Source organism: Streptomyces galbus, assembly GCF_005280195.1.
In the GTDB taxonomy this organism is placed as follows: Bacteria; Actinomycetota; Actinomycetes; order Streptomycetales; family Streptomycetaceae; genus Streptomyces; species Streptomyces galbus.
In genome coordinates this window covers 113,611-170,684 of sequence record NZ_SZPR01000017.1, presented here as the reverse complement: position 1 = coordinate 170,684, position 57,074 = coordinate 113,611, and the positions used below count along the sequence as shown (strand labels likewise).

Genomic DNA, 57,074 nt, shown 5'->3' with positions numbered 1-57,074 from the left:
CGAGGACATCTCGGCGCCCCGGTGCTTCGAGATCGAGCGCAGGCTCCAGGAACGGCTCGACATCCCGATCTTCCACGACGACCAGCACGGCACGGCGGTCGTGACGCTCGCCGCGCTGCGCAACGCGGCCCGGCTCAGCGGGCGGACCCTCGCCGACCTGCGCGCCGTCATCTCCGGCGCCGGCGCGGCCGGTGTGGCCATCGCCAAGATGCTGATCGAGGCCGGCATCGGCGACGTGGCGGTCGCGGACCGCAAGGGTGTCGTCTCCGCGGACCGGCAGGACCTCACGCCGGTCAAGCGCGACGTCGCCGGCTTCACCAACAAGGCCGGGCTGTCCGGGTCGCTGGAGGACGCGCTGGCCGGCGCCGACGTCTTCATCGGCGTCTCCGGCGGTACGGTCGCGGAGGCCGCGGTGGCCTCCATGGCCGAGGGCGCCTTCGTGTTCGCGATGGCCAACCCGAACCCGGAGGTGCACCCCGACGTCGCCCACAAGTACGCGGCGGTCGTCGCCACCGGGCGGTCGGACTTCCCCAACCAGATCAACAACGTGCTGGCCTTCCCGGGCATCTTCGCCGGGGCGCTGCAGGTGCGGGCCTCCCGGATCACCGAGGGGATGAAGATCGCGGCGGCCGAGGCGCTGGCCGGGGTCGTCGGCGACGACCTCGCGGCGGACTACGTGATCCCGTCGCCGTTCGACGAGCGGGTCGCCCCCGCGGTGACGGCGGCGGTGGCCGCGGCCGCGCGGGCGGAGGGCGTGGCGCGCCGCTGACGTCCGCGCAGACCGGCTGAGACGGCCCCGCCCCCATGGGGCGGGGCCGTTTCGTCCGCCCGGTACGGGAGCCGGCCGGGTGGCAAGAGGGTGTGTGTCACACCGGGGCCTGGTTCCGGCGGGGCGGGAGGGGACCTATCGTCGGCTGCATGTTCGCTGTCTACGCCGCCCGTATCGACCGTGACCAGCCGCTGAGCGGCCTGGAGTCGGGGGAGCGTCCGGCCCCCGAGGCCCGGCCCGGATGGAGCACCGTCCAGGTCAGGGCCGCCTCCCTCAACCACCACGACCTCTGGTCGCTCCGGGGCGTCGGCCTGCCCGAGGGGCGCCTGCCGATGATCCTCGGCTGTGACGCCGCCGGCATCGACGAGGACGGCAACGAGGTCGTCCTGCACTCCGTGATCGGCCAGAGCGGCCACGGCGTCGGCCCGGACGAGCCCCGCTCCATCCTCACCGAGCGCTACCAGGGCACCTTCGCCGAGCGGGTCGCCGTGCCGACCTGGAACATCCTGCCCAAGCCGAAGGAGCTGTCCTTCGCCGAGGCCGCCTGTCTGCCCACCGCCTGGCTGACCGCGTACCGCATGCTCTTCACCAACGCCGGGGTGCGGCCCGGTGACTCCGTGCTGGTGCAGGGCGCGGGCGGCGGGGTCGCCACCGCGGCGATCGTCCTCGGCAAGGCGGCCGGGCTGCGGGTCTTCGCCACCAGCCGTGACGAGGCCAAGCGCAAGCGGGCCGTCGAGCTCGGGGCCGTGGAGGCGGTCGAGCCGGGTGCCCGGCTGCCCCAGCGCGTGGACGCGGTCATCGAGACCGTCGGCGCCGCGACCTGGTCCCACTCGGTGAAGTCGCTGAGGCCCGGCGGCACCCTGGTCATCTCCGGTGCGACCAGCGGCGACCGGCCCTCGCACGCCGAACTGACCCGGATCTTCTTCCTTGAGCTCAAGGTCGTCGGCTCCACGATGGGCACCAAGGACGAGCTGGAGGACCTGCTCGCCTTCTGCGCCGCCACCGGGGTACGCCCCGTCGTCGACGAGGTGCTGCCGCTCGACCGCGCCCGTGAGGGCTTCGAACGGCTGGCCTCCGGCGACCTGTTCGGGAAGATCGTGTTCAGCAACTCCTGAGCGCCGGCCCGGGGTTCGGGCGAGGGCGGGTCCGGGTGTCCGGGCCCGCCCTTTTCCGTGCACGACACGTCAACCGAGGTTGACATGGGCCAAGGTGTCAACGTAAGTTGACGTCATGACCGAAGCAACGGATCTCGCCGAGCGCGCCGGTGATCGCGATCCACGGGTCGGACTGCGCGCCGTCGCCGCCCTGCGCAGGGTGCTGGAGCAGTTGGAGGCGGTGCAGGTGCGCAGTGCGCGCAACCAGGGCTGGTCGTGGCAGGAGATCGCCGCGGAGCTCGGAGTCAGCAGGCAGGCCGTGCACAAGAAGTACGGGAGGCAGTGATGTTCGAGCGATTCACCAAGGACGCCCGGGACGTGGTCCGGGGTGCGGCGGAGCACGCCGAGCGGGCCGGTGCCCCGGCGGTCGACGCCGAGCACCTGCTCCTCGCCCTGCTCGACCGCGGGCCCGGCCGCGCCTCCTTCGCCCTGGCCGCCCTGGGCGTGGCCGGCCGCGAGGACTCCGTACGGGACGCCCTGGACGAGGCCCGGCGGCGCGCCGGGCTGTCCCGGGCCGACGCCGACGCCCTCGCCGGCCTCGGCATCGACGTCTCGGAGATCGTCTCCCGGGTCGAGGAGGTGCACGGCGTCGGTGCGATGTCCGGCGGGCGCTCGGGGCGGGGCCGGCCGTCGGGCCGCCGTCCCTTTGGGCGGGGCGCCAAGGACGTCATCGAGAAGTCCCTGCGGATGGCCCTGGCCCGCAAGGAACGGCACATCGGGGCCGAGCACCTGCTGCTCGCCCTGACCGTCCGCGCCGACGTGGTGGCCGAGGTCCTCGCCGACCACGGCGTGACCCACGCGTCCCTGACCCGCGTACTCGGCGGGGATGCGGGCGAGGGCCGGGACGGGCGGGGGACGGCGAAGGCGGGGTGAGGGGGCGGCCCCTCGCCGGGGCCGCCCGCCCTCAGCGCTTCAGCGCTCCACAGTGCTGCACAGTGCTTGAGTGCTTCAGTGCTTCGGCGACCGCAGGAGCGCCCCGATGTGGGCCGCCGCCGTCGACAGGTGACGGCGGGCCTCCCGGAGCTGGTCGTCCGTGACCCCGTGGTCGCGGGCCGCGTCACGGATGTCGTCGCGGAAGCGGTCCAGCAGGCGGTCCAGGTCGCGGACCGGGTCGCCGCCGGACGGCTCGTGGGCCCAGGAGGGCGTGTACGCGGCCGGGAAGTCCTCCGGGGTGGAGGAGTAGTCCGCCGGGCCGGCGCCCTCCCCCGTACGGGAGTCCCGCGTCGGGTCCTTCGCCGTGCGGGAGTCCTCCGCGGCGGGCGAGTCGTCCGGGGCCGCCGTGTGCTCCGGGCGGGCCCACGGCCGGTCGGTGTCCGGGCGGCCGAAGCCGAAGTCCTTGCCGAAGTCGCCCAGGCCCTTGCCCCAGTCCTTGCCGAACTCGCCGACCTCCTTGACCAGTTCGGTCAGCCCCTCGCGTACCCCCGTCGGCCAGTCGCCGCGCGCGAAGTGGTCCTGCACCTGCTCCTGGACCCGGCGCGCCATGCGCTGGAACTCCTCCTGGGCCTGCTCCCGGGCCCGGTCCTGGGCCTCCTTGGCCTGGCGGCGGGCCCGCTGGGCCTCCTCGCGGGCGCGGCGGCTCTCGTCCTTGGCGCGGCGGGCCTGTTCCTTCCACTCCTGCTTGACCCGGCGCATCTCCTCCTTGGCGGCCCGCCAGGCCTCCTTGTCGTCGGGGTCGGAGGCCTCGCCGAACAGGCCGCTCCCGCTCGTCGACGACCGGCCGCCCTGGCGGGCCTGGGACGCGGCCGCGCGCATCTCGCGGCGCAGGTCACCCGCCGCCCCGCGCACGTCGGCCCGGATCTCGGCGGCCAGCTCCGCGACCGACTCGCGGATCTCCAGCTCCAGGTCGGCCAGCTCGCCGCTGCGGTCCGCCAGTTCGGCCCGGCCGGCGTCGGTGATCGCGTAGACCTTGCGGCCGCCCTCGGTGGTGTGGGTGACCAGGCCCTCGGCTTCCAGCTTGGCCAGCCGGGGATAGACCGTGCCGGCCGAGGGGGCGTACAGCCCCTGGAAGCGCTCCTCCAGCAGGCGGATCACCTCGTAGCCGTGGCGGGGGGCCTCGTCCAGGAGCTTGAGCAGGTAGAGGCGCAGGCGGCCGTGGGCGAAGACGGGGGGCATGTCAGAGCACCTTCTTGTCGGTCGTGCCGTCGGCCGGGGCGGGGGAGCCGGCGCCGTGGGGGGCGCCCGGTGCGTCCGGTGCGTCCGGTGCGTCGGGGGCGTCCGTCGAGGGTGCCCCTTCCGTCGCCGGGCGGCGCAGCAGCGCGATCGAGCCGGAGACCGTGGTCGCCTTCAGCCTGCCGTTGCCCGCGCCGAGGCGGCCGGTGATCCGCTTGGCGCCCCACTGGCCGCTGACCCGCAGGTCCTCGAAGGCGTTGGAGACGGTGCCGCTCGCGGTGTTGGCCTCCACCTCCGCGTCGGCCGGGTGGGGCAGCCGGATGGCGATCTCCCCGGAGACGTTGGTCAGCGAGATGTCGGTCGGGCGGCTGGCCGGGTCGATGTCGACGATCATCGAGCCGCTCACCGAGTCGGCCTTCACGGAGGATCCCGCCTCGACGACGGTCAGGTCACCGGACACGGAGTTGAACCGCAGGTCGCCCGTGAGCGCCTGGGCCTCCAGGTTCCCCGAGACGGTGTCCGCGCGGACGGGGCCCGCGAGACCCACCAGGGTGGTGTCGCCGGAGACGCCCTTGACCTCGGTGCGCGCGTCGATGCCGGAGACGACGGCCGCGGCGTTGACCACGCCCACCTCCACGCGCGTGGACGCCGGGACGGCCAGGGAGACGACCGCGCTGCGCCGCCAGCCCTTGCGGTCCAGCCACTTCAGGAAGCCCTTCCAGGGCAGGTCCTCGTAGGCCACGGTGAGGGTGCCGCCGCGGTGCGTCACGACCAGCGGTGGCCCCTCGACGTCCGAGACCTCCAGACGGGCGGAACCCTCGTCGGTGCCCACGACGTTCACCGTTCCGGCGACGATGCGGACGTGCAGCTCGCTCACGGGCTCGTCGAACGAGAGCTTCGTGGGCTCGGCGACGGACCACTCGGACATGGTGCGACCTCCTCGACGCGACGGACGGCAGGACCGTGACGCAGCAGTCGCCGGCACGGCAGCGGAGCGACGCGCCATATCGCGTCTCCCGCTATTCACGATATATCGCGGGTCCGGGAAGTCAAGCCGCTCGATGCGGTGAGCGGCGCGGCCGGGGGCCGACGCCCGGCGTCCGTGCGCGGACATGCGAAAGGGGCGCACCCGGCGCCCCCGTCGACCCGCGCGCCGGACCGCCCGGCCGGTCCGGCTACTCGTCGTCGTCCTCGTCGTCCAGCCGGGCCAGCCACGTCGCCAGGCGCTCCACCGGGACCTCGAAGTCGGGGTTGAGGTCGACGAACGTGCGGAGCTGCTCGGCGAGCCACTCGAAGGTGACCTCCTCCTGGCCGCGCCGCTTCTCCAGTTCCTCGATGCCGCGGTCGGTGAAGTACATGGATGGTGCTCCGTGGGTCGGTCGCAGGGGTAGGGGCGGTCCCCCCGGGGAAGGACCCTTGTTCCTGCGATGGGTGGGTCACGGAGAGAACAGGGAGAGAAAAGACCTGCTGCTCCGTTGGAAGGGACAGGAAAAAGCATAGGCGGGACGGGGGAGTCGCCATGAGCCAGGACGTGACGCGGGTAGCGCGCATCGCGCTGCCGGACGGGACACCGGTGTGGGCCCGGATCTCCGGCGCCGAGGAGCTGGCCGCGCCGCCGGGGCAGCTGTCGTTCAGCGACACCGGGTTCACCGAGCGGGTCGAGGCGAGCGTGGAGAGCCTGCACGCGCTGATCACCGGGGTCGCCCGCTCGCTGGCCGAGCCGCTGCGCGCCGTGCGGCCCGACGAGGTGAGCGTCGAGTTCGGGATCGAGCTGACCGCGAAGGCCGGGAAGGTGGTCGGCCTCCTCGCCGACGGCGAGGCCAAGACCGGCATCACGGTCACCCTCACGTGGAACGGCGGCCCGCCCCACCCGGACGCCCGGCCCGACCCCGGCACGCCGCCCCCGCCCCACCCGGGCACACCCCCCGGCGACCCGGACGCCGCTCCGGGCCCCGACCCCGCGCCCCCCGGCGACCCGGGCACCCCGCAGGTCCCCGGCCCCGCGTCCCCCGGCGCCCCGGGGCGCACGGGCGCGTCCCCCGGCGCCCCGGTGCACGGGGGCGCCGACGGTCCCTCCGGCGGGAGCGGGGCATGACGCACCGGCACGACGGGGGCGCACCGGGCGCCTTCGACGAGGCCCACCGTGCGCTGCGTGACCTCGTCCTGGCCGCGACCGTGCGCATCCATCGCGCGGGGGTCGGGTATGCCCCTGACGAACCGGGCACCTTCCTCGGCAGCGGATTCTTCATCGCCCCGAACTGGGTGCTGACCTGCGCACACGTCGTGCACGGCGGGGAGGGGGGCGATGTCGCGGTGATCCACCAGAGCGGGCCCGACCAGGCCGCATCCGCCGTCGCGGGCGAGGTGGTGGCGACCCTGCCCGACCGGGCCGGGCAGCTCCCGTCCGGTAGCTGGCCCGCCCCCGACCTGGCGCTGGTGCGGCTGCGCGAACCCGTCGGCCACGACTGCGTGTACGTGTCCGAGCGGCCCACCGCGTACGTCGGCGAGGGCAAGCTGCTGTACGCGGGCTGGACCGTGGTCGGCGGCCAGCTCCAGATCCTGGACGGCCCGATCGAGGTCCAGGGCACCCTCGGCGGCTGGACGACGGGCGTGCAGATGCGCCTCGGGCACAACGACCTGCCGTACGGCGTCTCGGGCGGCCCCGTCGTCGACCCGCAGCGCGGCGAGGTCATCGGCGTGCTGAAGTCCCGCACCGACCACGGCCAGGGCGGCACCTCCACCGGGGTCGAGCGGCTGCGCACCCTGCCCGCGCCGCGCGGCGCCGTGAACACCGAGCACGACGACGTCTACCAGGCCGTCTTCCACGCCCACGACCGCTACCACCGCCACCGCCAACTGCCCTCCGGTTCCCGCGGCGCCACCTGGGCCGACGCGCAGAAGCGGATCGGCGCCCGGCCCGGCCGCACCCTCGACCCCGACGAGCGCACCGAACTGCTCGGCCGGCTCGCCGAACTGCCGCCGCCCGCGGGCACCCGCGCCCTGCTGGACATCCTGGAGTCGCTGCCCGGCCTGGAGCTCCCGCAGCACCTGCCCGCCCCGCGCGGCTGGCGCGACGGCCTCGGCCTGCTGTACGAGAACGCGCGGGACGACGGCGTCCTCAAGCTGGTCCTCGACTACGCGATGCGCGTGATGTGCGCCGACCGGGACTCCACCCCCAGCACGCAGTCCGCCGAGCGGGCCCTGTGGGAGTGGGTGCGCCAGACCGCCGCCGGTCTGGACAGCGGCTACCGCAGCAGCCTCGCCCGCCGCCGCGAGGAGTGGGCGGGCCGGCGCGCGCGTCCCCCGGGTCACGGCCCGGACGGGCCGGGCGCCGCACCCGACGGCACGGGCGGCGCCCCGCCCCGGCCCGGAACGCGGGGGCCCGCCGTTCCCGTCCCGGCCGAGAGGCACGACCGGTCCGCGCCGCCGGGGGCCCGCGCCCCCGCGCGCGTGGCGCCCGGGCTGACCGTCCTGCTGGAGGTGCTGCGGCGCGGCTGGGAACCCGACCGCTGCGACTGGTCCGTGTCCGTGGCCCGCCCCGACGGTGACGTCCTGCGGCTGCACGAGGCCGAGCGCACCCCGTGGGACCGGCTCGCGGCCGAGACCGCCGAACCGCTCGCCGAGGCGTTCCGCCGCTGCGACGCGCCGGACCGGCCCGCGCCGCTGCAGGCCGCCCTGCCCCACCTGCTGCTCGGCCTGCCCGTGGACGCCTGGCAACTGCACCCGGGCGAGCCGCCGTTGGGCGTGCAGCGCCCGGTCGTCGTGCGGTGCTCGGACCGCGACCAGCTGCCCGACGACGGCGCGTGGGGCACCGACGAGGCCGACGACCACCACGAGCGCCAGGACCGCTGGCGCCGCCTGCACACGCACGACGCGCGCGCGGAGATCCTCGACTGCGACGACGGCGTGCGCCAGCCCGTGCCGCCCGTGTCCGACCTGCGCGCCCTCGCCCACCGCACCGTCCCCGTGCTGTGCCGCTACGGCGAGCACCGCTACGAGGACGACGCGGCGGCCCTGGTGCGCATCGTGCACGCCGGGTTCGGGGTGGCCCTGTGGCGGCGCCGGTCCGGCCGGTCCGAGACCGTGTGCGGGGAGTTCCACCGGGGCGCGCGCCAGGCCATAGACGACGGCGTCGGCGCGGAGCTGCTGCCCGAGGTCGTGCACGCCATGCGCGTGAAGCTGCGCGCGGGCCGCACCGAGGCGTACTGGGCCGACGGCATCGCGCTCTACTACGACGATCCGCACCGGCCCCTGCCCGGCGCCGGAGACCTGCTGGAGGCGCCGTGAGGCCGCCCCCCGCGCGCGCTTCGGCCCCTTACCAGGCCACCTGATGGTCGATAACGTGATGCAGGTTCGACGGCTGCCATGGACGCGCGACGACGAGGACCGGGGACCATGACCGATTCCAATGAGTGGCTCATCTACCGAGGCGCCGGCGAACCCCACGACGGGATGGACCGGCTGCCCCCGCCACCGCCCTGGCGCGACTTCTCCGGGCGCGACGCGCAGGCCCCCGGCGACGGCTCCCAGGACCGCCGGCTCGGTGCCCACCGCCACCTCGCCGAGCTGCACCGGCCGGGCGCCGAGGAACTGGAGATGATCAACGCGGCGCTGTACCTGCGCCGGCCGCTCCTGGTCACCGGCAGCCCGGGCGCGGGCAAGAGCACCCTGGCGCACTCGGTGGCGTACGAACTCGGGCTGGGCGACGTGCTGCGCTGGTCCATCGTCAGCCGCTCCACCCTCCAGGACGGGCTCTACGAGTACGACGCCATCGCCCGCCTCCAGGACGTCCAGATCGCCGCGCAGGGCGGCTACGGCGGCGCCGCGGGCAGCCCCGGCGCGGTGGAGAGCATCGGCAGCTACATCCGCCTCGGCCCCCTCGGCACCGCCCTGCTGCCCTCCGACACCCCGCGCGTGCTGCTCATCGACGAGCTGGACAAGAGCGACATCGACCTGCCCAACGACCTGCTGAACGTGCTGGAGGAGGGCGAGTTCCAGATCCCCGAGCTCCAGCGCATCGCCGACCGGCTGCCCGACGGCGAGGCCGAGGTGCTCACCGCGGACGGCACCAAGGTGCGGGTGCGCGACGGACGCGTGCGCTGCCGGGCCTTCCCGTTCGTCGTCCTCACCAGCAACGGCGAGCGCGACTTCCCGGCCCCGCTGATGCGCCGCTGCATCCACCTGGAGCTGGGCCGCCCGGACCACAACCGGCTCGCCACGTTCGTCCGCGCCCACCTCGGCGACGAGGCGGCCCGCGCGGGCGACGACCTCATCACCCGGTTCCTGGAGCGCTCGCGCAGCGAACTCCTCGCCGCCGACCAGCTCCTGAACGCCATCTACCTCACCGACGCGGCCGCCCCGCCCAGCCGCGACCGCCTGGCCGACCTGCTCATCCAGCGGCTCGACCGCCCGAGGTGAGGCACTGATGGCCGACCCGACGGCACGCCACGGCCCCACGGACCCCGACCCGTCCACCGCCGCGCCCGGGGTGTCCGCCCCGCCCGGCCCCGCCCGCGCTCCCGACCCCCTCGCCGAACTCGTCGCGCGGCTCCGCCGGGTGGGGCTGGACCCCGACGTCGAGGGGCTCAGCGACGCGCTGTGGCTGGCCCGCTGGGCCCGCCCGGCGGACGCCGCCGACGAGCAGGACGCGGTGCCCGGCGGCGGGCGCGTACGGCAGGACCGGCCGCCCGGCGAGCGGCCCGCCGACCGCGCCCCCGGCGCCCCCTCCGACGCCGTCGGCCCGCACCCGCCGGCGCCGGCACCGTCGTACGGCACCGGGACGGACGGGCGGGTCGCGCTGTACCCGCCGACCCGCGGCGGCGCGGCACGCACGCGGACGGCGGGGCGCGCCACCGCGCTGCCCATCGGCGTGCCCGCCGCCTCGGTGCTGCCCGCGCCGCTGGAACTCCAGCGCGCGTTACGCCCGTTGCAGGGCTACCGCAGCCCCGCGCCGCCGTTGCGCAAGGAGCTGGACGAGACCGCGACGGCCGAGCTGAGCGCCCGCGCGGGCGGCCTGGTGATGCCCGTCCACCGCGCCGTGACCCGCGGCGACACCCGGCTCCAGCTCGTCCTGGACGCCTCGCCGTCGATGCGCGTGTGGGACCGGATGTTCGCCGAACTGGAGCAGGTGTTCGCCCAGTTGGGGGCCTTCGGCGACGTCCAGGTCAGCCATCTGCACGAGGGACCCGAAGGCGACCCGGTGGTCGGCCGCAGCCCCGACCCGCTCGCGGCGCCGCTGCACTCCGCGGACCGGCTCAGCGACCCCACCGGCCGCCGGATCACCCTCCTGGTCAGCGACTGCGCGGGCCCGCTGTGGCGCAGCGGCCGCGCCCACCGCATGCTGCACCACCTGGCCCGCCAGGCACCGGCCGCGGTGCTCCAGCCCCTTCCGCAGCGCCTGTGGAGCCGGACCCGGCTTCCGGTGACGTACGGCGAGCTGACCCGCGGCGAAACGCTGGGCGGCGCCGCCGCGCTGCGGGTGCGCACCCCGTCCGGGGCGCCCGCGGAGGCCCGCCGCGGCGGTCTGCCCGTGCCCGTGCTGCCCCCGGAGCCGGTGGCGCTGGGGGCGTGGGCGCGGCTGCTGTCGGGAGCCGGTCCGGGAACCGTCGCCGGGGCCGTGGGCTGGGTCCGCGCCGACCAGCCGCCCGCGCCCGCCGCGGGCCCCGCCCGCCCGCGCACCTGGGTCGAGCGCGTCGGACGCTTCCGCTCCACCGCCTCCCCGGCCGCCGGCCGGCTCGCCGTCTACCTCGCGGCGGCCCCGCTGTGCCTGCCGGTCATGCAGCTCGTGCAGCGCACCATGCTGCCCGACTCCGGCCCCTCCGAGCTGGCCGAGGTGCTGCTCAGCGGCCTGGTCACGCGCGCGGGCGAGCCGTACGCCGAGGACGGCGTGCCCTGGTACGAGATGCAGCCCGACGTACAGGACGCCCTGCTGTCCACGTTGGGCCGCGACGAGGCGGTCCTCGTCCTCAAGCACTGCTCGGAGTACATCGAGCAGCGCTACGGCAAGGGCGGCCCCAACTTCCCTGCGCTGGCCCTGGCCCAGCTCGGCGACGGCGGCTCGGGACGCCCGTACGCGCCCGGCGACCTGCTGTCCGGCGCCGGCGCGGACCCCGGCGACGTGACGCTCGTGCCGCAGCCCTTCGCGGAGGTCGCCGCGCGCGTGCTGGGGCGGTTCATGCCGCTGCCCGAGCAGTTCGCGGCCGTCGGGGGCCGCACCGGCGACCGGCCGGCCGGCGACCGGCCGCCGCACCAGGCGGTCGTACGGGCCCGCGCGCTGGTCGACCGGTTCGACGACGAGGGCATGGTCCAGGACCTCATCGACGCCGTGCAGCTCCTGCGCGGCGCCACCGAGCACGAACGGCCGCCGGGCCGGGACCCCGTGCTGTGGGCGCAGTACGCGCACAGCACGCTGCGGCTGTGGGAGGTGCAGGGCGGCGCCGAACTGCTCCGGGAGGCGGAGCAGGCCGCCGAGCGCGCCGTCGCCCACCCGCACGCCCTGCGGGAACGGGCCGTCCTCGCACGCGTACTGCACGCGGCCGCGGTCGACCGCAGGCGGCGCGGCGACCGCGCCGCGGCGCTGGACCTGCTGCGCCGGGCCGACCGCGAGTACGCCGTGGCGTGCGCCGCGCCCGGCCTGGCCGACGGCGAGGCGCTGAAGCTGACCCTGGAGCGCGTGGAGGCCCTGGAGACCCAGTACAGCCTCGGCGGCGACAGCGCGCTGCTGCAGGGCGCCGTGGGGATGCTGGAGGCCTTCGCCGACGCCTGGCCGGACCGCCGCCGGCGCCCGCCCGACCTCCCGCTCGCCCACGGCCGCGTCCTGCTGCGCCTGGCGCAGACCACCGCCGACCCGGAACAGGCCCGCAGCCACGCCGAGTTGGCGGCCCGTTCACTGCGGGACGCGCTGGATGCGGCCGGTCACGGGGAGCCGCTGCGCGACGGGGTGCGCGTCCGCCTGGACCTGGTCGACGCGCTGCTGGCGTCCGGCGGCCCGCTGGACGAGGCCCAGGACCGCGTGGACGAGGCCCTGCCCCTGACCCGCGACCGCGGCCTGCGCGCGGCGCTCCTGGTGCGCTCCGGCCGCATCGCCGTGGCCCGCCACGCCGAGACCGGCGACCCGCGCGACCTCCACACGGCCGCCGACCGCTTCGAACAGGCGGCCCACGGCATGTCCCGCGACGCCCCCTCCCACGCCGACGTCCTCGCCGAATGGGGCGAGACCCTGCTCCGCCTGGCGTCGCTGGAGAGCGGGAGCCGGGCGGTGGGCGCGCTGTCGCGGGCGATCCGCGTCCTGCGGGAGTGCCGGACGGAGACCCCTTCGGGACACCGGCGGCTCGCGCACCGGCTGTTGCTGTTGGGGCGGGCGCTGATGGGGCGCTACGACGGCCGGGGGGACCCGGTCGATCTGCGGGAGGCCGAGCACCTGTTCGGGCTGGCGGCGGCCGAGGCGACCGACGACCGCCTGCTGGCCGCCCGTTCCCTCCTGGCGCTCGGGCAGGCGCAGTTCGAAGCGTACCGGGGCCTTGGGCGGCCCACCCGGCTGGACGCGGCCGTCGACGCTTTCCGGGACGCGGCCGAGGCCGCCCGGGACGCCGAGGAGGAGGCCGAGACCGAGCGGCACCGCCGGCACGCCGTGGAGTTGTGCGCGCAGGCGCATCACTGGCGGGGTAGGACCTATGAGGCGGCCGCCCGCCCGCGCGCGGCCCGCGAGGCATACCGCGCGGCGCGAGCGGAGTGGCAGCGCCTGCCGGAAGGCAGCGTGAGCACGGGGCAGCCGGACGCCGAGGAGACGGCGCGCAGGCTCGCCGAGCTGGAGTGACCTGAGGAGAGGATGAGCGTGGAGTCAGCCGAGTCGACGCCGGACGAGCCGTTCGCGGACGTCCTGGCCCTCAGCCTCACCGAGTTGCGGACCATCCGCCACCCGGTGCTGCGTGAGGTCCTGGACGACCTCCGCGAGCGGGCCGCACAGCCCGGCGAGATGCTCTGGGGATACGGCAGCGCGTTCTGACGGCCCGCCCCCGAGCTCCCGGCGGGCGACGGGATCCGGACAAATCCTGCGCAGGGCAAGCCGGTTCAGGCCGGTCGCGCCGCCGGGAGCGGACCGGCGTTTGCCGGTTCTCCGGTCGGGAATGCGGCCAGAGACGACCGAGCCATGGGGGGTGACGGAGTGTCGCACGGTGTCGCCGTTCCCGTCGGTCCCGCCGCCCCCGCCGTGCCCTTCCCGTTCCGTCAGTTCATCGTGAAGATGCACGGCCGCTGCAACCTCGCGTGCCGCTACTGCTACCTCTACGCGGGCCCCGACCACACCTGGCGCGACCGTCCCGCGGCGGCGTCCGAGGCTGTACTGGAGCGCACCGCGGCGCGGATCGCCGAGCACGCGCGCACCCACGGGTCCACGGACCTCTCCCTGGTGCTGCACGGCGGCGAGCCCCTGCTGGCCGGAGCGGACACGCTCGCCCGATTCACCGCCCTGGCCCGCGCCCGCGTCCCCGACGGGACGACGGTGCACGCGACGGTCCAGACGAACGCCACGCTGCTCACCGCCTCCCGCCTCGCCACGCTGGCCGGCGCCGGCATCCGCGTCGGCATCAGCCTCGACGGCGGCCTGCCCCGCCACAACGCACAACGCGTCGACCACGCGGGACGCCCTTCCTGGCCGGCCGCGTCCCGGGGCGTCCGGCTGCTAGCCGACCGCTTCCCGGCCTCGTACGCCGGCATCCTCACCGTCGTCGACCCGACGCTGGACCCGGTCGAGACGTACCAATCACTCCTCGCCCTGCGGCCGCCGGCCCTGGACCTGCTCCTGCCGCACGGCAACTGGTCGGCCCCGCCGCCGCATCACGACGGGCAGCGCTACGGCGACTGGCTCTGCGCGGTGTTCGACCGCTGGTGGCGGGCCGGGCGGCGGGAGACACGGGTCCGCCTGTTCGAGGCGTGCATCGCCCTGCTGCTCGGCCGGCCGGCCGCGACGGAGTCCCTCGGCCTCGCCCCGTTCGAGACGGTCGTCGTGGAGACCGACGGGTCGATCGAGCAGGTCGACTCCTTGAAGTCGGCCTACCACGGCGCGGCCGAGACCGGCCTCGACGTCTTCCACCACCCCTTCGACGAGGCGCTGCGCCACCCCGCGGTGGCGGCCCGGCAGGCGGGCGTGGACGCGCTGGCCGCCACCTGCCGGGCGTGCCCCGTCCTGCACGTCTGCGGCGGCGGTCAGTACGCGCACCGCTACCGGGCCGGACACGGCTTCGTCCACCCCTCGGTGTACTGCACCGATCTCCAGCGCCTCATCCGGCACGTGGCGCGACGGCTCACCGAGGAGGTCCCCGTACCGGCCACCTCCTCGGCCGAAGGAGGCCCCCCGTGATATTCCCGCCGCTCCCCGACCACGCCCTCGCCGAGCTCGGCACCACCGGAGGCGGCCCGGACACCCTCGCCCTGCTCGTCCGCGACCAGGACAGCCGACGGCTGCTGCTCCTGCGGGCCGTCCTCGAGGCCGCCGACGCGTCCCCGGAGTGCCCGCCCACCGCACGGCACCGGCTCCATGAGGACTGGGCTCTGCTGGAAGAGGCCGAGGCCCTCGGCGCACCGGGCGTGGCGCCACACCGCTCACCCGTCCGGGCCGCCCTGTGCCGACCGCTCCTCGGGCCCTGGGCCCGGCGCTGCCTGCAGGGCCTCGCACCCGCACACCCCGCGGCCGACCCCGAACGACGGCGGCGGGAACTCGCGGAGGACCTGGCCCACTTCAGCGCCCTGGCCGCGGCGGTCGCCGTACGGGTCGGCGTGCCCTTCGCCGTACGGCTCACCGCGCACGGCGGCGCGCTCGTACTGCCCTCCCTGGGAGCGCTGCGCACCGACCACCCAGGGCCCCTGCGCGTGGACGCCGTGCACCGGCACGGACGGCTGACCCTGCGCCGGCCGGGCGGGCCGGACGTCTGCGTCGTCCCGGAGGACAGCTTCGGCGCCTGGTCCGACGCGCGTGCCTGGACACCGGCGTACGCACTGCCCGGACTGCGGCCGGACGACCCGCCCCTGCCGCTGGAGGACCTCGACCCGTACCGCGCCGCGCACGGTGACCCGCAGTGCTACGGCCTGACCGGGCCCGCCACCCTCGACGACGGCGGACGCAAGCGCTGGCTCTCGGCCTGGTCGGGCACGGCGGCGGCACTGCGGCTCGGCGGGGAGCGGCGGCTGACCGAGGCGGCGACCCTGCTGCGCTGCCTGGTGCCGCTCGCCATGCCCGACCGTGCCTCGGACGACGACCGTGCCCGCGGCTCCTGCAGCGCCACCCGGCGGGAAGCCTTCGGCGCCGTCCTCAGCAGCACGCCCCCCGACGCCACGCGCCTGGCCGCGACGCTTGTGCACGAACTCCACCACGCCAAACTCGCCGTGGTGAGCGAGATCCTGCCGCTGCACCACGCCGACGGCCGAGCACGGTACTTCGCGCCCTGGCGACCCGACCCCCGCCCGTACGACGGGCTCCTCCAGGGCGCCTACGCCCACCTCGCCCTGGCCGACTTCCACCAGCGCCGCGCGCTCGACGGCACGGACCGCTCCCGCCTCGACACCGACTGGGCCCAGTTCGCGCGCTACCACGCCCAGGTGGGCGCGGCCCTCCCCGCGCTCGTCGGATCGGCCGAACTCACGCCTCCGGGACGGCTGTTCGTCGAGCGCCTGGGCGACGCGCACGCCCGCATGGCCGAACACCCCGCCCCGAGGGCACACGCCGTGCGGGCCCGGGAGTACGTGAGCGCTGCACGCCGTCTGTGGTCCCAGCGGCTCCCCGGCGACCTGCCTGCGCCACTCGCGTGACCGCCCCGCCGCATCCGGCGCAGAACGTTGCGTCGGGAGGTGGAGATCGTTGCGCTTGCGGGAAAGGATGCGAACCACGAGCGTCGGCGGCGATGCGTTCCCACGCCTTCCCGGAGCCGTGCCCAGCTTCTACCATTTCGTGCGGGAGGCCGCTGCATGTCTGGAACTCGTAGGCCGGTCGGGTCAGCCGAGAGGGGGGCCGTGCGCCAGACCGTCACGATCAGCTTCGCCGGGTTCAACCGCGCCTGGGCTGCCTGGATCGGCGACCGCCTGGAACGGCGCGGCCTGCGTGTGGTGTACCTGCGGTGGGACGCACCCCCGGAGGTCCCCCTGGCCGACCTGCTGCGCGATCTGAGCCTCGCCGAGGGCCGCGTCCTCATCCTCGTCAGCGACTGGTACTTCCTCCTGGGCCCCCGCACCCACGAGGAGTGGAACACCGCGCTGCGCGAGGTCGTGGCCCCGGACCCGTCCCGGTTCGCCGCCGTCTCCCTGACCACGGCGCCGGTCCCCGCCGCCACCGCCGTCCTCGCGCCCGCCGACCTCGTCAACATCGGCCCGGAGGAGGCCGAACGACGACTCGTCGAGCGACTGGACCTGGACTACGAGCCACTGCCGGAGTCCGCCGGAAGCCGACGCGCACCGCGCTTCCCGTCCGCCATGCCCGAGGTCTGGGGCAACGTACCGCGCCGCAACACCCGCTTCACCGGCCGCGAGCCGCTCCTGAACGACGCCTACCACCTGCTGCACGGCAGCGAGCCCGGCGCGGGCGTCCTGACGATGTTCGGCATGTCCGGGGTCGGGAAGACCCAGCTCGCCGCCGAATACGTGTACCGGTTCAGCTCCGAGTACGACGTGGTGTGGTGGATCAACGCCGAGAAACGGGTGTCCTACCGCCGCCTGCTGGCCGAACTCGCCCCCAAACTCGGTCTGTCGACGGGCGCCGAGTACGGGGAGCGGCTGCGCGCGGTGCGCGACGCGCTGCGCCGCGGCGAGCCGTTCTCCCGCTGGCTGCTCATCCTCGACGGAGCCGACGACCCCGACCAGATCTGGGACCTGGTGCCCACCGGCCCCGGCCACGTCCTGATCACCTCGCGCAACCCGCAGTGGGGCGAGCACAACAGCCAGCTGATGCAGGTGCCGGTGTACGGCCGCGACGAATCGGTGGCCTTCATCCGGCGGCGTGCGCCCCGGCTCACGGAGGCGGACGCCGACAAGCTCGCCGCCGCCCTGGAAGACCTGCCACTGCTGCTGGACCAGACGGCCGGCTGGCTCAACGACTCCGACATGTCCGTCGAGGCCTACATCGAACTGCTCGAAGGCGGCATCGACCAGGACGTCGTCAAGGTGTCCGCCGACTTTCCGCTCGCCTTCCAGACCGCCTGGTCGATACTGCTGAACAAGCTCCGCGAGACCGTGCCCGAGTCGGTCGACCTGCTGCGGCTGTGCACCTTCTTCGCGCCCGGATTCGTCCCCGTACGGCTGCTGAAGGAGATGCCGCACGACGACCTGCCCGAGCAGCTCGCCGGGCTGCTCGAGGACCCGCTGCTGTGGAACAGGGCCATCAACCAGCTACGCCAGTACTCGGTGGTGCGCCTGGAGTCCCACGAGACGTCGGGCGAGCCGGGCGCGTCCTCCGGCGAGTCCCTCTACCTGCACCGCATGGTCCACCAGATCGTCCGCAAGGACATGCCGGAGTCGGACCGTCGGGAGTTCATCGACGTGGTCCGGCGCGCCCTCGCGGCCGCCGACCCCGGCCGTGCCACCGACACCCGCCTGTGGGACACGTACGCCGAGATCGTGCCGCACCTCAAGCACGCGGACGTCCTGAACAGCCAGGACACCAAGGTCCAGCGCCTGGTGCTCAACTGCCTGCGCTACATGTACTTCGTCGGCGAGTACACCTCGGGGGTGAAACTCGGCGAGCGCGCCCTGCACGCCTGGCGGTCCTCCCTCGGCGAGCATCACCCGAGGATCTACGAACTCATCTACCACTACGCCAACCTGCTGCGCTCCTCCGGCGACTACGTGCGCACCGAGGCCCTGGAGCGCGAGGCGGCCGACCACCTGCGCCAGGAACGCGGCGAACGCGACCTGGACTACCTGCGGGCGGTCAACGGGCTGGGCGCCGACCTGTGGGGGCTCGCCCGCTACGACGAGGCACTGGAGCTCTACCGCTGGCTCTACCCGACCTACCGCGACCTCCTCGGCGAGGAGGACTCCCGCACCCTCAACGCCCTGAACAACCTGGGATTCGCCCATCGGCTGCTCGGCCACTACCAGGAGGCCCTGGACGTCGACAAGACGACGCTGGAGCTGCGCCGCCGACTACTGAAGGCGCGCCATCCCTGGGCGCTGTTCTCCGAGGTCTCCTACGCCATCGGCCTGCGGCTGCTGGGCCGTTACACCGAGGCGGAGTCCATCCAGGCGAAGAACGTGCGTGAGTGCCGTCTGGTGCTGGGCGCCGACAACCCCCAGACCCTGCGCGCCGAGCACAACCTCGCACTCTGCCGGCTGCGCGGCGGCGACCGCACCGCGGCCGGGTCCCTGCTGACGAGGGTCCTGGAACGCTACGAGCGCAAGCTCGGCGACCACCACACGGAGACCCTGGCCGCCGCCGTCAGCCAGAGCTGCTTCGCCCGCGAGCACGGCGACATCGACCAGGCCCGGGAGGCCAGCGAGTCGATCATCGCGCGGTACGAGCAGCTCCTCACCGACAACCACCCCTTCATCGCCGGCGCCCAGGCCAACCACGCCCTCGTCCTGCGCAGCGTCGGCGAGCGCGACCACGCGCACGTGGTGATCGAGCGGGCGCTGGCCGACATGACCGCGGCGGTCGGGGAGAACCACCCCTACACCCTCGGCTGTGCCCTCAACGCCTCCGCCCTGCGCAACCTCATCGGGGACACCGAGGGCGCCGCCCGGCTCAGCCGGGACACCGTCACCCGGGCCACCGAGACGCTCGGCCGGACCCACCCGCTCACGCTGTCCGCCCGGGTGGCGCACGCCGCCGACCTGCACGGTCTGCGCGACACCCAGCAGGCCGAGAAGGTCGAGCAGGAGGCCCTGTCCGACCTGGAGGCCACCCTCGGCAAGCAGCACGTGCACACCATCTCGGCCCGCGCCCGCAACAGGCCCTACTGGGACTTCGAGCCCCAGGCGACCTGAGCGGCTGCGCCGACGGCGACGGCCCGCCCCGGAGGTCCGGGGCGGGCCGTCGCCGTCGAGCGGGTGCCGTGCGGCTTACGCCTCGAACACCTCGCGCACCAGCTGCTCCTGCTCCGCCTGGTGCCGCTTCGCCGAGCCGACCGCCGGGGACGACCCGTGGGGGCGGGAGATGCGGCGCAGGCGCTCGCCGGCCGGGATGTCCGCGCCGACCGCCAGGTCCAGGTGGTCGATCAGGTTCAGGGCGATGAACGGCCAGGCGCCCTGGTTGGCCGGCTCCTCCTGGGCCCACAGGTACTTCTCGGCGTTCGGGTACTTGGCGATCTCCGCCTGGAGCTCGGCACCCGGCAGCGGGTACAGGCGCTCGATGCGGATGATCGCGGTGTCCGTGACGCCGCGCTTCTGGCGCTCGGCCTCGAGGTCGTAGTAGACCTTGCCGGCGCAGAAGACGACCTTGCGGACCGCGGCCGGGTCGACCGAGGCGTCGCCGATGACCGGGCGGAAGCCGCCCGTGGTGAACTCCTCCGCCTTCGACGCGGCGGCCTTCAGGCGCAGCATCGACTTCGGGGTGAAGACGACCAGCGGCTTGTGGTGCGGGTTGTGCACCTGCCACCGCAGGAGGTGGAAGTAGTTCGACGGGAGCGTCGGCATGGCGACCGTCATGTTGTTCTGCGCGCAGAGCTGGAGGAACCGCTCGGGACGCGCGGACGAGTGGTCCGGGCCCTGGCCCTCGTAGCCGTGCGGCAGGAGCAGGACGACGCCGGACGTCTGGCTCCACTTCTGCTCCGCGGAGGAGATGAACTCGTCCACGACCGTCTGGGCGCCGTTGACGAAGTCACCGAACTGCGCCTCCCACATCACGAGCGCGTCGGGGCGGGCCAGCGAGTAGCCGTACTCGAAGCCCATCGCCGCGTACTCGGAGAGCAGGGAGTTGTAGACGTTCAGCCGGGCCTGGTCCTCGGCGAGGTACAGCAGCGGCGTGAAGTCCTGGCCGGTCTCGCGGTCGATGATGACCGCGTGGCGCTGGCCGAACGTGCCGCGCTGGGAGTCCTGGCCCGCCAGGCGGACCGGGACGCCCTCCAGCAGGAGGGAGCCGATGGCCAGGGTCTCGCCCATGCCCCAGTCGATCGTGCCGTCCTCGACCATCGCCGCCCGGCGCTGGAGCTGGGGCAGCAGACGCGGGTGGACGGTGACGTGGTCGGGGATGTTGACCTGGGACTCGGCGATCCGCTTGACGACCTCGGTGGAGACCGCGGTCTGCACCGCGACCGGGAAGCCGTCCTGCGGGTCGTGCGACGGCGCGGCGGCCGGCTGGGCCGTCGCCTCGCGGACCTCGGTGAAGACCTTCTCGAGCTGGCCCTGGTAGTCCTGCAGCGCCTGCTCGGCCTCTTCCAGGGTGATGTCGCCGCGACCGATGAGGGACTCGGTGTAGAGCTTGCGCACCGAGCGCTTCTTGTCGATCAGGTCGTACATCAGCGGCTGGGTGAAGGCCGGGTTGTCCGACTCGTTGTGACCGCGGCGGCGGTAGCAGATGAGGTCGATCACCACGTCCTTGTTGAACGCCTGGCGGAACTCGAACGCCAGCCGCGCGACGCGCACGACGGCCTCGGGGTCGTCGCCGTTCACGTGGAAGATCGGGGCCTCGATCATGCGGGCCACGTCCGTGGCGTACATGGAGGAACGCGAGGACTCGGGGGCCGCGGTGAAGCCGACCTGGTTGTTGATGACGATGTGGACCGTGCCGCCGGTGCGGTAGCCCCGCAGTTGCGACATGTTCAGGGTCTCGGCCACCACGCCCTGGCCCGCGAAGGCCGCGTCGCCGTGGATCGCCACCGGCAGGACGGTGAAGTCCGTGCCGCCCTTGTTGATGATGTCCTGCTTGGCGCGGGCGACGCCCTCCAGGACCGGGTCCACCGCCTCCAGGTGCGAGGGGTTGGCGACCAGGGAGACCTTGATCTGCTCGCCGTCCAGGCCGGTGAAGGTGCCCTCGGCGCCCAGGTGGTACTTCACGTCGCCGGAGCCGTGCATCGACTTCGGGTCGAGGTTGCCCTCGAACTCGCGGAAGATCTGCGCGTACGACTTGCCGACGATGTTCGCGAGGACGTTCAGCCGGCCGCGGTGGGCCATGCCGATGACGACCTCGTCCAGGCGGGACTCGGCGGCCGAGTCCAGCACCGCGTCGAGCAGCGGGATGACGGACTCGCCGCCCTCCAGCGAGAAGCGCTTCTGGCCGACGTACTTGGTCTGCAGGAACGTCTCGAACGCCTCGGCGGCGTTCAGGCGGCGCAGGATGCGCAGCTGCTCCTCGCGCTCCGGCTTGGAGTGCGGGCGCTCCACGCGGTCCTGGATCCACTTGCGCTGCTTGGGGTCCTGGATGTGCATGAACTCGATGCCGGTGGTGCGGCAGTACGAGTCGCGCAGCACGCCGAGGATGTCGCGCAGCTTCATCATCGACTTGCCGGCGAAGCCGCCGACGGCGAACTCGCGCTCCAGGTCCCACAGCGTCAGCCCGTGCTCGACGATGTCGAGGTCGGGGTGCTTGCGCTGGCGGTACTCCAGCGGGTCGGTGTCGGCCATGACGTGGCCGCGGACCCGGTAGGAGTGGATCAGCTCGAAGACGCGGGCGGCCTTGGTGACGTCGTCGTCGTGGCTGGCGTCGATGTCCTTGAGCCAGCGGACCGGCTCGTAGGGGATGCGCAGGGCCTCGAAGATGTCGTCGTAGAAGCCGTTCTCGCCCAGCAGCAGGTTGGCGACCGCGCGCAGGAACTCGCCGGAGGCGGCGCCCTGGATCACCCGGTGGTCGTAGGTCGACGTGAGCGTCATGACCTTGGAGATGCCGAGCTTGTTCAGCGTGTCCTGGGAGGTGCCCTGGAACTCGGCCGGGTAGTCCATGGAGCCGACGCCCATGATCACCGACTGGCCGGGCATCAGGCGCGGCACCGAGTGGACCGTGCCGAGGCCGCCGGGGTTGGTCAGGGAGACCGTGACGCCGGTGAAGTCGTCCATCGTCAGCTTGTTGTCGCGGGCGCGACGGACGATGTCCTCGTAGGCCTGCCAGAACTCGAAGAAGTTCAGCGTCTCGGCCTTCTTGATGGCGGCCACGACGAGCTGGCGGTCGCCGTTGGGCTTCACCAGGTCGATGGCCAGGCCGAGGTTGACGTGCGGCGGCTTGACCAGGACCGGCTTGCCGTCCTTCTCGCCGAACGAGTGGTTCATGGACGGCATCTGCTTGATGGCCTGGACCATCGCGAAGCCGATCAGGTGCGTGAAGGAGATCTTCCCGCCGCGCGCCCGCTTGAGGTGGTTGTTGATGACGATGCGGTTGTCGAACAGCAGCTTCACCGGGACCGCGCGGACCGAGGTGGCGGTCGGCAGCTCCAGCGAGGCGTTCATGTTCTTCGCGACCGCGGCGGACGGGCCGCGCAGCGGCACGTACTCCGGGCCCGCGGGCGCCTCGGCGGCCGGGGTGGCCTTCGCGGCGGCCGGCTTGGCGGCGGGGGCCGCGGCGGCGGGCTTGGCGGGCGCGGGCGCAGGAGCGGCGGCCGCGGGCTTCGGGGCGGCCTGCGCCGGGGCGGCGGGGGCCGGGGAGGCCGGTGCCGGTGCCTGGGCGGGGGCCTGCGCGGCGGGGGCCGCGGGCGCGGCCGGAGCCGGGGTGGGGGTGGTCCCTGCGGCCCCCGTGGCCGCAGTACCCGCCGCAGCCGGGGCACTGGGTGCTCCCGGCTTGTAGTCGGCGAAGAAGTCCCACCAGGCTCGGTCCACCGAATTCGGGTCCTGGAGGTACTGCTGATAGATCTCGTCGACGAGCCACTCGTTGGGACCGAACGCGGCAGCGGGGTTCTTGCCCGCTTGGTCCGCGTCGGTCGTCGGAGCGCTCGATGCGTTACTGGGGGACTGTGGCGACACGGCGGCAACCGCCCTCTTCCGCTTCACAAGGTGATGGACAGCGGGAATAAAGGCTACGCCTCCCGCGGGGTGAAGGTCAGGCCGGGCCCGTCCATCGTCGCGTAAGTCACATGAAAGAGCGTGTTTCGGGGCTTGAATTGGCGGGAAACAAGCGCGGTTGGCCTGCTCACCGGCGGGACCCGCACAGGTGAGTGGGTACGTCGGCGCGGGCCACGCGCGCCGAGCGTGCGGGCCCGCCCCTGATCACACGTGTCCCGCTGCGGGAACGCCGCGCGGACCGTCGTGGATCTTGAGGTTCCGGTTCGCACTGTACGTCAACTCGACGCGGAAGACTCTCCCGGAAGGGTGATGAGGATCCGGCAACCGCGCTCGGATTCGGCCACTCCGATCCGGCCACCGTGCAGATCGACCGCCCAGCGGGCGATGGCCAGCCCCAGCCCCGTGCCGCCGTCGCTGCCCGGACCGTGCGGCCGGCGCACCGCGCCCCGGTTGAACCGCTCGAAGACCCGGTGCCACTCGGAGCGCGGGATGCCCGGCCCCTCGTCCATGACCTCCAGCTCCAGCGACTCCGGCTGCGGCCCGCGCCGCGCCCTGACCGTCACGCGCCCGTGCGGCGGGCTGTGCTTGACCGCGTTGTCGATGAGGTTCGCCACGACCTGGTGGATGCGCTCGGGGTCGGCGAGCGCGGTCAGCTCCGGCGGCGAGACGTCCAGGTGCAGGTGCACGTCGGTGCGCGTGTGGCTGCCCGAGCCGGACGCCATCCCGGCGCGCGCCGAGGCGACCATGTTGGCCTCCTTCAGCACGCCCGACAGGTACGGCCACACCTCGAAGCGCCGCTTGCGCAGCGGGACGACGCCGTTGTCCAGGCGGGACAGGTCCAGCAGGGTCTCCACCAGCCGCCCGAGCCGCTCGGTCTGCTTCAGCGCCGTGCGCATCGTCTCCGGGTCGGCCTCCGCGATGCCGTCGACCACGTTCTCCAGCACCGCGCGCAGGCCCGCGATGGGGGTGCGCAGCTCGTGCGAGACGTTTGCCACCAGCTCCTTGCGCTGGCGGTCCTGGGCCTCCAGCTCGTCGGCCATGACGTTGATCGTCTGCGCCAGGTCGCCCAGTTCGTCGCGGCGCCGCTCGCTCACCCGGCGCGTGTAGTCGCCGTCGGAGATGGACCGGGCGACGGTGTTCATCTCCCCCAGCGGGGCGGTCAGCGAGTGCGCCACGAACTGCGTGATCAGCAGGGTGGCGATCATCGAGAAGACCGTGATGAACCGCAGCTCCGTCTTGGTGTGCACGGCGATCACCGACAGGCCCGTGGTGATCAGGACCGACGTGACGACCAGCGCGCCCAGCTTGGTCTTGATCGAGAACGGGCGAACGCCCCCGAAGGGCTCCCCGGGGCTTCTGGGTCCGTCCGGCCCGCCGGTCATGGCGTCGGGGTCTCCAGGGCGTAGCCCACGCCGTGCACCGTGCGGATCCGCTCGGCGCCGATCTTCCGCCGCAGCGCCTTGATGTGGCTGTCGACGGTCCGGGTGCCCGACGCGTCGGCCCAGTCCCACACCTCGGCGAGCAACTGCTCACGGGAGAGCACCGCGCGCGGGGTGTTGGCCAGGCAGACCAGCAGGTCGAACTCGGTCGGCGTCAGGTGCACGTCCTCGGAGCGCACCCGCACCCGCCGCTGCGCGTGGTCGATCTCCAGTTCGCCGAGCCGCAGGATGCCACTGCGCGGCGTCGAGGCGGCCAGCGCGGCCCGCTCCACCCGGCGCAGCAGCACGTGCACGCGCGCGGCGAGCTCCCGCATCGAGAACGGCTTGGTCATGTAGTCGTCGGCGCCCACACCGAGCCCGACCAGCATGTCGGTCTCGTCGTCGCGCGCGGTCAGCATCAGCACCGGCACCGGCCGCTGGGCCTGCACGCGCCGGCAGACCTCCAGGCCGTCGAAGCCCGGCAGCATGATGTCGAGGATCAGCAGGTCGGGCTGCCAGGCCTCGGCCGTGTCGACCGCCGCGGGGCCGTCGCCCGCCGTTTGCACGAGGAATCCCTCGGCGCGCAGGCGGGCCGCGATCGCGTCGACGATGGTCGGGTCGTCCTCCACGACCAGCACGCGCCGCTGCGCGCCCTGGGTGGCCGTCGTCGTTCCGCTGTGCGAGGTGTGTGTCTGCTCCATCGCCCGCCCCTGAGGTGTGCTTTACGGGATCCGTGGGGTGACCCCATGTCTGCGCATGACTGCGATTGACGCTTGAATGATCGGCGCCAAGGCAGCAGCGTACGGGGAGTCGCCGCGCCTTTGCTATCCAGGTCGGACGCCGAGGTGCACCACGTCCGGCACGCCTCGGGCAACCGGGATCTCTTCGGTACGCACCTGCTGGAACCCGGCATTCCCCAAGGTTCCCTCGAATTCCGGAGACGGCTGCGCGGACCACACCGCGAGCACCCCGCCGGGTCTCAACACCCGCGCGCAGGAACGGAGTCCGGCCGGGGTGTAGAGGCCGTCGTTGTCCTCGGTGACCGTCCAGCCGGGCCCGTTGTCGATGTCGAGGCACAGGGCGTCGAACGTGTCCGATGTCTCATTCAGATAAGCGACCAGGTCCGCCTCGGCGACCGTCACGCGCGGGTCGGCGAGCGCGTCCCGGGACACCGCGCCCAGGGGGCCCGCGCGGTGCCAGTCGACGACCGCCCGCTCGCGCTCCACCACGGTGATCCGCCCCCAGCGCGGTTCCGCGGCGGCGTGTGCGAGCGAGAATCCCACGCCGAGCCCGCCGATCAGGACGTGCGGTGCGGGCCGGCCGTCCAGCGCGGCCAGCGCCGCGTCGACCAGCAGCCGCTCCGAGCGGCCGTCGGAGGTGTCCATCAGGAAACAGCCGTTGGCGATGATCTGCAGGACTTGCCCGTGCCGGCGCAGCACCACCTCGCCGTGGGGGCCCGTACGACGGTCCAGGACCCGGGGGGTGTCCGGGCCGGGGGAGAGTTCGTCGAAGAGGGACATCGGCCCATCCTGGCACTTCCGTGACCGATTGTTGACGGAGTTTGTGCACGTCATCCGAGTGGGGGAGGGAAGCCGTACGCGGAGCACCTTGAGAGGTTGCTGAGAATCGCCGGTGACGTGGCCGCGGTCACAGACAGCGGGCCCCGCACGGCGAAGGCTGGCGGCAACGGAAGGAGCGCCTCAGGTGGAACGCACCGCACCGCCGGACCCGTCGCCCCGCGCGACACCCCGGGTCCCCGCGCCCCCGCAGTCCCCCCCAGGCACCCAGGCGCCGCTGGACGGGATGCCCCGCCAGTGGACCCCCGCACGGGAGCCCGGGCCGGCCGGGCCGGACGCGCCCGGGGCCGCCCCCGCCCCGCGCGGCCCGAGCCCCTGGCACTTCCTGCCCACCCCCACCGCCACCCCCTTCACCTTCTGGTACGCCGCCGTCCTCGCCGTCACCTCCTGCGTCGCCACGTACGCCGACCCGGCCCTCGTCCACGCCCTGCACCAGGGGTCCAGCACGGACGTGGCCCACCTGCTGCGGGCGCCGGTGCCCGTGCTGGCGGCCAGCGCGCTGTGGGTGGCGGGCGGCTTCGTCTCGCCGTTCGCCGTGGGCTTCGTGGTCGTGCTCACCGCGCTGGAACGGCGCCTCGGCGGGCTGCGCACGGCCGCCGTGTTCGTCGCCGGGCACGCCCTGGCCACGCTGGCCACCGAGGGGCCGGTCGGCCTCGCGGTCCTCGCCGGGCACCTGCCCGACACCTCGCTGCACCGCCTCGACTACGGCATCAGCTTCGGCGTCGCCGCGAGCGTGGGCGCCCTGTCCGGCCTGCTGGCGCCGTGGCTGCGGTGGCCGCTGCTCGTCGCCTTCGGGGGCCTGCTGCTGGAGGACCTGGTCGCCTTCACGGACCCGCTGACCAACTGGGGGCACCTGATCGCCCTGGCGGTGGGCGTGGCCCTGTGGCCGACGGTGCGGGGCTGGCGGGCGGCCCGGGAGACGGCCACGGGACGGCCCGCGGGGACGGGCCCCGAGCGAGCGGACCGGCCGGCGGTGCGGGTGACGGCGGTTTAGGGCGTACGCCGCTGTCGATCACGCCCCGCCCCGCCTGGCGATCGCATCCCGCCTGCCCGCTCGCCCCACGGGGTTACGCGGCGGCGCCTCCCGGAGGCCCGCCCGCCCCGGACGCCTACTCGCCCCCCTCCACCCCCGTGAACTTCGCGCTGGTCAGCACGGCCTCCACCCGCCAGCCCAGCGTCTCGTAGAGCGCGCGCCCGTCGGGGGTGGCCGCGAGGACGCCGCGGCGCGCTCCCGTCGCGGCGGCCGCGGCCTGCAGGCGGCGCATCACCAGGCCGCCCAGACCCCGGCGCCGGTGGGCCGGCGCCGTCTCGATCCGGTCGACGACCGCCTGCGCGCCCGTCGGCACCGTCTGCCCCCGGGCCGCCAGCGAGCCGTCGGGCGCGGTGACCAGGACCTTGGTCACCCCGCCCCGGGTCCAGTCGCGCACCGCGTAGCCGTCGGGCAGCGTGCCGCGGCCGTCGGGCCTTCCGGCTCCTGGCGCCGGCTCCAGCGGGACCGTCATCAGGTAGCCCGGTTCGGGGTCGACCCACCAGCCCGGTCCCAGCCACGCCGAGACGTCCCCCGGGTCCCGGAACGCCTTCAGCCAGATCCCGGCCCCGGTGACCTCGCCCGCGACCTTGCGTACGACGGTCTCCTGCACGCCCTCGCCGATCGCGCCGAGCACGTGCCGCGACACGTGCTGGACGTCCCCCACGTCGATGGTCACGCCCCAGGGGCGGGGCTGCGGCGGCGCGGCCCCGCGCGACACGACCCACCCGTCGACCCACGCCCGTACGATCTCGTGCACGCCCGCCTCCGTAATAACCACAGAGCCTTTTCACCTCTTACGGCGCTGACGATATGCGCCCGCTCGCCCCCTTCCCCACCCTTGATCGCTCAGAGCGAACACGGCGCCGGGAACATTCGGGGGCTCACGTGCATTGAGTCGGCATAACTCAACTTGACTGCCGAAGGGGAGATCATGGCTGCTGAGTCCGCAGCGTTCACACCGCTCACCCTGCCTGTGCTGCCGCTCGACGACGAGGTGGTGCTGCCCGGGATGGTGGTTCCGCTGGACCTCAACGACGCCGACGTGCGCGCCGCGGTGGAGGCCGCCCAGGCCGCCGCCCGCTCCGAGCCCGGGAAGCCGAAGGTCCTCCTCGTCCCCCGCGTCGACGGCACGTACGCGGGCACCGGCGTGCTGGGCACGGTCGAGCAGGTGGGCCGGCTGGCCGACGGCGACCCCGGCGCCCTGATCCGCGGCCGCGGCCGCGTGAAGATCGGCGCGGGCACCACCGGCCCCGGCGCGGCGCTGTGGGTCGAGGGCACCCGGATCGACGAGTCCACCCCCGATCCGCTGCCCGGCCACGTCACCGACCTGGTCAAGGAGTACAAGGCCCTGGCCACCGCCTGGCTCCGCAAGCGCGGCGCCTGGCAGGTCGTCGACCGCGTGCAGGCCATCGACGACGTCTCCGCCCTCGCCGACAACTCCGGTTACTCGCCCTTCCTCACCACCGAGCAGAAGGTCGAGCTGCTGGAGACCGCCGACCCGGTCGCCCGTCTGAAGCTCGCCACCCAGCAGCTGCGCGACCACCTCGCCGAGCAGGAAGTGGCCGAGACCATCGCCAAGGACGTCCAGGAGGGCGTCGACAAGCAGCAGCGTGAGTTCCTGCTGCGCCGCCAGCTCGAAGCCGTGCGCAAGGAGCTGCGCGAGCTGAACGGCGAGAACTCCAAGGACGCGGCCGAGGAGTCCGACGACTACCGCGCCCGCGTGGAGGCCGCCGACCTGCCCGAGAAGGTCCGCGAGGCGGCCCTGAAGGAGGTCGACAAGCTGGAGCGGTCCAGCGACCAGTCCCCGGAGGGCTCCTGGATCCGCACCTGGCTGGACACCGTCCTCGAACTGCCGTGGAACGAACGGACCGAGGACGCCTACGACATCCAGGGCGCCAAGGCGGTCCTGGACGCCGAGCACTCCGGTCTGGAGGACGTCAAGGAGCGCATCACCGAGTACCTGGCCGTGCGCAAGCGGCGCGCGGACCGCGGCCTCGGCGTCGTCGGCGGCCGGCGCGGCGGTGCCGTCCTGGCGCTGGTCGGCCCGCCCGGCGTCGGCAAGACCTCGCTCGGCGAGTCCGTCGCCCACGCCATGGGCCGCAAGTTCGTCCGCGTCGCCCTCGGCGGCGTGCGCGACGAGGCCGAGATCCGCGGCCACCGCCGTACGTACGTCGGCGCGCTGCCCGGGCGCATCGTGCGGGCGATCAAGGAGGCCGGGTCCATGAACCCGGTGGTGCTGCTCGACGAGATCGACAAGGTGGGCTCGGACTTCCGCGGCGACCCCGCGGCCGCGCTCCTGGAGGTGCTGGACCCCGCGCAGAACCACACCTTCCGCGACCACTACCTGGAGGTCGAGCTCGACCTGAGCGACGTGGTGTTCCTGGCCACGGCGAACGTCCTGGAGGCCATCCCGGAGGCCCTGCTGGACCGCATGGAGCTGGTCCGCCTGGACGGCTACACCGAGGACGAGAAGGTCGTCATCGCCCGCGACCACCTGCTCCCGCGCCAGCTGGAGCGGGCGGGCCTGGCCGCGGACGAGGTGACCCTGGACGAGAGCGCGCTGCGCAAGCTGGCCGGCGAGTACACCCGTGAGGCGGGCGTGCGCACCCTGGAGCGCTCCATCGCCCGGCTGCTGCGCAAGGTGGCCGCCCAGCACGAACTGGGCGAGCGCGAGCTGCCCGTCACCCTCACGGACGCGGACCTGCGGTCCCTGATCGGCCGCCCGCACCACGTGCCGGAGTCGGCCCAGGACCCGGCCGAGCGCCGTACGGCCGTGCCGGGCGTGGCCACCGGTCTGGCGGTCACCGGGGCGGGCGGCGACGTGCTGTTCGTCGAGGCGTCGCTGGCCGACCCGGAGACGGGCGGCGCGGGGCTGACCCTGACCGGTCAGCTCGGCGACGTGATGAAGGAGTCGGCGCAGATCGCGCTGAGCTTCCTGCGCAGCCACGGCGCCGAACTGGAGCTGCCCGTCGCCGACCTGAAGGACCGGGGCGTGCACATCCACTTCCCGGCGGGCGCGGTCCCCAAGGACGGCCCGAGCGCCGGCATCACCATGACGACGGCCCTCGCGTCCCTGCTGTCGGGCCGCCTGGTCCGCACGGACGTGGCGATGACCGGCGAGGTCTCGCTGACCGGGCGGGTGCTGCCGATCGGCGGGGTGAAGCAGAAGCTGCTCGCCGCGCACCGGGCGGGGGTCACCACGGTGATCATCCCCAAGCGCAACGAGCCCGACCTGGACGACGTCCCGGCGGAGGTGCTGGACACGCTCGACGTCCACACCGTCACCGACGTCCGCCAGGTCCTGGAACTGGCGCTGGCCCCCGCCACCCGCGGGGCGGCGCCGGAGGTCCCGGCCGCCGCGTGACGGGGGCGGCCGGCCCGCGCAAGGCCCGGGTCCCCGTGCGGGGGCCCGGGCCTTCCCGGTGCCGGCCGGCCACCCTCGCGGCCGGTACCGTCGGCCGCCGGTCGGCGCGCGGCCCTCAGCCGTTCGCCAGGGCCTGGACGCGGTCCAGGGCCCCGTTGAACTTGTCGTGGTCGCCGACCGTCGGGCCGGTGGAGGTGTACTGCCACATCGTGTAGTAGTCCCAGCCGGCCGGGAGGGTGCCCGGGTCGGCGGCGTAGCGGGCGATCCACAGCGGGTTGGTGGCGGCGAAGCCGCCGTAGTTGCCCGTGCACTGGGTCCACCAGCTCGTGGCCGTGTAGATGACGGCGTCGCGGCCGGTGCGGGCCCGGTACTGGGTGAGGAAGTCGCGGATCCAGGTCACCATCCCGCTCTGCGTCTTGCCGTAGCAGGCCGCGCCGTACGGGTTCCACTCGATGTCGAGGACGCCGGGCAGGGTCCGGCCGTCCCGGGACCAGCCGCCGCCGTGGTCCACGAAGTAGTTGGCCTGGGTGGCCCCGCCGGTGGTGTCCGGGGTCGCGAAGTGGTACGAGCCGCGGATCATGCCGACGTCGTAGGAGCCGTTGTACTGCTGGGTGAAGGAGGTGTTCTGGTAGTACGTGCCTTCGGTCGCCTTCGTGTACGCCCAGCGCACCCCGCCGGCCCACAGCGTGGACCAGGCGACGTTGCCCTGGTGGGCGGAGACGTCGACGCCCTCCGTCTGGGTGGCGTCGCCGGGGACCGGGGTGCCGCTCTGCCCGTCGTGGGCGAGGACGCCCGCACCCATCTCGGCGGAGCCGCGGGCGGGGACGGCGGCCGCGGAGGCGGAGGCGGGGGAGGCGGGCAGGAGCAGGGCGGTGAGGGCGGCGAGGGTCGCCGCCAGGACGGCGGCGGCCGGTCTCGTGGGGGTGGCGCCGGGTCTGCGCACGGGCATGACGTACCTCCGGGGAGTGGTGGGGGGAACGCGGATCTCGTGCCGAGCGGTGCGCGGTCACCCGTCCGGGCGTGTATGGCGTGGGCATGCCAGGATGGGGCCGCGTCGACGACGCTACGCACGTAGAACGGCCGCTGAGAAGGGGGTCCGGAGGCTGCCGTTGGTCTACGCCTGCGAAATACTGGCGGAGCTGGGGCGATGGCCGGCAGTGGCGGAAACTTTCAGGTACGGGAAACCGGGCAGGGGTGCTGACGTGCACGACGCGAACGGCGACGCGAAGGACGCGGCGGACGGCGCCGCACGACGGGGCGGCCCGGCCGGCGGCGCGGACCCCGAGTTCCTGTCGCTGGAACGGGAGTTGACGGTGCTGCTGCGGCGCGCCCGGGCCAGCCAGGGGGAGATGGCCCGCGAGGTGCACCCCGACCTGGAGCCCGCCGCGTACGGCCTGCTCATCCGGCTGGACGAGCTGGGCCGCCAGCGCGCCACCGAACTGGCCGCCTACATCGGCGTCGGCAAGGCGACCATGTCCCGCCAGCTCCGCGCCCTGGAGGAACTGGGCCTGCTCGCCCGCGAACCCGACCCCGCCGACGGCCGCGCCTGGCTGGTCGACCTCACCGAGGAGGGGCGCTCCCGGGTCGGCCGCGTGCGCGAGGCCCGCCGCGCCCGCTACGTCAGCCAGCTCGCCCACTGGGACCGCCGCGAGGTCGCGGAGCTGGCCCGCCTGCTGCACCAGCTCAACCGGGTCATGGAGAAGTAGCTCCCGGAAGCCGCCCTTGACGGCCGGCCCGACGAGGAGCCCGCCTCACAGCCGCGCGAGCACCACCGTCGCGTCGTCGTGGATCTTGCCGCGGCCCAGGAAGGCGCGGCCGTCCCGGTCGGCCCGCTCCCGTTCCCGCACCCGCCGCACCAGCGCGCGGGCGCCCTCCTCGCGGACCAGGCCGAACAGGTCCGTCCAGTCGCCCTCGTGGAACATCTCCGTCCAGCGCGCCGCACCGTCCGACAGCCCGGCCAGCGCGCGGACCCGGTCCCGGGGGAGGGTCCCGGTCACCGCCCGCGCCGCCACCGCCGGGTCGGCGGCCGCGGTGAAGAACCCGCCCTCCTTGTTGCGCACCCGGGTGTCCACGACCGCGTCGCTCCTGAGCAGCGCGCGGGGCAGCCGGGCGAGCCGGTCGTCGAGCACCGGGGTGACCGCGCCGTCGGGCGCCTCCAGCAGCAGGACGCAGTCGGACAGCACCAGGTACTCCACCGCGTCCCCTGACCAGCGCGCGACGGCCACGGTTGCCTGCGGCGTCCGCGGGTGAGAAAGGTCACAGGTGTCCGCGTGGGCCGCGGCGGTACGGGAGATGGCGAGGGACAGGGCCTCGGCCAGGGGAACATCCGGGAGTGAAACGGTCAGTTCGGTCAGGGCCCCGCCCAGCCGCGCCGTGAACCAGGGGACCGAATGCAGACAGCCCGTCGCGCTCCTCGGCGGAGTCACGCCGTCGAGGACGACGAGCGAACCGCCCTGCCCGGAGGCGGGAAGCCCGACACTCGCGAAGTCCTCGTTGGGGCAGGAGGCGTCCCCGGGCTCCGAGACGAGTTCCGTATGCATCCGGCCAGTCTGCACGACGTCTTCACAGCCCCCGCGAAAGGCTTGCATCCGCTGCCCGCCGGGCGCACCGGCGCAGGTCAGGCGCCGGTTTTGGGCGGGAATGCAGGGCTCCGGGAAGACGTGGCGGCGAATATTGCCAAAGCCCGCCGCAGACGTCCAACCGGCCCGCGGGGCAAGGCCGTCGCACGCGCCAGAGGAACTTGCCCGCCAACTCCCCTCCGATGTTCACTCCTTCGGGTGGCGGCGCAGGCGATGAGCGATGACCGCCCACCGGCACTGGGAGGGTCGGGAACCGGAACCGTACCGGGCGTGGGCGCTCTTTGACGGAGCGTCACCCGGACCCGATGGGTACACGAGTCAGGAATGCGAGCACCGGTGCAGAAAAAGCGGCCTCGGCGCACAGGCAGGCAGTCGGCCCCCGAGGGGCAGGCGCAGACCCCCGTCGGCAAGGGCCGTCCGACCCACGTGCGCAACCGTCTGATCGTCGCGGTGGCCGTGGTGGCCGCGGCCGTCGTCGGCGCGGGCGCCCCCTCGCTCCTCGCCGCCTCCGGGCAGGTGAAGGACTCCCAGGACCTGGTGACCCTGGCCGAGCAGACCGAGGACGCCCTCGCGCTCGCCCAGTCGCTCGCCGACGAACGCGACGAGGTGACCTCCTACCTCGCGGCGGGCCGCCCCAAGTCCGCGGCGCCCTCGGAGCAGAGCAGCGCCCGCGTGGACCGCCAGGTCGACGACCTGCGCGCCGACAGCGACACCCCGGCGGACCTGCGCGAGGACCTCGACGGCATCGCCGCCGTGCGCCGCGCGGCCCTCACCGGCCAGAGCACCGCCCTGGAAGCGCACCAGGCGTACTCGGCCGCCATCACCGAACTGCACCGGCTCGCCCAGGACCTGGCCGAGCAGACGCCCTCCCGGGCGGGCTCCGGCGCGTACGCGCTCGCCGAACTGGACACCGCCGTGCAGCAGGCGTCCGCCGCCCGCGGGCTGCTGCTCGCCGCCCTGAACGTGCCCTCGTCCACGGAGAGCGTCTACGACCCCGCCACCGGCGGCACCAGCACCTCCCGGACCTCCTCCAAGGCCGACGGCAAGCAGCGCGACGCGCTCACCGCCGCCGCCCAGCAGGCCCGGCTGCGCTCCGACGCGGCCCTCGCCGACTTCCGCGCGACCGCCCCCAGGGAGGCCGTCGACTCCTTCGACTCCACGGTCACCGGCGGCGAGGTGGAGTCCGCCGAGAAGTACCTCGCCACCCTCACCGACCAGCCCGAGCTGAGCGACGACGACCTCGACACCGGCACCGAGAAGCTGGACGCGGCGCTGTCCGCCCGCATCGACCTGATGCGCGGCGTGGAGTCCTCCCTCTACGACCGTCGCACCAAGGACCTCGCGGCGTTGCGTGACGACGATGTCACCGCGCTGGAGATCCGGATCGCCGTCCTCGGTGCGCTGATGCTGGTCGCGGTCGGCGTCGCCACCGCCATGGCCCGCAGCCTCACCCGCCCCCTCTCGGCGGTCCGGCGCGGCACGGCACGGCTGGCCGAGGCGGAGGACCCCACCGCGCAGGAGCCGGTGAAGTTCACCGGCCGCAACGACGAGTTCGCCCAGGTCGTCCGCTCCGTCAACGCCCTGCACGCGCACGCGGTCTCCCTGCACGAGCGCATCGCCACCCTGGAGGCCGACCGCAAGCACCTGGTCGGGCAGCGGCAGAAGATGGCCGACGCCCGCGAGGAACTGCGCGCCGAACTCGCCGACTCCGCCGCCCAGCTCGAGCGGCTGCGCACCGCCATCGGCGGCACGTTCGTCAACCTCGCGCTGCGCACCCTCGGCCTGGTGGAGCGCCAGCTCTCGGTCATCGAGGGCCTGGAGGAGCGCGAGCAGGACCCCGAGCGGCTCGCCACGCTGTTCAAGCTCGACCACTTCGCCACCGTCATGCGCCGGCACAGCGAGAACCTCCTAGTGCTGGCCGGCACCGAGCACGTCCAGCAGCACCCGGGCCCGGTCCCGCTGGTCGACGTGGTCCGCGCCGCGGTCAGCGAGATCGAGCGCTACGAACGCGTCCGCATCGCCGCCCTGCCGCCGCACGCCCACCTGGTCGGCTTCGCCGCGGACGACCTGAGCCACCTGCTCGCCGAACTCCTGGAGAACGCCACCTCGTTCTCGCCGCCGGACCTGCCCGTCGAGGTCTCCGGCTGGCTCCTGGAGAACGGCGAGGTGATGCTCTCCGTCCAGGACGAGGGCATCGGCATGACCGAGGAGCGCCTGACCCGCCTCAACGCCCGCCTGTCCGCCTTCGACCCGGAGTCGCCGTACGACCAGGAGGGCGAGGAGGGGCTCGGCCTCGGCCTGTACGTCGTGGCCCGCCTCGCGCACCGGCACGGGGTGCGGGTGCAGCTCCGCGACCAGAAGCAGGGCGGCATCGCGGCGGTCGTCGTCCTGCCCACCGGACTGCTCGCCACGGCCCCGGCGGCCGCGGTGCCGCCGGCCGCGCACAGCGCGTCCGGCACCCAGACGTTCTCCCTGCCCGGCGCCGACGCGGAGGCCAACTCCAACGTCCTGCACGGCCGTACCCACCCCGACCCCCTGGTGGCCCTGGCCGAGAAGGCGGCGCGCGACGCCCCCGTGAAGCCGAAGGAGACCGCGGCCGAGACCACGATGGAACTCCTGCTCCCGGACGCGTCCGAGGACGCCGAGGCCGAGCCGGAGACCGGGCAGGAGACCGGTGAGGAGACCCGGCAGGAGGCCGAGCCGGACACCGGCGCGGCACCCGGCCGGGAGGCGGACGAGGGCCACCGCACCGCGCGGGTCCCCGAGTCCATGGCCGCCGAGCACCCGCACGCGCGGGCGCCGCACGGCACGGACCCGGCGCCCGGCGACGCCGAGGACGAGGGGGACACCGGGGCGGCGGCCGAGGCCGAGCACGGCCGCACCGCCGACGGCCCGCCCGCCGACGAGGACGACCCCGTCACCGCCAAGGGACTTCCCAAGCGCACCCCCAGGATCACCGCTCCGGCCCAGGCCCCGCGCCAGCGCACCGCGTCCGTCGACGCGGACGCCCTGCGCCGCAGACTCGGCGGCTTCCGCACGGGCGCGCAGGCCGGCTACCGGGACGCCGAGGCCGAGCTCACGCAACGCGCCGACCGGGCCGTACATGCCGAGGACACCACGGGGGGCACAGTCGAGGAGGCAAGCAGTTGACCGCGCCCAGTACCTTCGGACTGAGCAGTGAAGCACGCAATCTGCACTGGCTGTTGACCAATCTCGTCGAGGAGGTGCCGGGCATCCAGTCGGTCGCGGTGGTCTCCTCAGACGGCCTGCTCCTGCTCTCCTCGGACCCCGGCCGCAACGAGGAGGCCCGCGAGGCCCGCGCGGCGAAACCCGCCGGCCCGCGCGGCTCCGCCGCCGACCTGGCGACGATCGTCTCGGGCATCGGCAGCCTGACCGTCGGCGCCGCCAAGCTCATGGAGTTCGGCGGGGTCAAGCACACGATGGTCGCGATGGACGAGGGCAGCCTGTTCGTCATGTCGATCAGCGACGGGTCCCTGCTCGGGGTCCACGGCTCCGCGGACTGCGACATGAGCGTGGTGGCGTACCACATGGCGCTGTTCGTGGGCCGCGCCGGCCACGTGCTGACGCCCGAACTCCGCAGCGAGCTGCGCCAGTCCCTGCAGTCCCAGTCGGCGGGGAGCACCCGATGACCGAGCGACCCACCCCGCCGCAGGGCGGCAGGAACCAGCTCCCGGTCCGCGGCGGCGACCGCAAGCCGGCCCGGGTGCGCCCCTACTCGCTCACCGGCGGCCGCACCCGCTTCGGCCACGTACTGCTGGTGGAGACGTTCGTGGCGGCCCTGGAGGCCCCCGAGGAGCGCAAGGAACTGACGAACGGCTCGCTGCGCACGACGGTCATGCCGGAGATGCGGGCCATCGTCGAACTGTGCCGCCGCATGCGGACGGTGGCCGAGATCGCCGCGCTGCTGAAGATGCCGCTCGGCGTGGTCCGGGTGCTGCTCAGCGACCTCGCGGACCAGGGAAAGATCAGGGTGTACGGCACGGGAACCGGTCACGGCACGGGCCGGCCGGACCGGGCTCTGCTGGAAAGGGTGCTGAGTGGACTCCGTCGTCTCTGACGCCGCTCGCGGCGTCTCCCCGCGCGTCGAGGTCGTGGAGCCCGACGAGAACCTGATGGCCTGGCAGACGGACCGCACCCGCGCCCCCATCGCGACCAAGATCGTCGTGGCCGGCGGCTTCGGCGTCGGCAAGACCACGCTGGTCACCGCCGTCTCGGAGATCACGCCCCTCCAGACGGAGGCGCTGATGACCGAGGCGAGCGAGGACCACGACGACCTCACCGCCACGCCGCAGAAGCTGACCACCACGGTGGCCATGGACTTCGGCCGCATCACCCTCGACGACGACCTGGTGCTCTACCTGTTCGGCACGCCCGGCCAGCAGCGCTTCTGGTTCATGTGGGACGACCTGGTGCGCGGCGCGATAGGCGCGGTCGTGATGGCCGACACCCGCCGGCTGAAGGACTGCTTCCCGGCGCTCGACTACTTCGAGAGCTGCGGGCTGCCGTACGTCGTCGCGGTCAACCACTTCGACGGCAGCGAGCTCTTCGAGCCGGAGGACGTGCGGGAGGCCCTGACGATCCCCGCGCACGTACCTGTCATGATCATGGATGCGCGGCGCCGGATCTCGGTGATCGAGACCCTCCTGGCCCTCGTCGGCCACGCGCTCGACGAAACCCCCGAGTAGGAGACAACACCCCGCATGCGGAAGATACTCGTCGTCGGAGCCGGCCAGTCCGGACTCCAGATAGCCCTCGGCCTGCAGTCGCACGGGTACGAGGTCACCCTGATGTCCAACCGGACGGCGGACGAGATCCGCTCCGGCCGGGTGATGTCGACGCAGTGCATGTTCCACACCGCGCTCCAGCACGAGCGCGACCTCCAGCTCAACTTCTGGGAGTCCCAGGCCCCGAAGATCGAGGGCCTCGGGGTGTCCGTGGCGGCGCCCGGCTCGCACGACCCCGGCCCCACCCAGCGCGCCATCGACTGGGTCGGCGAGCTGGACGGCTACGCGCAGTCCGTCGACCAGCGGGTGAAGATGGCCGGCTGGATGGAGACCTTCGCCCAGCGCGGCGGCCAGCTCGTGATCCACGGCGCGGCCGTCTCCGACCTCGACTACTTCTCGCGCACCTACGACCTCGTGCTGGTCTCGGCCGGCAAGGGCGAGCTGGTGTCGATGTTCGCCCGCGACCCCGAGCGCTCCCCGTACAGCGAGCCGCAGCGGGCCCTCGCGGTGGCCTACGTGCACGGCCTGGGCCCGCGTCCGGAGCACCCGGACATGGACGCCGTGCGCTGCAACCTGGTGCCGGGCGTGGGCGAGCTGTTCGTGATGCCGACCCTCACGCTCTCCGGCCGGGCGGACATCCTGTTCTGGGAGGGCATCCCGGGCGGCCCGCTCGACGTGTTCCAGGGCGTCAAGGACCCCGGCGAGCACCTCTCCCTCACGCTGGAGCTGATGGAGAAGTTCACGCCCTGGGAGTACGCGCGGGCCACCAAGGTCGAACTGACCGACGCGGGCGGCACGCTGGCCGGCCGCTACGCCCCGACCGTGCGCAACCCGGTCGGCCGGCTGCCCGGCGGCGGCCTGGTCCTCGGCGTCGCGGACGTCGTCGTCGCCAACGACCCGATCACCGGCCAGGGCTCCAACTCGGCCTCCAAGTGCGCCGCCAGCTACCTGGCCTCGATCCTGGAGCACGGCGAGAAGGAGTTCGACGAGACCTGGATGCGGGCCACCTTCGACCGCTACTGGGACACCGCCCAGCACGTCACCAAGTGGACCAACGCGATGCTCGCCCCGCCGCCGGAGCACATCGTGAACCTCCTCGGCGCCGCGGGCCAGCTCCCCCCGGTCGCCCACCGCATCGCCAACGCCTTCAACGACCCGGCCGACTTCGAGAACTTCTTCTACGAGCCGGAGAAGACGGCCGCCTACCTGACCTCGGTCACCGGAGCCTGAACGGCTTCTGACCTGGGCTCGGACCGTCGTCGTCGGTCGACGCCGACCGCCCTCGCACGGCCCACGGACGGCCCCGGAGACAGCCTCTCCGGGGCCGCAGGCGTTCCGGGCGTTCAGTGCCTACACCCAAGTCACGTGGGCAGTCACCGAGGACTGCCCGGCTGGTGTGGCTTTGTCCACGAGACAGAGTTCTGGCTCAGGAGCCATGCTGAGTGACGCTGGCTAAGTGTCTTAGCCTCAGCCGACATCAGTCAGCCACGACGGCGAGTGCGTCGACCGGAGGCAGCCAGGGACACGTATCTCAGCACGAGACGAGTGAATGCCTCGCTGGGTGTTGACTTGCTCGCCATCTGGAGCAGCCCAACTGGTTGGGGGATTCGTCCTTGGCCAGGGTAAGAGCATGGTCGACAGCGATGATGAGGTGACGCCCCGGCGTGGGCGTTTCGACGCCGTGCACAAGTGGGCTGCTACGGCCGCAGGTGTAGTGGCCCTAGCCTTTTCCCTGTACAACTTCACGGAACTTCAAAAGAAGCCTGAAATCGATATGGCGCTTCCTCATCTCATGCGCATTGGACTGGTGGGCAAGGACACTCATCTCTACCTTCAGCCGACAGTGTCCACTAGGATCAAAACTCAGGATGTCGAGGTCATCCGTGACGCGCGTTTCCGCCTGACTCCTGTCGGCTCGATTTCCTCTTCAAAGAGACCGGTGTTCTATTGGAAAGAGGTCGGCACGTGGAACTTCGACCCTGTCAAGGAATGGATCTCATACAGGTGGTCTGGTGACCCCGCTCCGTTCCTTGTAAGTCAAGATAGACCTCAGCAGCCGACCTTCTTGTTTCAGGCTGACGGCTGGAGTTTCCAGCCGGGTCGGTATGAGGGATCACTTGAGTTGAGTCGATCGGAGAACCATAATCCAGTGACGAAGAATTTCTGCCTGATCATTTCAAAGAAAGCCGTTGATGAAATCCGCGACGGAGCAAGTCGAGAAGACATCTTTTATTGGCGTAATGACATGCCCAAGGCCAAGGCCTCCAGCAAGGTTTCAGGCTGCTATGTAAGGGAAGCGGAGTGGCAGGGCTAGGTCGACCGATTAGGGGATCGCGAGCGGAGATGCCCCCTTGCCAGTCACAGAATCGCGACCGGCGGGGTGGGAAATGGAGCCGTCTGGCTGACAGGGGAGGAGGGGCGCTTCAGCCACACGGTCCGGCGGCGGGGCCCCCGTGAGGCAGCGTGCAGGCATCGTCTGTTGTCCCACACGCGCCCGCAGCAGGATTCGAACGTGCACACAGGGCTCCGGAGGCCTAGTGATCAAGAGGGAAACCGGCTCGTTCTCCGAGCCGGAGAAGACGTCGGCCTACCTGGCAGCGGTGTCCGGGGCCGCCTGACGGGACACGGGCCCGGCCGGCAGCGTCGGGTAGTCCGTGTAGCCCTCCTCGCCGCCCGTGTACATCAGGTACGCCTCCCTGACCGCGTTCAGGGGGGCGCCGGTGCGCAGCCGGGTCACCAGGTCCGGGTTGGCGAGGAAGGAGCGGCCCAGGGCGATCAGGTCCGCGCCCGCCGCGAGGAGCCGTTCGCTCGCGGGCAGGGGCGGCTCGTCCAGGGCCAGCCGCGGGTTGGCGATCAGGGTGCCCGGCCACAGGCGGCGCAGCTCGGCGAAGAGCGGCGCGTCCGGGTCGGCGTACCCCAGGTGGAGGTAGGCCAGTCCGTCGTCCAGGGCCTTCACGAGTGTGGGGTAGAGGAGTGCCGTGTCCCCCTCCGCGATGCCGTTGACGGTGTTGCCGGGGGAGACGCGCAGGCCCACCCGCTCGGGTCCGATCGCGTCGGCGACGGCCTCCACCACCTCCACCACGAACCGGACGCGCGAGGTGACCGGCCCGCCGTAGGCGTCGGTGCGCCGGTTGGTGTTCTCCGCCAGGAACTGGTGCAGCAGGTGCCCGTTGGCCGAGTGGACCTCCACGCCCTCGAAGCCCGCGTCCAGGGCGTTGCGGGCGGCGCCCGCGAAGTCGGCGGCGGTCGCGCGGATGTCGGTGGCCGTCATCTCGCGCGGCACGACGGAGGGTTGCCGCCCGCTCGGGGTGTGCAGGGTCTCGGGCAGGGGCACCGGCGACGGGGCGACGGGTGTCAGCCCGCTGGTCTCGGGGTGCCCGACCCGCCCGCCGTGCTGGAGCTGCAGCACCATCCGCCCGCCCGCCGCGCGCACCGCGTCGGTGACACGCCGCCATCCGGCCACCTGCGCGGGCGTGTGGATGCCGGGAATGTGGGGGTACGTCTGCCCGACCGCGTTGGGCGTCGCGGCCTCCGCGATGATCAGCCCGGCGGACGCGCGCTGCGCGTAGTAGGTGGCCATGACGGCCGAGGGCACCCCGTCCGCCTCCGCGCGGTTGCGGGTCAGCGGCGCCATCACCAGCCGGTTGGGCAGGTCCAGCGGGCCGAGCCGGACCGGCCGGAAGAGGGCGGATTCCGTGGTCGTGTGCGTCATGGCCGTACCGTAGAAGCTGACACCGGTGTGAGAATCAAGCCCGGACCGGCGGCACGGGACGGACGAGGGGAGCGGCCATGCGGATCGGCGAACTCGCGCGGCGCAGCGGCGTCAGCGAACGCTCCCTGCGCTACTACGAGCAGCAGGGCCTGCTCACCGCGGAGCGCACGCCCGGCGGGCACCGCGAGTACGGCGAGTGGGCGGTGGACCGCGTCGTGCGGATCCAGACCCTGTACGCGGCCGGCCTCAACAGCCGGACCATCGCCCGGCTGCTGCCGTGCATGCGGGACGCCGACGGCGGCCCCAACGAGCGCGCCGACGGCAAGCTCCTCGAGGAACTCCTCGCCGAACGGGACCGGATCGACCGCGTGATGGCCGACCTGGCCCGCTCCCGCGAGGTCCTCGACGAGGCGATCGACACGGCGGCGACGGGGCTGGGTCCCCGACCGGGAGCGACGGCGGAGACGTAGGCGGTCCCCCGGCGGGCGGGCGGGCGTCGCCGCGGACGCGGAACCCCCGTCCCGGCCCGCGCAGTACGAGGGCATGGGCCGCCACCGACGGTGGTGGCATACTCACGCGATGCCCTCTCTCATAGAACGGGTCGCCGGCCCGCGCCGTGCCGGGACACGAGCCTTCCACGAGACCGAGCGCGGTCTCGAGGGAGTGAACGGCCCGGACGTGCCGCCCCACAACGAGACCGGTGTGATCGGCTGGGGCACCTCGTGGCGCATGCAGGGCTATCTGCTGATGGCGCGGCACACCGGCCGGCCCGGCTACGCCGAACGGCTCGCGGAACTGATCGACCAGGTGCTCCGGGCCCGCGACGACGTGCGCGGCGTCCGCGACTTCCGCGGTCGCAGCCTGCCGGTGTGGAGCAGCGCCCACAAGTTCACCGCCGCCTCCGCCGTCCTGTGCGACACGGACGGCCGGCCCGCTCTGCACCTCACGGTCTGCCCGCCGCACGCCAGGACCGCGAAGGTCACCGTGGCGGCGGACGGTGACCGGCACTTCCGCGTCACGGTCACCGGCCCCGGGCGGGCTGACGTGGAGGTGACGGGGCTGAGCCTCGACCCGCTGGACGAGCGCCGGGCGGACCGGGTCCTGTACGCCGCGTACGAGCAGCGCACCGCGGTCACCGCCCGGCTCGTCCCGGCCGACCGGCCGGCGAGCGGTCCCCGGCGCCCGCGCCCCGGTGTCTTCGCCTTACGGCCGGCGATGGTCCCGCTCGCCGCCCAGACGGGAATGATCACCTACCCGATGGCGGGACTGGCCCGGCTGGCCCGCGAACGGCCCGGCGCCGTGCCGACGTCGGTGCGGCGCCGCGTCGACGGCTACCTCGACGCGGTGGACCGCGCCCTGCGCGTGCACGACGAGCAGTGGGGGACGACCGACGACGGGCGCGGGTTCTACCGCTGGCTGCCCGACGAGCCGGTCTCCTTCGCCGGCGCGGAACTGCCGACCAACGAGTTCCTCGCGATGGGCCGCACCGCGGTGCAACTCGCCGTGGTCACCGGTGAGGACCGCTGGCGCGAACGCGCCGCCGCGACGGCCCGCGCCCTGCGCGGCGACCTCACCGTCACCGACGGCGCGGCGTCCTGGCCTTACTGGCCCGGCTTCGGCCGGGTGTACCGCGGGTGGCAGGCGACCGGTGACCCGAAGACGGACGGGTCCGACGTCCGCCCCTCCTACCGTCCGGTCACCGTGCCCGAGGACGTGACGCACGCCCTCATCGACCTCGACTTCCTCTGCCTCTACCACGACGCCCCCGGTCTGCCGGAGGTCTTCACCCGGGCCGACATGCGCGCCGTGGCGAACACCTTCACCCGCCACGCGGTCCAGCGCGGCGGCCGCGGCCCCCGGCTGCGCCACGACGTCGGGGGCCGGGGGCGCCGCGGTACCGACCGGGAACAGGTCTACGTCACCGCCTGGTTGCCGCTGCGCCGCTGGTCCCGCGAGGTGCCGCGCCTGGTCCGCGCCGTTCGGCCGCCTGCGCCGCCGGCCCCCTTGATGGGCGTGGACAGCTACTGCGCGGCCCTGCTGGCCGCCTGACGCCCGACAAGGCCCCCGCGACCGGGAGCAGCGGGGCCGGCCGCGGCGTCGTCGCCCCCGTCCGCGCCGTCCGCCGCGGTGGCCGGGAGGGCCGGCGGGGCGTAACGGGCCACGGGCCGGCCGTCCGGGTCGGGGCGTACGGCGCCCAGTACCGGGTTGGCCGCGAGGGGGGAGACCTTCACCCGGGCGCCGGGGCGGGGTGCCTGCACCACCAGGCCGTCGCCGAGGTACAGCGCCACGTGCGTGGCCTCGGGGAAGTACACCACCAGGTCGCCGGGCCGCAGCGCGTCCAGGGGCACGCGGGGCAGCTTCGCCCACTGCTCCTGGCTGGTGCGCGGGATCGGCGTCCCGGCCCGGTCCCAGGCCCACGAGGTCAGGCCCGAGCAGTCGTAGGAGCGCGGCCCCTCGGCACCCCACTGGTACGGCTTGCCGAGCTGGCGGACCGCGTTGCGCACCGCGCGTTCGCCCTCGGCGGTCGGCTTGGCGTCGTCCTCGCCGAGCGCGCCGGAGTCCTCCAGTTCCCGCTGCCGCTCGTCGACCCCGCTGCGCTCCAGCTCCGCCACCTCGTGCAGTTGCCGCGCGCTGAGCGAGGCGACCATCTCCTCGACGTCGCCGAGCCGCCGGCGCACGTCGTCGCGCTCCTTCTTCCGCCGCTCGGTGAGGGTGAGCTGGGCGTCCAGGGCGGCGCGGGCCTGGCGGGCCAGCTCGTCGCGGCGTCGCTCGGCACCGGCCAGCCGGGCCGTCGTACCGGCCCGTTCGCGGGCCATCTGCCCGATCACATGGCCCTGGCCGAGGACGTGCTGCGGGTCGTGCGCGAGCAGCAGCCGCAGATAGGGCGAGAGGTCGCTGCCGGCCTGGTACTGCCGGCGGGCGAGCCGGCCGGCCTCGCTGCGGCTGTCGTCCAGCGCGAGCCGGGCGCGCGCCAGTCGACCGTCCAGCCGGGCCACCTCGGCGCGCTTGTGCCGCAGCCGCTCCTCGGTGGCGTTGTAGGCCTCGGTGGCCTGCTCGGCCTCCCGGTACAGCTTCTGAAGGTCCGTCAGCAGCTCGGCCACCGACGGCTCCGCGGACCCGTCCGGCTCCGGTACGGCGACGGCGGCCCCGGGGACCAGGGCGACCTGCGTGGCGAGCGCCGCCGTACAGACCAGGCGCAGCAGCCTTCCTGACACGTCATCACCTCCGCGCCGGGGTGGCCCCTCCACCCCGCACGGCGAGCATCACCACGCTCCGGCCCGTCCCGCGCGCCGAGTGTGCGCGGTTCGGCGCAACGGGGTCACCCGTGCGGGTCGTCCGGCTTGCCGTCCGGCGTGGCAGCGGGCTTGGACCAGGGCCAGCGCACCCGGTGGCCGCGGGTGTCCCCGGAGGGGTCGAAGGTGTACTTCCAGCCGCGCGGCAGGCCGAGCCGCTTGCTGTGCCCGCGCGGCTCGCGCCGGTAGACCAGGACGGTCGGCGGGCCGCCGGCCGCGTCGGGCACGGGGATGCGGTAGGTCTTCGGGGGCTGGCCGGTGGGGCCGACCAGCACGGGCAGGACGCGCCCGTCCATGGGGCCGCCCTCGAAGGGGGTGTCTTCGCTCTTCACGCCACCAGTGTCGATCAGGTCTCGGCGGCGAGCGCACCGCGCACCAGCTCGGCGGTCTGCGCGTCGCGGGCGGCGGTCACCGTCAGTCCGGCCACGAACTGGTCCACCAGCCAGTCCCGCAGCTCCCCGGCGGGCGGCTGCTTGCCCTCGTCGAGCCAGATCAGCGAGGCCGCCTCCACGGACGTGATCCACATGCGGACGGTCATCCGCAGCCGGGGCCCGGGGTCGGTGACGCCCAGGTGGCTGTGGATGTGGTCGGCGGCGGCCCGCCGTACGCCGTCCACGAGGGCGGTCGTCCGGGACGTCTCGACCACGCTGCCGCCCTGCAGCAGGGCGCTGAAGCCGGCGTCGTGCTCGTCGACGAAGGCGAGGTAGCGGTCCAGGGCCCGGCCGAGGCGGGGGAGCAGGGGGCCCTGGCGGGGCTCGTCGAAGCACAGCCGCAACTGGTCGGCGGCCGACCGCAGCGCCGCCTCGTAGAGCTGCTGCTTGCCGCCGGGGAAGTACCGGTAGACGAGCGGCCGTGACACGCCCGCCGCCTCCGCCACGTCGTCCAGCGAGACGTCCTCGGGGGCGCGGTGCGCGAAGAGGGTCAGCGCGGCGTCGAGGAGCTGACGGCGTCGCTCCTCGACGCTGAGCCTGCGGTACGCGGGGGCGGCGGGGGTCATGCGTGCAGCGTAATCGGAGCGTGGAGATCGTGCGGGGGTCCGGCGGCGGGAGCCGGGCGCCCCCGCCGCCCGGAGCGCCGTCCGGCGGGCGCCGGGCGCGCACCCGGAGCCGCCGTCCCCCGGCGGTGTGCCCCGCGTCAGGCCAGCAGCCCCGAGGACCTCCACAGCCGGCGGCCGACACCCCGCAGGACCCCGATGTCGTCCAGGAAGTCGGTCAGCCGCTTCGAGCCGTTCTGCATGACCTCGCGCCGGTGGCCGCTGGCTTTCACCTGGGCGAGGGCCTCGCGCTTGTCCAGGCCGACGTTGGTGTAGACCTCGGGGTTCACGAAGGCCACCGAGAACACCCGGGCGAACTCGCCGGAGGTGACCCGGGTGAACTCCTGGGACCACTTCGGCGCCGTCAGCATCTGCCGGCGCAGCTCCTCGCGGGCGTAGCGCACGTGCCGCGCCTCCTCCACCACGTGGATCCGCGTGACGCCCCGGACCAGCGGCTGCACCCGCTCGTCGGGGAAGGTCAGGCGCTGCATCCAGTCCAGCACCTCCTCGCCGAGCAGCGTCGCCGTGAACGACCCGGGCGTGGTGGAGATCGTCTTGAACAGGCGGCCCAGGTTCTGGTGCGCCCGGCTCACCGGGTACCAGGGGGTGCCGCCGTGCGAGATGAGCCGCGCGAACATCTTGGAGTGGCGGCACTCGTCCTCGATCTCGGTGAGCGCGTAGCGCACGTGCGCGCTCGTCGCCGCCTTGTCGTAGATGTGCCGGACCAGGAGCTGCATCAGGATGATCTCGAACCAGATGCCCAGCGAGGCGAGCGCCGCCGCCTCGTGCCGGGACAGCAGGATCCGCTGCTCCTCGCTCATCCGCTTCCACAGCGGCGTGTCGTAGAGCGACACCAGCTCCGGCGGCCAGAACCACTTGCCGTCCTCGAAGGGCGCGTCCCAGTCCAGCTCCTCGTCCGGGTCGAAGGAGTGCTTGGCGGAGGAGGCCAGCAGCCGCTCGGCCACCTGTTCCCGGTCCTTGAGCAGACCGAGCGCGTCGCGCAGTACCTCGGCCTCGGTCACAGTCGTCATGCCAGTTATGAGACTACCTGTCAGCAAGCCCGTCAATCCCCCGTGCGCGACTTGTTGACCCGATGTCCAGCAAGGCCGGGCTCACACCGAGCAGCCCAGCCCCTCCGGCACCTCGCCCGGCAGCGGGCGCGCGCCCTGCGGCGGGAAGAGCGTGCGGAAGGTGAAGGCGTACGGCGAGGGCCCGTGGGTGCGCAGGTGCAGCAGCCGCGCCTCGGCCTCCGCGACCGTGGGCCGGTGTCCGGCCGGGACCCACCACAGGGCCACCATGGCCTCCGCCACCCGCTCGAACCACTCCCGCCGACGCGCGAGCAACTGGCGGTGCCGGCCCGCGTACATGAACCCCTTGAGGCTCTCCAGGTCACGCCACACGGACATGTTGACGATCAGCCACTCGTCCCCGAAGACAGGGATGTCGGTGGCGTCGCCGCCCTCCGACTGCAGCCGCCAGACGAAGCCGTCGGCCGTGTCGGCGTCGGCGTTCACGGGGTCGAGCTGGTCGACGAAGTCCTTCAACTCGGGCGAGTCCAGCGGGAACTTCAGGCGGGCGAGATTGACCTGGGCGAGTTCGGGAGCGACGGCTTCAGACATGACCGAACGGTAGGTCGGTGCCCCGCGCCGCGGCAGCCCCCGTCTCACGGGTCGAGAACCGCCTCCATCACCGCTCGCGCGATCGGCGCCGCCACCCCGCCGCCGGTGATGTCCCCCCGGTCCGCGGAGGCGTCCTCCACCACGACTGCGACCGCCACCTTGGGCTCCATGTCGCGGTCCGCCTGCGCCCAGGACACGAACCAGGCGTACGGCAGGCCGGAGTTGCCCACCCCGTGCTGGGCCGTGCCGGTCTTGCCGCCCACGGTCGCCCCCGGGACGGCCGCCTTGCGCCCCGTCCCCTCCCGCACCACGTCCTCCATCAACTGCCGCAGCTTGCGCGCCGTCGAGGGCTGTACCACCTGCCGCGCCGGCCGCGGACCGGCCGCCGCCACCGTCGAACCGCTGCGCCGCGTCGTCCGCTCCACCAGGTACGGCGGGCGCAACTGCCCGCCCTCGGCCACCGCCGCCGCGACCATCGCCATCTGCAGCGGCGTCGCCCGGGTGTTGTACTGGCCGATCGACGACAGCGCCAACTGGGCCTTGTCCACCGTGGTGTCGAACGTGCTCGGCGCCACCGCGAACGGGATCCGCAGCCCGGCGTCGTTGAATCCGAACGCCTCCGCCGTCGCCCCCATCCGCGCCACCCCGACATCCACGCCGAGCTTGGCGAACACCGTGTTGCACGACCACTGGAACGCCTCCCGCAGCGGAGCGTCCCGGCAGCCGTCCCCCTCGTTGTCCAGCCGGGTCGTCGTCCCCGGCAGCCGGTAGGGCGCCGGCGAACGCGTGCGCGCGTCCAGGTTCCTGATCACCCCCGCGTCCAGCGCCGCCGCGGCCGTCACCACCTTGAACGTCGACCCCGGCGGGTACGTCTGCCGCACCGCCCGGTTCAGCATCGGCTTGTCCGGGTCCGCGTTCAGCCGCGCCCACGCCCGGGCGGCCCCGGCGCCGTTCCCCGACAGCTCGCCCGGGTCGTACGACGGGCTCGACACCAGCGCCAGCACCCGGCCCGTGCTCGGGTCCACCGCCGCCACCGCGCCCTTGCGCCCCGCGAGCCCCTCGTACGCCGCCCGCTGCGCCTCCCGGTCCAGCGTGGTCACGACGTCGCCGCCCGCCGCCCGCGCCCGGGTGAGGTCGCTCAGCAGCGGCAGCGGCGCCAGCAGCGGGTCGGAGCCCGACAGCACACCGTCCTCGGTGGCCTCCAGCAGCGTGCGGCCGTACTCCTGCGAGGCGAAACCGGTGACCGGCGCGTACAACGGGCCGTCCACGTAGGTGCGTTCGTAGCGGAGCTGCTCGCCGCTGTCCCGGGAGCCGGTGACCGGGCGGCCCCCGACCAGGATGTTCCCGCGCGGCTGGCCGTAACGGGCGATCGTCGCGCGGCGGTTGGCCGGGTTGTCGTCGTAGGCCGGGGACTGCACCACCTGCACCCGCGCGGCGTTCACCAGCAGGGCCGCGAGCAGCAGCACACAGAAGAAGGCCGCGTACCGGATGTGCCGGGTCACCGGGCCTCCTCGGGGCGCACCGCGCCGTACGACTCTTGTGCGACGGTCATGGGGCGGGCTCCCCGTCGTACTGGCGGCGCGCCGAGTGGCTGACCCGGATCAGCAGCGCCACGATCGTCCAGTTGGTCACCACCGACGAACCCCCCTGCGCCAGGAACGGCATCGCCATGCCGGTCAGCGGGATCAGCCCCGTCACCCCGCCCGCGATCACGAACACCTGGAGCGCCACGAGCGAGGCCAGCCCGATCGCGAGCAGCCGGCCGAAGGGCTCGCGCAGGGACAGCCCCGCCCGGTAGCCGCGCTCCACGAGCAGGGTGTACAGCAGGAAGATCGCCGACAGCCCGGCCAGCCCCAGTTCCTCGCCGGCCGTCGCCAGGATGAAGTCCGACTTCACGGCGAACCCGATGAGCACCGAATGGCCGTTGCCGAGCCCGGTGCCGAGCACCCCGCCCGCCGCGAACGCGAACAGCGACTGGGCGAGCTGGCCCGGGCCCTGCCCCGCGTCGATCGAGGCGAACGGGTGCAGCCAGTCCTCCACGCGCCCGTGCACGTGCGGCTCGAAGCGCCCCACGGCGACCGCGCCGAACCCCGCGAGCAGCAGCCCGACCGCGATCCAGCCGGTGCGGCCGGTGGCCACGTACAGCAGGACGACGAACAGGCCGAAGAACAGCAACGACGTGCCGAGATCCCGCTCCAGCACCAGCACGCCGACGCTGACCAGCCACACCGCGACGATCGGCCCGAGCACGCGCCCGGTGGGCAGTTGCACGAACCACACCCGGCGGCCCGCGTACGCCAGCGCGTTGCGGTTGGCGGCCAGGTACGCGGCGAAGAACACCGCGAGCAGCACCTTCGCGAACTCGCCCGGCTGCAGGGAGAACCCGGAGATCCGCACCCAGATGCGGGCGCCGTTGACCGCCGGGAACAGGATCGGCAGGCACAGCAGCACCAGCGCCGCGACCACGGACACGTACGCGTACCGCTGCAGCACCCGGTGGTCGCGCAGCGCGGCCACGACCAGGATGAACAGGGCGATGCCGAGCGTCGACCACACCAGTTGCGTGGGCGCCGCCCGATCGCCCGGCGTCTCCAGGTCCAGCCGGTAGATGAGCACCAGCCCCAGTCCGTTGAGCAGCACGCCGATCGGCAGCAGCAGCGGATCGGCGTACGGCGCCCGCAGCCGCACCGCGAGGTGCGCCACCAGCGCGAGCACGCCGAGCCCGGCGCCGTAGCCCGCGGCGCCGGGCGGGAGGGTGCCGTTGCGGGCCAGGCCCACCGCGCAGTAGCCGTACACGGACAGCAGGACGGCCAGGACGATGAGCGCGAGCTCGATGCCGCGGCGCCGGGGGAGGCGTGCCGGGCGGGCGGGGGCCCGCTCCGCCACGGCGGTGTCGACTCCGGCTGACATCATGTCCGGAACCTACCCAATTGTTGTTCCTTGTGAGCCTCGGTGGGGTGGGGGTGGGTCAGTCGGGTGTCAGCACGAACGGGGTTCCCGGTCGAACGTGTGGATGTAGCGCGCCGCACCCCAGGCCCAGGTGCCGTCGGTGAGCAGGTACCACTGCCGGTTGCCGTCGACGTTCTCCCCGCGCGTCTGGCAGAAGATCGACACGGTCTCGCCCTGGCGCGCCCTGCGGATCACCTCGCTGGCCCGGGTCGGCGCGCTGCGCAGCAGCAGGCCGTCGCGGGCGGTGACGACACCGCGGGTGAGACGGCCGTCCTGGCCCTGACCCTGGCCCTGGCCTTCGCCCTGACCCTGGCCCTGGCCTTCGCCCTGGCCCTGGCCCTGGCCCTGGCCCTGACCCTGGCCCTGACTCTGGGCCTGCACCTGCTGGTAGCCCAGTCCCAAGCCCTGGTACTGGTCGCTGTCCTGGCCCTGGCCCCCGCCCTGTGTCTGACCCTGTGTCTGGCCCTGGGTGCTGGAGGTGCCCTGCTGGGAGTTCGCGTTGCCCTGTCCGTCACCGCCCCAGCCGTCGTCGGCCATGGCGGGGACCACGGAGGCGGAGAGGGCGAGGGCGCCGGCGGCACCCGTTATGGCGAGGCGGGCGAGAGTGGACCGCAGGACCATGGCGACCATGGCGTACCTCCAGGAAGGGGGACGTGAGGTGTCAAAAGCTGACTGATCGCCACGTTAGGGGCGGGCGGGAGAGGGTGCCCGCTGGATTGGGCCGATGGATGGCGCCCGAGGGTGCCGACGGGCGGGGCGAGGAGAGAGGGCGCCCCCGGCGGTCTACACCGCCTCCTCCGGCAGCACCAGGGTGGCCACCGCTCCGCCCCCGGCCGCGTTGGCGAAGGCCAGCCGTGCGCCCAGGACCTCCGCCTGCCCGACCGCGATGGTCAGCCCCAGCCCGTGCCCCTTCGCGCCCCCCTCGGTGCGGAACCGCTGCGGCCCGTGCGCGACGAGGTACTCCGGGAAGCCGTCCCCGTGGTCCCGCACGGTCACCCGCGGGCCGTCCACGGTCAGCACCACCGGGGCGCGCCCGTGCCGGTGCGCGTTGGACACCAGGTTGCCCAGCACGCGCTCCAGGCGCCGCCGGTCCGTCTCCACGCGCGCGTCCCGCGCCAGCCGCACCTCGGTGTCCGTGCCGGACGCCCGTACGACCCGCTCGGCCAGCGCGCCCAGGTCCTCGGTGTCCAGCTCCCCGCGCTCGCGCCCGGTGTCCAGCCGGGAGATCTCCAGCAGGTCCTCGGTGAGCGTGCGCAGCGCGGCCACCCGGTCGCGCACCAGCTCGGTCGGCCGCCCCGGCGGCAGCAGTTCGGCGGCCGCGTGCAACCCGGTGAGCGGGGTGCGCAGTTCGTGCGCGACGTCGGCGGTGAAGCGCTGCTCGGCCAGCAGCTTGCCCTGCAGCGAGGCCGCCATCGAGTCCAGCGCCGCGGCGACCGCGGCCACCTCGTCCTGGGGGCGGCTCGCGTCCTTGGTCCGCGGATCGTCCACGCGCGCGTCCAGGTCGCCGGCGGTGATCCGCCGGGCCACCAGCGCGGTGGCGTGCAGCCGCCGGGTCACCCGGGTCACGGCGAAGGCGCCGACCAGCAGTGTGGCCCCGATCGCCAGCCCCGACGACCAGAGGATGGCGCTGTCGAGGCCCTCGATGGTGCGGGCCTGCTGGCCGTAGTCGACGGCCACGGCGAGCGTGCGTCCGCCGTCGGCGGGACCGGCCGCCCACATCGTGGGCTGCCCGCGGTGGTCGGCGACCATCGTGCCGCGCTTCCCGGCCGCCGCGAGCTTCCGCAGTCGCTCGGGCAGGCCCTCGGGGTCGACCCCGGCGCCGGGCAGCAGCGTGTCGCCCGCCTCGTACGCGGCCGTGGCGTCGGCCAGCCGGGACAGGGCGAGGTCGCGGGCCTGGCCGACGGTCTGGTCGGTGACCTGGACGTGCACGAGCACGCCGAGCAGGGCGGCGAGCGCGCAGCACATCACCGTGATGAAGGCGGCCGACTTCACTGCGAGGGTGCCGGCCCAGCGGGGGAGCGGGGCGGACCGGCGGGACGCGGACCGGTGGAGGGCGGGTGCCCTCACGGGGTCACCGACGGGGAGGGGGCGGGGCGCGGGTCGGCCGTCGGGCCCGGGGCGGCGGTCGTCGTGGGGGAGGGGTGCCCGGAGCGTCGGCCGTGGTGGGTGCGGAGCATCTCGTCGTGGGTCAGGAGCATCGCCTTCTGCTCCGGGTCCCAGGTCCACTGGAGCCGGTACTCGTAGTCGGCGAGGTCGGACGGCGAACGGATGATCACCGACCGCCCGGCCAGCTCGACCGCGCTGACGGCGTCCTCCCAGGCCATGACCCGCAGCAGCCGGTGCTTGTCCACGGTGTAGACGCGCACGGCGGTCAGGTCCGGCGCGTCCCCGGGCAGCAGCCGGAAGCCGAGGGTGAGGTCCGGGTGCCCGTCGCCGGTCAGGTCGCGGTAGTAGGGCTGCAGGACGGGGCACGTGCCGCCGGCGGAGGTGTACCGGTTCGTGCCGGTGCCCGTGCCGTCCGTGGCCTTCCCGGCGGTCGATTCGCCGGTGCAGGCGGCCATCCGGGCCGTCGTGTCCCGGTAGACGGCGTCAGGGCCCCGGTAGTCCTTGGGGTGCGCGGCGATCTCGGCGCGCACGATCGCGACCGGGTCGACCTTGCGGAGGTCGTCGCCGGGCACGGTGACACCCTTGACGACCTCGGTGTCCGCCTCGTCGATGTCCCAGGCGGGGCTGGAGGCCGGGGTGAGCTGCGGCCAGAGCCGGGCCGGGCTGGTCGCGGTCGGGGTGGCCCCGGCACCGCGCAGTCCGCCCGCGTCACCGCACGCCGCGGCGGCCGAGGCCAGCAGGGCGACGGCGAGGCCGGTCCGGACGGGGCGGCTGACGGACACGGGACTCCTGTGATCGACGAGGTGACGGCCCCGTACACCATATTCGGAGGGAAGTCCTATTTGCCCACCGGTGGGCCGTGGGGGTCCCCGGTGGGGGTCTCCGGGGCGATCGCCGCGCGACCGTATCAGCCGGATCACGCGGCCGGCCGCGGGCCCCGGCGGACCGGGGCGCGGATGCCCGGCGGCCCCGGCTCGTAGCCGCCCGGCCGCCCTCCGGGGCGGTCGCCTTCTTGCCCCCGGAGCACCCACCTGGTCCCATGGTCGTCGGGGTGATGTGCATGAGCGGACTGCGCGTCGTACCGGCCTGGCGCCATGGCCGGGAGCGCCTCTACGTCTGCCGCACGGACGGCAGGAACATCGCCTGGTACGACCGGGAGGCCGGCCGGGTCAACCTGCTCAGCGACGAGCGCCGGGACGAGGTGCTGGAGGCGCTGGGCCCCTTCCTGACCGGCCCGGTGGCCGTCGGCCCGCCCCCCGTGCCGACCCCCGCCGAGCTGGCCCGCCTCTCGCTCCACCCGGACGACGACCTCGCGCCCAACCGCCCCGGCGAGGCCCTGCTGATCGCCCTCGACCGCGACCCGGCCCACCACGGCCGCCGGCTGCGCGCCGACCCGAGGCGCCGGGCCCTGGAGGCCGAGCAGACCGTCGGCGAGGCCCTGGACCGCCTCGACGGGGCGGGCTGGCACACCCTGCACTCCGTCCCGCTCCCCGGCGGTGACCGCGTCCACCACCTGGCCATCGGCCCGGGCGGCCTGTTCGCCGTGCACACCCTGTACGCGCGCAAGCAGCGGGTGCTGGTCGCCGACCCGATGGTGTCCCTGGGCCGCCACGACCCCGAGCCGGTGCTGCGCCGGGCCCGCGCCGCCGCCGACCGCGCCTCCTACGCCCTCACGGCCGAGGTGCGCCCGGTCCTGGCCCTGGCCGGCCCGGCGGACGTCCGCGTCGCGGCACCGCTGCGCGAGGTGCGGGTCCTGCTGGACACGGACCTGGCGGACCTGGCCCGCACGGGCGGGGTCCTGAAGCCGGCGGACGTGGAGGCGCTGCACGCGATGGCCCGGGACCGGGGGACGTGGGCGGCCTGCTGAGGCGTGGCTGAGGCTGCCCGGCCTTTCGGCCTCTCGGTCGTGCGCTGAGGCTTTCCCGCCCGTCCGGCGCGGGCCTGAGGCTTCTCGGCTCTCCGGTCTGCCCTGCTGTTCCCGGCCCGTCCGGCGTTCGAGAACGAGGCCCGTCTAGGGCCGTAGCGGGGGCCTGGGGGCGGCAGCCCCGGCACACCCGCGCGCCGAGGCGCCGCCCGCACCCGGCTACGGCAGCACCCCGGCCCCCTCCGCATCGAACAACGGCGCCAACAGGTCCCCGGACTCCGCCACCCGAGCCCCCACATCCGCCGCCTGAAAGGCCAGCCCCTCAGGCACCCCGCACTCCTCGACCTCCGTCCACGTGACCGGCGCCGACACGGTCGGCTCGGCCCGCGCCCGCAGGGTGTAGGGCGCGGCGGTCGTCTTGCGGCCGGCGTTCTGGCTCCAGTCGACGAACACCTTCCCCGGCCGCAGGCTGCGCGTCATCCGGTGCAGCACGAGCTGCGGCATGGCCCGCTCGGCCTCGACCGCCAGCCGCTTGGCGTAGTCGCTCACCTGCTCGGACGACGAGCCGCGCACGGCGGCCAGCAGGTGCAGCCCCTTCGACCCGGAGGTCTTGGCGTAGGCCACGATCCCGTCGGCCGCCAGCCGCTCCCGCAGCCAGAGGGCGACCTCGCAGCAGTGCACGATCGTCGCGGGCGCGCCGGGGTCGAGGTCGAAGACCAGCCGGTCGGCCTCGTCGGGCGTGGGGGCGAGCCACTGGTGGGTGTGGAACTCGGTGACGAGGTTGGCCGCCCACATCAGGCTGGGCAGGTCCTGGACCAGCACCATCCGGGCCGGCCCCTCCGAACGGGGGACCTCGGCGGTGGCGACCCAGTCGGGCGTGCCGGGGGGCACGTTCTTGGTGAAGAAGAGCTGGCCGTCGGGCCCGTCCGGGTAGCGCAGGAAGGAGACGGGCCGCTCGCGCAGGTGCGGCAGCAGCACCCCGGCGACGGTGGCGTAGTAGTGCAGCACCTCACCCTTGGTGAAGCCGGTCGCGGGATACAGCACCTTGTCCAGGTTGCTGAGCGCCAGCCGTCGCCCCTCCACCTCTGTGATCGGCGTCATACGATGAGAATCACACGAAACCGGTACAAACCGCCCCTCTGTCGTCGGGTCGGGTTACCGGACCCGGCCCGGAAAGGTGCTGAACGTTGCGATCCATATGGAACGGCGCCATCTCCTTCGGCCTCGTCAGCATCCCGATCAAGCTGGTGAACGCCACGGAGAGCCACTCGATCTCCTTCCGCCAGATCCACACCGAGGACGGCGGGCGCATCCGCTACCGCAAGTTCTGCGAGGTGGAGGACCGCGAGGTCACCTCGTCGGAGATCGGCAAGGGGTACGAGGACGCGGACGGCACGATCGTGCCGATCACCGACGAGGACCTGGCCCAGCTCCCGATCCCCACGGCGAAGACGATCGAGATCGTGGCGTTCGTGCCGGCGGACCGGATCGACCCGCTCCAGATGGACCAGGCATACTACCTCGCGGCGGGCGGCGCCCCGGCGGCCAAGCCGTACACGCTGCTGCGCGAGGCGCTCAAGCGCAGCAACAAGGTGGCGATCGCCAAGTACGCGCTGCGCGGCCGGGAGCGCCTGGGGATGCTCCGGGTGGTCGGGGACGCGATCGCGATGCACGGGCTGCTCTGGCCGGACGAGGTCCGCGCGCCCGAGGGCGTGGCCCCGGACGCCGACGTGACGGTCCGCGACAAGGAGCTGGACCTGGCGGACGCCCTGATGGACACCCTCGGTGAGGTGGACCTCGCGGACCTGCACGACGAGTACCGGGAGGCGGTGGAGGAGGTCATCGCGGCCAAGGCGGCCGGCGAGGCCCCGCCGGAGGCCCCGTCCCGCCCGGCCGGCGGCAAGGTCCTGGACCTGATGGCGGCCCTGGAGAACAGCGTCCGCGCGGCCAAGGAGTCCCGCGGCGAGGCCGCCGCGCCCGAGGAGCAGGCCGAGGTGCGCCACCTGCCCCGCAAGACGTCCCGCTCCGCCCCCAAGGCGACGGGCGGCAAGAAGTCGACGTCGACCACGAAGAAGACCCAGGCGACCCCGAGGAAGTCGACGTCGAAGACGGCGGAGCCCGCGAAGAAGACGGCGACGTCGACGTCCAGATCGACGGCGAGCTCCGCGAGCTCCAGGACGACGGGGGCGGCGAAGAAGACCTCGGCCACGAAGAAGGCCACGACGACGAAGAAGTCCGCCTCCACCACGAAGAAGACAGCGCAGCCACGCAAGCGCTCGGCGTGAGACCGGCTCAGACGGGTCCGGCCCCGGCGACACGGGCTGCCGTTTGTGCCGGCCCGTCGCCGGGCTGCGTGCGGGCACTGGTGGTCGTCACGGCCGCGGCGGCATCGGCTGCCGTCCGAGCCGGCCTTACGCCGGGTTCGGCGCGGCCGCCGTGAGCCCTCACTGGCCCGTCGCCGGGCTGCGTGCGGGCACTGGTGGTCGTCACGGCCCGTCGGCGCGCTGCGTGTGGGCAGCCGGCAGTCGTCACGGCCCCGGCGCACCGGTGGTCGGGACCGCAGCCCCGCCGCCGGGCTCCGCGCGGCTGTGGTCCCGACCGCCGGCGGCCCCCCGGGCCGTATCAGGCCCCTGCGCCGCACCCGGTCCGCGCCTCCGGGCGGGGGCCAGCGCCAGCGCCGTACCCGCCGCCAACCCCAATATCGCCGGCAGCGGGAGCCGGCCGCCGGGGGCGAAGCCGTGGCCGGCGAAGTACGCGAGGGAGGGCACGGCCGCGGTGAGCCCGGCCCACACCCGCAGCCCGGGCCGGAGCCGCGCGTCCGGTCGCAGCCGGGCGCCCAGCGACGCC

48 protein-coding genes (2 of these 48 only partly in view) are annotated in these 57,074 nt (G+C 73.8%); 25 read left to right on the top strand and 23 right to left on the bottom strand.

Going from position 1 to position 57,074, the window contains the following annotated elements; genetic code table 11:
• The 4 genes from E4U92_RS20230 to E4U92_RS20215 all read left to right on the top strand — a co-directional run.
• On the top strand, positions 1-769 hold the 3' portion of the coding sequence (locus tag E4U92_RS20230; RefSeq protein WP_137301845.1) for an NAD(P)-dependent malic enzyme. The gene continues 461 nt to the left of window position 1, outside the view; only the last 769 of its 1,230 coding nucleotides appear in the window; its start codon lies beyond the left edge, outside the window; its stop codon occupies positions 767-769.
• Positions 770-918: 149 nt separating this feature from the next.
• Positions 919-1,884 (top strand): zinc-binding dehydrogenase, encoded by a 966-nt coding sequence (locus tag E4U92_RS20225; protein WP_137301844.1) that lies wholly within the window; start codon positions 919-921, stop codon positions 1,882-1,884.
• Positions 1,885-1,999: 115 nt separating this feature from the next.
• Complete coding sequence (locus E4U92_RS20220; RefSeq protein WP_067236959.1) at positions 2,000-2,209, top strand: helix-turn-helix domain-containing protein; 210 nt, start codon at positions 2,000-2,002, stop codon at positions 2,207-2,209.
• Positions 2,209-2,796, top strand: a complete 588-nt coding sequence (locus E4U92_RS20215; RefSeq protein WP_137301843.1) for a Clp protease N-terminal domain-containing protein — start codon at positions 2,209-2,211, stop codon at positions 2,794-2,796. The genes E4U92_RS20220 and E4U92_RS20215 overlap by 1 nt, the downstream gene beginning before the upstream one ends.
• A 75-nt stretch (positions 2,797-2,871) precedes the next feature.
• Here E4U92_RS20215 and E4U92_RS20210 read toward each other — a convergent pair whose 3' ends face one another.
• From E4U92_RS20210 to E4U92_RS20200, 3 genes are all read right to left on the bottom strand, one after another.
• Complete coding sequence (locus E4U92_RS20210; protein ID WP_137301842.1) at positions 2,872-4,035, bottom strand: PadR family transcriptional regulator; 1,164 nt, start codon at positions 4,033-4,035, stop codon at positions 2,872-2,874.
• A gap of 1 nt (position 4,036) precedes the next feature.
• Entirely contained in the window at positions 4,037-4,960 is a 924-nt protein-coding gene (locus E4U92_RS20205; RefSeq protein ID WP_168725160.1) for a DUF4097 family beta strand repeat-containing protein, read from the bottom strand.
• Between the two features lie 247 nt (positions 4,961-5,207).
• Positions 5,208-5,390 carry a DUF6104 family protein gene (locus E4U92_RS20200; RefSeq protein ID WP_067236968.1) on the bottom strand — a complete coding sequence of 61 codons (183 nt, stop codon included), beginning with the start codon at positions 5,388-5,390 and terminating at the stop codon, positions 5,208-5,210.
• A 161-nt stretch (positions 5,391-5,551) separates the two neighbouring features.
• Here E4U92_RS20200 and E4U92_RS20195 point away from each other — a divergent pair, with 161 nt between their 5' ends.
• The 8 genes from E4U92_RS20195 (at position 5,552) to fxsT (ending at position 18,999) form a co-directional block, all read left to right on the top strand.
• The gene (locus tag E4U92_RS20195) at positions 5,552-6,127 is read left to right on the top strand and encodes a CU044_2847 family protein (RefSeq protein WP_137301840.1); all 576 of its coding nucleotides are present in this window, start codon (positions 5,552-5,554) and stop codon (positions 6,125-6,127) included.
• Positions 6,124-8,319: a VMAP-C domain-containing protein gene (locus tag E4U92_RS20190; protein WP_137301839.1), complete on the top strand. Its 2,196-nt coding sequence runs from the start codon at positions 6,124-6,126 to the stop codon at positions 8,317-8,319. Before E4U92_RS20195 ends, E4U92_RS20190 begins: the two co-directional genes overlap by 4 nt.
• Positions 8,320-8,427: 108 nt before the next feature.
• On the top strand, positions 8,428-9,450 hold the full coding sequence (locus E4U92_RS20185; RefSeq protein WP_137301838.1) for an AAA family ATPase: 1,023 nt from the start codon (positions 8,428-8,430) through the stop codon (positions 9,448-9,450).
• Positions 9,451-9,457: 7 nt separating this feature from the next.
• Positions 9,458-12,847 (top strand): SAV_2336 N-terminal domain-related protein, encoded by a 3,390-nt coding sequence (locus E4U92_RS20180; RefSeq protein ID WP_137301837.1) that lies wholly within the window; start codon positions 9,458-9,460, stop codon positions 12,845-12,847.
• A gap of 12 nt (positions 12,848-12,859) precedes the next feature.
• The gene (fxsA, locus tag E4U92_RS20175; RefSeq protein ID WP_137301836.1) at positions 12,860-13,036 is read left to right on the top strand and encodes an FxSxx-COOH cyclophane-containing RiPP peptide; all 177 of its coding nucleotides are present in this window, start codon (positions 12,860-12,862) and stop codon (positions 13,034-13,036) included.
• Positions 13,037-13,180: 144 nt separating this feature from the next.
• The gene (locus E4U92_RS20170) at positions 13,181-14,389 is read left to right on the top strand and encodes an FxsB family cyclophane-forming radical SAM/SPASM peptide maturase (protein WP_137301835.1); all 1,209 of its coding nucleotides are present in this window, start codon (positions 13,181-13,183) and stop codon (positions 14,387-14,389) included.
• Positions 14,389-15,834, top strand: coding sequence for an aKG-HExxH-type peptide beta-hydroxylase (locus E4U92_RS20165; protein WP_137302010.1), 1,446 nt, complete (start codon positions 14,389-14,391; stop codon positions 15,832-15,834). Before E4U92_RS20170 ends, E4U92_RS20165 begins: the two co-directional genes overlap by 1 nt.
• A 156-nt stretch (positions 15,835-15,990) precedes the next feature.
• Positions 15,991-18,999 (top strand): FxSxx-COOH system tetratricopeptide repeat protein, encoded by a 3,009-nt coding sequence (gene fxsT, locus E4U92_RS20160; RefSeq protein WP_137301834.1) that lies wholly within the window; start codon positions 15,991-15,993, stop codon positions 18,997-18,999.
• Between the two features lie 75 nt (positions 19,000-19,074).
• On the opposite strand, the gene E4U92_RS20155 is transcribed toward fxsT, so the two are convergent.
• The 4 genes from E4U92_RS20155 to E4U92_RS20140 form a co-directional block, all read right to left on the bottom strand.
• On the bottom strand, positions 19,075-22,899 hold the full coding sequence (locus tag E4U92_RS20155) for a multifunctional oxoglutarate decarboxylase/oxoglutarate dehydrogenase thiamine pyrophosphate-binding subunit/dihydrolipoyllysine-residue succinyltransferase subunit (RefSeq protein ID WP_137301833.1): 3,825 nt from the start codon (positions 22,897-22,899) through the stop codon (positions 19,075-19,077).
• 314 nt (positions 22,900-23,213) lie between these two features.
• Positions 23,214-24,320: a sensor histidine kinase gene (locus E4U92_RS20150; RefSeq protein ID WP_137301832.1), complete on the bottom strand. Its 1,107-nt coding sequence runs from the start codon at positions 24,318-24,320 to the stop codon at positions 23,214-23,216.
• Positions 24,317-25,057 carry a response regulator transcription factor gene (locus tag E4U92_RS20145; RefSeq protein ID WP_067236986.1) on the bottom strand — a complete coding sequence of 247 codons (741 nt, stop codon included), beginning with the start codon at positions 25,055-25,057 and terminating at the stop codon, positions 24,317-24,319. The genes E4U92_RS20150 and E4U92_RS20145 overlap by 4 nt, the downstream gene beginning before the upstream one ends.
• Before the next feature lie 123 nt (positions 25,058-25,180).
• Complete coding sequence (locus tag E4U92_RS20140; RefSeq protein WP_137301831.1) at positions 25,181-25,876, bottom strand: spermine/spermidine synthase domain-containing protein; 696 nt, start codon at positions 25,874-25,876, stop codon at positions 25,181-25,183.
• A gap of 184 nt (positions 25,877-26,060) precedes the next feature.
• Between E4U92_RS20140 and E4U92_RS20135 the strand changes: the two genes are divergently transcribed.
• Positions 26,061-26,927, top strand: a complete 867-nt coding sequence (locus E4U92_RS20135) for a rhomboid-like protein (RefSeq protein WP_174863948.1) — start codon at positions 26,061-26,063, stop codon at positions 26,925-26,927.
• Between the two features lie 115 nt (positions 26,928-27,042).
• On the opposite strand, the gene E4U92_RS20130 is transcribed toward E4U92_RS20135, so the two are convergent.
• Complete coding sequence (locus E4U92_RS20130) at positions 27,043-27,720, bottom strand: GNAT family N-acetyltransferase (RefSeq protein WP_137301830.1); 678 nt, start codon at positions 27,718-27,720, stop codon at positions 27,043-27,045.
• A gap of 174 nt (positions 27,721-27,894) precedes the next feature.
• Between E4U92_RS20130 and lon the strand changes: the two genes are divergently transcribed.
• Positions 27,895-30,327: an endopeptidase La gene (gene lon / locus E4U92_RS20125; RefSeq protein WP_137301829.1), complete on the top strand. Its 2,433-nt coding sequence runs from the start codon at positions 27,895-27,897 to the stop codon at positions 30,325-30,327.
• Positions 30,328-30,442: 115 nt separating this feature from the next.
• Here the strand turns inward: lon and E4U92_RS20120 are convergent, their stop codons facing one another.
• Positions 30,443-31,276 (bottom strand): lysozyme, encoded by an 834-nt coding sequence (locus tag E4U92_RS20120; protein ID WP_137301828.1) that lies wholly within the window; start codon positions 31,274-31,276, stop codon positions 30,443-30,445.
• A gap of 253 nt (positions 31,277-31,529) precedes the next feature.
• Here E4U92_RS20120 and E4U92_RS20115 point away from each other — a divergent pair, with 253 nt between their 5' ends.
• Positions 31,530-32,033: a MarR family winged helix-turn-helix transcriptional regulator gene (locus E4U92_RS20115; RefSeq protein ID WP_137301827.1), complete on the top strand. Its 504-nt coding sequence runs from the start codon at positions 31,530-31,532 to the stop codon at positions 32,031-32,033.
• Positions 32,034-32,078: 45 nt separating this feature from the next.
• Here E4U92_RS20115 and E4U92_RS20110 read toward each other — a convergent pair whose 3' ends face one another.
• Positions 32,079-32,867, bottom strand: a complete 789-nt coding sequence (locus tag E4U92_RS20110) for a protein phosphatase 2C domain-containing protein (RefSeq protein ID WP_137301826.1) — start codon at positions 32,865-32,867, stop codon at positions 32,079-32,081.
• A 375-nt stretch (positions 32,868-33,242) separates the two neighbouring features.
• On the opposite strand from E4U92_RS20110, the gene E4U92_RS20105 reads away from it, so the two are divergent.
• The 6 genes from E4U92_RS20105 (at position 33,243) to E4U92_RS20080 (ending at position 39,965) form a co-directional block, all read left to right on the top strand.
• Positions 33,243-36,056: a nitrate- and nitrite sensing domain-containing protein gene (locus E4U92_RS20105; protein WP_277754759.1), complete on the top strand. Its 2,814-nt coding sequence runs from the start codon at positions 33,243-33,245 to the stop codon at positions 36,054-36,056.
• Positions 36,053-36,556 carry a roadblock/LC7 domain-containing protein gene (locus E4U92_RS20100; protein WP_137301824.1) on the top strand — a complete coding sequence of 168 codons (504 nt, stop codon included), beginning with the start codon at positions 36,053-36,055 and terminating at the stop codon, positions 36,554-36,556. Before E4U92_RS20105 ends, E4U92_RS20100 begins: the two co-directional genes overlap by 4 nt.
• Positions 36,553-36,984: a DUF742 domain-containing protein gene (locus E4U92_RS20095; protein WP_137301823.1), complete on the top strand. Its 432-nt coding sequence runs from the start codon at positions 36,553-36,555 to the stop codon at positions 36,982-36,984. The genes E4U92_RS20100 and E4U92_RS20095 overlap by 4 nt, the downstream gene beginning before the upstream one ends.
• Entirely contained in the window at positions 36,965-37,612 is a 648-nt protein-coding gene (locus tag E4U92_RS20090) for a GTP-binding protein (RefSeq protein WP_137301822.1), read from the top strand. The genes E4U92_RS20095 and E4U92_RS20090 overlap by 20 nt, the downstream gene beginning before the upstream one ends.
• Before the next feature lie 15 nt (positions 37,613-37,627).
• Positions 37,628-38,881 carry a styrene monooxygenase/indole monooxygenase family protein gene (locus tag E4U92_RS20085; RefSeq protein ID WP_137301821.1) on the top strand — a complete coding sequence of 418 codons (1,254 nt, stop codon included), beginning with the start codon at positions 37,628-37,630 and terminating at the stop codon, positions 38,879-38,881.
• A gap of 400 nt (positions 38,882-39,281) precedes the next feature.
• Positions 39,282-39,965 carry a hypothetical protein gene (locus tag E4U92_RS20080; protein ID WP_137301820.1) on the top strand — a complete coding sequence of 228 codons (684 nt, stop codon included), beginning with the start codon at positions 39,282-39,284 and terminating at the stop codon, positions 39,963-39,965.
• A gap of 273 nt (positions 39,966-40,238) precedes the next feature.
• On the opposite strand, the gene E4U92_RS20075 is transcribed toward E4U92_RS20080, so the two are convergent.
• Complete coding sequence (locus E4U92_RS20075) at positions 40,239-41,363, bottom strand: alkene reductase (protein ID WP_137301819.1); 1,125 nt, start codon at positions 41,361-41,363, stop codon at positions 40,239-40,241.
• Positions 41,364-41,440: 77 nt separating this feature from the next.
• On the opposite strand from E4U92_RS20075, the gene E4U92_RS20070 reads away from it, so the two are divergent.
• Together E4U92_RS20070 and E4U92_RS20065 are read left to right on the top strand one after the other, a co-directional pair.
• Positions 41,441-41,833 (top strand): MerR family transcriptional regulator, encoded by a 393-nt coding sequence (locus tag E4U92_RS20070; RefSeq protein WP_137301818.1) that lies wholly within the window; start codon positions 41,441-41,443, stop codon positions 41,831-41,833.
• A 109-nt stretch (positions 41,834-41,942) separates the two neighbouring features.
• Entirely contained in the window at positions 41,943-43,412 is a 1,470-nt protein-coding gene (locus tag E4U92_RS20065) for a hypothetical protein (protein WP_137301817.1), read from the top strand.
• On the opposite strand, the gene E4U92_RS20060 is transcribed toward E4U92_RS20065, so the two are convergent.
• The 10 genes from E4U92_RS20060 to E4U92_RS20015 all read right to left on the bottom strand — a co-directional run bounded on the left by E4U92_RS20060 (position 43,385) and on the right by E4U92_RS20015 (position 53,145).
• On the bottom strand, positions 43,385-44,578 hold the full coding sequence (locus E4U92_RS20060; protein WP_137301816.1) for a C40 family peptidase: 1,194 nt from the start codon (positions 44,576-44,578) through the stop codon (positions 43,385-43,387). The two genes, E4U92_RS20065 and E4U92_RS20060, sit on opposite strands and share 28 nt — an antisense overlap.
• Before the next feature lie 104 nt (positions 44,579-44,682).
• Complete coding sequence (locus tag E4U92_RS20055; RefSeq protein ID WP_137301815.1) at positions 44,683-44,988, bottom strand: hypothetical protein; 306 nt, start codon at positions 44,986-44,988, stop codon at positions 44,683-44,685.
• A 14-nt stretch (positions 44,989-45,002) separates the two neighbouring features.
• Complete coding sequence (locus E4U92_RS20050; RefSeq protein WP_137301814.1) at positions 45,003-45,653, bottom strand: TetR/AcrR family transcriptional regulator; 651 nt, start codon at positions 45,651-45,653, stop codon at positions 45,003-45,005.
• A gap of 137 nt (positions 45,654-45,790) precedes the next feature.
• Positions 45,791-46,720: an AurF N-oxygenase family protein gene (locus E4U92_RS20045; RefSeq protein ID WP_137301813.1), complete on the bottom strand. Its 930-nt coding sequence runs from the start codon at positions 46,718-46,720 to the stop codon at positions 45,791-45,793.
• 81 nt (positions 46,721-46,801) lie between these two features.
• Positions 46,802-47,308: a DUF3291 domain-containing protein gene (locus E4U92_RS20040; protein WP_137301812.1), complete on the bottom strand. Its 507-nt coding sequence runs from the start codon at positions 47,306-47,308 to the stop codon at positions 46,802-46,804.
• Positions 47,309-47,352: 44 nt separating this feature from the next.
• On the bottom strand, positions 47,353-48,810 hold the full coding sequence (locus E4U92_RS20035; protein WP_137301811.1) for a penicillin-binding transpeptidase domain-containing protein: 1,458 nt from the start codon (positions 48,808-48,810) through the stop codon (positions 47,353-47,355).
• A 46-nt stretch (positions 48,811-48,856) separates the two neighbouring features.
• Positions 48,857-50,221 (bottom strand): FtsW/RodA/SpoVE family cell cycle protein, encoded by a 1,365-nt coding sequence (locus E4U92_RS20030; RefSeq protein WP_174863946.1) that lies wholly within the window; start codon positions 50,219-50,221, stop codon positions 48,857-48,859.
• Between the two features lie 66 nt (positions 50,222-50,287).
• Entirely contained in the window at positions 50,288-50,887 is a 600-nt protein-coding gene (locus E4U92_RS20025; RefSeq protein WP_229862829.1) for an SH3 domain-containing protein, read from the bottom strand.
• 153 nt (positions 50,888-51,040) lie between these two features.
• Complete coding sequence (locus E4U92_RS20020) at positions 51,041-52,222, bottom strand: sensor histidine kinase (RefSeq protein WP_137302006.1); 1,182 nt, start codon at positions 52,220-52,222, stop codon at positions 51,041-51,043.
• Between the two features lie 98 nt (positions 52,223-52,320).
• On the bottom strand, positions 52,321-53,145 hold the full coding sequence (locus tag E4U92_RS20015) for a hypothetical protein (protein WP_137301810.1): 825 nt from the start codon (positions 53,143-53,145) through the stop codon (positions 52,321-52,323).
• 278 nt (positions 53,146-53,423) lie between these two features.
• Here E4U92_RS20015 and E4U92_RS20010 point away from each other — a divergent pair, with 278 nt between their 5' ends.
• A complete protein-coding gene (locus E4U92_RS20010; protein WP_137301809.1) occupies positions 53,424-54,230 on the top strand; it encodes a nuclease-related domain-containing protein in 807 nt (268 codons plus the stop codon).
• 216 nt (positions 54,231-54,446) lie between these two features.
• On the opposite strand, the gene ligD is transcribed toward E4U92_RS20010, so the two are convergent.
• Positions 54,447-55,328 (bottom strand): non-homologous end-joining DNA ligase, encoded by an 882-nt coding sequence (gene ligD, locus E4U92_RS20005; RefSeq protein WP_137301808.1) that lies wholly within the window; start codon positions 55,326-55,328, stop codon positions 54,447-54,449.
• 86 nt (positions 55,329-55,414) lie between these two features.
• Between ligD and ku the strand changes: the two genes are divergently transcribed.
• The gene (ku, locus tag E4U92_RS20000; RefSeq protein WP_137301807.1) at positions 55,415-56,512 is read left to right on the top strand and encodes a non-homologous end joining protein Ku; all 1,098 of its coding nucleotides are present in this window, start codon (positions 55,415-55,417) and stop codon (positions 56,510-56,512) included.
• Between the two features lie 243 nt (positions 56,513-56,755).
• Here ku and E4U92_RS19995 read toward each other — a convergent pair whose 3' ends face one another.
• A protein-coding gene (locus tag E4U92_RS19995) for an acyltransferase family protein (RefSeq protein WP_137301806.1) crosses the window boundary here: on the bottom strand, positions 56,756-57,074 show its end. The gene runs 1,115 nt beyond the window's last position; the window shows 319 of its 1,434 coding nt (coding positions 1,116-1,434); its start codon lies off the right edge, out of view — the gene reads right to left on this strand; it ends in the stop codon at positions 56,756-56,758.

Excerpts from the sequence above, each read along its gene's own strand:
- E4U92_RS20225 (WP_137301844.1), top strand. The coding sequence starts at position 919 with ATGTTCGCTGTCTACGCCGCCCGTATCGACCGTGACCAGCCGCTGAGC.
- E4U92_RS20220 (WP_067236959.1), top strand. The coding sequence starts at position 2,000 with ATGACCGAAGCAACGGATCTCGCCGAGCGCGCCGGTGATCGCGATCCA.
- E4U92_RS20215 (WP_137301843.1), top strand. The coding sequence starts at position 2,209 with ATGTTCGAGCGATTCACCAAGGACGCCCGGGACGTGGTCCGGGGTGCG.
- E4U92_RS20210 (WP_137301842.1), bottom strand. The coding sequence starts at position 4,035 with ATGCCCCCCGTCTTCGCCCACGGCCGCCTGCGCCTCTACCTGCTCAAG.
- E4U92_RS20205 (WP_168725160.1), bottom strand. The coding sequence starts at position 4,960 with ATGTCCGAGTGGTCCGTCGCCGAGCCCACGAAGCTCTCGTTCGACGAG.
- E4U92_RS20200 (WP_067236968.1), bottom strand. The coding sequence starts at position 5,390 with ATGTACTTCACCGACCGCGGCATCGAGGAACTGGAGAAGCGGCGCGGC.
- E4U92_RS20195 (WP_137301840.1), top strand. The coding sequence starts at position 5,552 with ATGAGCCAGGACGTGACGCGGGTAGCGCGCATCGCGCTGCCGGACGGG.
- E4U92_RS20190 (WP_137301839.1), top strand. The coding sequence starts at position 6,124 with ATGACGCACCGGCACGACGGGGGCGCACCGGGCGCCTTCGACGAGGCC.
- E4U92_RS20185 (WP_137301838.1), top strand. The coding sequence starts at position 8,428 with ATGACCGATTCCAATGAGTGGCTCATCTACCGAGGCGCCGGCGAACCC.
- E4U92_RS20180 (WP_137301837.1), top strand. The coding sequence starts at position 9,458 with ATGGCCGACCCGACGGCACGCCACGGCCCCACGGACCCCGACCCGTCC.
- fxsA (WP_137301836.1), top strand. The coding sequence starts at position 12,860 with ATGAGCGTGGAGTCAGCCGAGTCGACGCCGGACGAGCCGTTCGCGGAC.
- E4U92_RS20170 (WP_137301835.1), top strand. The coding sequence starts at position 13,181 with ATGGGGGGTGACGGAGTGTCGCACGGTGTCGCCGTTCCCGTCGGTCCC.
- fxsT (WP_137301834.1), top strand. The coding sequence starts at position 15,991 with ATGTCTGGAACTCGTAGGCCGGTCGGGTCAGCCGAGAGGGGGGCCGTG.
- E4U92_RS20150 (WP_137301832.1), bottom strand. The coding sequence starts at position 24,320 with ATGACCGGCGGGCCGGACGGACCCAGAAGCCCCGGGGAGCCCTTCGGG.
- E4U92_RS20145 (WP_067236986.1), bottom strand. The coding sequence starts at position 25,057 with ATGGAGCAGACACACACCTCGCACAGCGGAACGACGACGGCCACCCAG.
- E4U92_RS20140 (WP_137301831.1), bottom strand. The coding sequence starts at position 25,876 with ATGTCCCTCTTCGACGAACTCTCCCCCGGCCCGGACACCCCCCGGGTC.
- lon (WP_137301829.1), top strand. The coding sequence starts at position 27,895 with ATGGCTGCTGAGTCCGCAGCGTTCACACCGCTCACCCTGCCTGTGCTG.
- E4U92_RS20120 (WP_137301828.1), bottom strand. The coding sequence starts at position 31,276 with ATGCCCGTGCGCAGACCCGGCGCCACCCCCACGAGACCGGCCGCCGCC.
- E4U92_RS20110 (WP_137301826.1), bottom strand. The coding sequence starts at position 32,867 with ATGCATACGGAACTCGTCTCGGAGCCCGGGGACGCCTCCTGCCCCAAC.
- E4U92_RS20095 (WP_137301823.1), top strand. The coding sequence starts at position 36,553 with ATGACCGAGCGACCCACCCCGCCGCAGGGCGGCAGGAACCAGCTCCCG.
- E4U92_RS20085 (WP_137301821.1), top strand. The coding sequence starts at position 37,628 with ATGCGGAAGATACTCGTCGTCGGAGCCGGCCAGTCCGGACTCCAGATA.
- E4U92_RS20080 (WP_137301820.1), top strand. The coding sequence starts at position 39,282 with ATGGTCGACAGCGATGATGAGGTGACGCCCCGGCGTGGGCGTTTCGAC.
- E4U92_RS20075 (WP_137301819.1), bottom strand. The coding sequence starts at position 41,363 with ATGACGCACACGACCACGGAATCCGCCCTCTTCCGGCCGGTCCGGCTC.
- E4U92_RS20070 (WP_137301818.1), top strand. The coding sequence starts at position 41,441 with ATGCGGATCGGCGAACTCGCGCGGCGCAGCGGCGTCAGCGAACGCTCC.
- E4U92_RS20065 (WP_137301817.1), top strand. The coding sequence starts at position 41,943 with ATGCCCTCTCTCATAGAACGGGTCGCCGGCCCGCGCCGTGCCGGGACA.
- E4U92_RS20050 (WP_137301814.1), bottom strand. The coding sequence starts at position 45,653 with ATGACCCCCGCCGCCCCCGCGTACCGCAGGCTCAGCGTCGAGGAGCGA.
- E4U92_RS20045 (WP_137301813.1), bottom strand. The coding sequence starts at position 46,720 with ATGACGACTGTGACCGAGGCCGAGGTACTGCGCGACGCGCTCGGTCTG.
- E4U92_RS20040 (WP_137301812.1), bottom strand. The coding sequence starts at position 47,308 with ATGTCTGAAGCCGTCGCTCCCGAACTCGCCCAGGTCAATCTCGCCCGC.
- E4U92_RS20030 (WP_174863946.1), bottom strand. The coding sequence starts at position 50,221 with ATGATGTCAGCCGGAGTCGACACCGCCGTGGCGGAGCGGGCCCCCGCC.
- E4U92_RS20025 (WP_229862829.1), bottom strand. The coding sequence starts at position 50,887 with ATGGTCGCCATGGTCCTGCGGTCCACTCTCGCCCGCCTCGCCATAACG.
- E4U92_RS20020 (WP_137302006.1), bottom strand. The coding sequence starts at position 52,222 with ATGTGCTGCGCGCTCGCCGCCCTGCTCGGCGTGCTCGTGCACGTCCAG.
- E4U92_RS20010 (WP_137301809.1), top strand. The coding sequence starts at position 53,424 with ATGAGCGGACTGCGCGTCGTACCGGCCTGGCGCCATGGCCGGGAGCGC.
- ligD (WP_137301808.1), bottom strand. The coding sequence starts at position 55,328 with ATGACGCCGATCACAGAGGTGGAGGGGCGACGGCTGGCGCTCAGCAAC.